Origin of the sequence: Lacrimispora xylanisolvens (assembly GCF_002934545.1) — a bacterium.
GTDB classification, from domain to species: domain Bacteria; phylum Bacillota; class Clostridia; order Lachnospirales; family Lachnospiraceae; genus Lacrimispora; species Lacrimispora xylanisolvens.
Window position 1 is genome coordinate 1 of the sequence record NZ_PTJA01000020.1, and the last position, 57,671, is coordinate 57,671.

The window sequence follows — 57,671 nt, forward strand, 5'->3', positions numbered from 1 at the left end:
GTTCTGAATTTCTCATTCAAAGCTGTTCAAACACAGCTTATTATTAGAATTTTCAGGGTTTTACATACTGTTCAATCTTCTGTTTTCAAAGTGCTTTTTGTTGTTATCTCTCGATCAGCAACTCATTTATTCTATCATGTTGCCGTTTCTTTGTCAACAACTTTTTTTATTTTTTCAATCGGTTTAAATCGATCGCCTTTGCGGTGTGTTCCGCATCGGAACTATAATATATCATGTCCCTAAAAGATTGTCAAGGGAATTTGTGTCATTTATTCATACAATTTTTCGAGAATTGATTTTACTACTATATATATACGTTTTTACGGAATTTCTCTATATGTTGGGATGGCAATAAAAAACTGCAGGAAAGACTTTTGGTCCGTTTCCCTGCAGATTTGTTTCAATTGCATATATCATAAATACAATTATTCTCTCAGATCAGGCCATGCAATACCCCCAGAACCATCAGGTTCAGCAGATTATGGCTGTAAAGAAACGAAAGCCACTGGCTTGATTCAATCTGCCGGGTAATCATCATGCCCCATTCCGTGCCAGAGAATGCTGTAACTAACAGACACGCCAGCCAGAGGAACAATAATCCTTCCAGTCCACCTGCTATTGCACCCGCTAATTTATTAATCCCCGATATAATAGGAAGTCTTGCTATAATATCCAGCCAACGAATTATTAGCTTAGACGCCATATAGACAGCTGCAAACAGCAAAACGAATCCCGCTGAATTAATAATGGTGTCTGCTAGATAGTTCCCTACATAATCAGTAAATGCCTGAACTCCCATCATCTGATAAATCTCACTGTTGTTATTCTCAATCAGCGCCGATTTGACCGTGCGGGGTAAATTCAGATTTTCTATCATGGTTCTCTGTGCAGAAGGCTTGTCTGACATCTCTTCCCCGGAACTCTGTTCCTGAGCAAGACCTGCTGCCTTTACAATATTTTGAGATACTGTCTGCTGAAGAGTGGTATTCTCTTTTAAATAAGTAGTTACAGCCGGCAGCGATACCCGAACAACGGTCAGTGATAAGATCATTGCAAATATCGATACAACCAACCGGATAAATCCTCTGTGATGACCGTAAAGAACCATTCCAAGCAAATAAACTCCGGCAATTACCGATAACCAGTTTTCCATATACAGTTTCGTCATAGTTCCATTTCCAATACCAATTTCCTGATGGCGGAGGCTACTCCATCCTCGTCATTGGTTTCCGTTACATAGTCTGCTGCTTCCATCAGTTCTTTGCTGCCATTTTTCATAACAACTCCGACTCCGGCTTTTGTAATCATAGTGAAATCATTCTCTCCGTCCCCAATTCCCATCGTTTGACTGGGACTGATTCCCAGATGGGACGAAAGCCTTATGATTGCATCTCCTTTTGTAGCATCAGGTGCATTGATTTCCAGATTATTGATAATTGATGAGGTGACCAGAATATCATTTCTTTTTTCCAGCTCAGCCCTTAGCTTTGCTCGTTCTTCCATGTCACCAAAAAACAAATTGATCTTTTCAACAGGTTTCCTGGCATTCTCTACGAACTCTATAATATTCGGACAAACGTCACGGGTGTTACGTACCAGTTCCTGCAACTCAGAAGTCAGTGCAAACTCTGACAGATGATTCATGAAGCGTGGTTCTGTAATTCCCCGTCTGTCTATGTACGGATCATACATCACATGGTACGGATCTACAAACCGTAAAAGTTCCAATGCGAGATCGCAGCTTAACAGCCTTGTGTCTATTACCACATTTTCTTTCATATCCTCAACAACCGCACCATTGGTGGTGATGGCATACCGGATTCCAGGTATATCTTTTACCTCAGCCGGTATTCCATCAACAGTCCTTCCGGTACATGGAACAATGTGTATTCCTTTGCGAATACAGCTTATCAAAGCTTCCCGATTTTGGTCGGACAAACGTTTCCTGCTGTTTAACAGTGTTCCGTCCAGATCAATTGCAATGAGTTTAATATCCACGATTTATCTCCATTTAATAAATAAAATGTTCCTCTTTTAATATAAGCAATCCGTCTTTATCGTATTTTGTAGAAAACAGACCTTTGATCCGCCTTCCCACAGTTGGCTTTTCAGCCCGGTCTGCAGCTTCTTCAATCAGTCCTTCTGCATTTGCTCTGTTTAAAGGAACGCCGTCTTCCTCCATGATTTCAATTCTCTCGTAGAGGGCAAGCATACTTTTTCCTGTAATATTACAGTCAATTTCGTTGGCATACCGGCAGGCATACTGTGCAAATTCGTCGATATCCATCTCTTCGCCAGAATACTCAGGCTGACTTTGCTGTCTGGAGGAGGGCTCGTCCACTGGTTCGTATGCAGACTCCTCGTAATAATCACCCTCTTCGTAATCCTGCTCCTGACTATCATCCTCATACTGATCGTACTCATCGGATTCAGCGTAATGGTATTCCTGACTCTGCTGGTATTCTATGGCATTGTTTTGCATTACCGGTTCGTGCTGATACGTTTCTCTCTCCTGTAAAACCCGGGAATTCCTCTGAACAGGCACCGGTTCGGATTCAGGAAGCGGAACTTCCTCTCCGCTGCCAATGCATTCAAATTTACTGGCCAGAACCGGATGGTCCTGATGCAGCGTTTCCATCTGCTTTGGATTATCGATTAAAACTACGATCATTCCGCTGGCATCTCTTTCCATGAGCTGGTTTAACTCATCAAGAGCTTCCGGAGTTAAGTCTCCGGCTTCTTCTATTACTAAATCTTTTCCAGAAAGCTTATCTGCAGAAGCAAATACTCCACGCTTTGAAAGTTTGGATCCTGAAATCTTGGCAACCGGATTATTCACACCGCTTTCCCTGTGGATCTGCTTTAATGCTTCTACTGCCATCTGAAGTCCTTTTTCAGGAGTTCTGGCTTCGATCATAAGATGATTGCGGACGGGCTCTTCAACAGCCTCCTCTTCTTCCTCATCTTCATACAAATCCTCAAAAGCAAACTCTTCCCCTTCTTCCTGCTGAGGGAAATGATATCCACTTCCGTCTTCCTCCTGATATGCTGCTTCTGGCTCATAATAGTTAGAATACTGCTCTTCCTCATTATCAAAACTTTCTTCCTGAGGGAGATCATAGACTTCATCTTCCTCTGCAGTAGCAGCTGACTGGATACCGAAAATCTCCTGACCAAATTCCTCGGGCTCTTCCTCTTCAATAACCGGCTCGGAGTATGTTTCCACTTCCTCCTCTTCCGGTACATAATTTTCCACGCTTTTTGGGAAAACGGAAATGTTACGTCCTACTCTGCGGATATCTTCCAGCACTCTGGTATGCTCTGCAGCCGGTTCTTCTTCAACCACCGGATCTTCATAAGAAATTCTGGACATCTCTCTCGCAAGAGATTCCTGTACTTCCGCTTCCTGCATGCTGGCTTCATAATCTTCTTCTACGGATTCCTCATATACCATATTGGAATACTGACTGATTTCCGGTTCTTCCTGATAATAATCAATCTCCGGTTCCAGCTGTACACTTACTTTTTTACCGGTGCCATACTCCTGCTCTACTGCACGAAGTCTGGCTTCATATTTATCTCTGTTTTCTATGAGATCCATCTGGTAATTTGTCAGAGGGGCATACTGAACTTTTAAGTCCATTGCCTTTTCTACATATTTTCCAAGTCCGAACATCAGCATAATACGGTCACAGGTCTCTACACAGCGTTCCGCCATCCCGGCAAGGCTGTAAAGTTCCGCCAGTTCGTAAAGCCATTTTTCATCAAGCTCCACACTGGTGTAGGATTCAAGTGAATGAATGAGCTGCTGGGCTGGTGCACCTTTTGCCTTTAAAATCATATAGCGCAGAAGCTGCTGTCTGGGATCCTCAGAAGCCAGATCTCCAAATTCCTTATAATAGCTTTCGGCTTCCTCGATATTGCCTTCTTTAATGGCCAGCTCTGCCAGTTTATAGAGAAGCCTTTTTCCAATAGGCGCCCGTTCAAATGCCTGTAAAAGGATCTCCTTTGCCTCCTGATAATCCTCATTTTTCTCGTATACCATGGCTACCATGGAAAGCAAATTGGTGTTGCGGACTCTTCTCCAGTCGATTGTATCGGCGATCTTCATAGCCGTCTCATAGTCGTTTTTACCGACCAGTTTTTTAATTTGTTCAACTTTTATATTAAACTCGTACTTATCCATTCTTTGCATCTCCTAACAAGGCAAATGAGTTACAGTTCGACTCTGCCCTCCAGAGCCCGTAACAATGTCACCTCATCTATGTACTCTAAGTCTCCGCCAACGGGAACACCGCTGGCTATGCGGGTAACCCTGATTCCTGTAGGTTTGATCAGCTTACTGATGTACATGGCTGTTGTCTCACCTTCCAGACTGGAGTTTGTGGCTATGATCACTTCTTCCACATCTCCCTGCAGCCTCTGCATTAATTCTTTCAGCTTAATATCTCCAGGTCCGATTCCCAGCATAGGGGATATGGCTCCATGGAGCACATGGTAAACGCCTTCAAACTTTCCGGTTTTTTCATAGGCAGCTAAATCTCTGGTATCTTCCACCACCATAATAACCTTATGATTGCGTTTCTCACTCTTGCAAATGGGGCAGCGCTCCTGATCCGTTAAAGTAAAACACTCTTTGCAGTAATGCACGTTACGTTTTGCTTCTGTTATAGAGGAAGCAAGGCCTGTTACCTGTTCCTCCGGCATATTAATAATATGAAATGCCAGGCGCTGTGCTGATTTACTGCCAATACCGGGGAGCTTTGAAAGCTCTTCAATTAATCTGGTTATCTGACTGCTGTAATAATCCATAATTAGAACGGAAATCCTCCGCCTAATCCTCCCATTCCACCGGTTAATTTAGACATAGCGGAACTGCTGTCTTCTTCCATCTGACGGAATGCTTCATTGGTAGCCGCCATAATTAAATCTTCCAGCATCTCAATGTCATCGGGATCAACCACTTCCTGGGATAATTTTACGGAAGTTACCTCTTTCTTACCTGAAACTGTTACAGTAACCGCTCCGCCACCTGCTGTCGCTTTATATTCTTTCTCTTCCAGAGCTTTTGTTGTCTCTTCCATCTGACGCTGCATCTTCTGTGCCTGCTTCATTAAATTGTTCATATTGCCAGGCATAGCGCCTGGAAAACCGCCACGTTTTGCCATGGTGTAATCCTCCTATATTTTCATAATCGTTTTATTCTTCTATTGTTATGTCCATTAAAATGTTGGCTTTCAATTCTTCGTCGCTGACGTAAATGGTATCCATACGCTCGCCTCCGCCCCTGAGCCTTGTCTGAAAGGCAATGGATTTTTTATAATGATCCTCCACATACCGTTCAATATCGGCGATGGTAGTTTCTCGGCTTCCAATCATATAATTGCTCTGATCGGAAAAGACCACACAAAGCCGGCTCTCACCGGCGGGTTCCACCACAGTCTCCCGAAAGCTGGCCCGTATGGGACCACCCAGTTCCCGTATGATTTTTCCCCAATCACTTCGGATTAAGTTTAAATCCTCTAACTGCCCCTGGGGAAGTGCAACTCTCTGGGCCGGAGTCAGTGCCTCTGCCTCACCTGCATTTAAGCTGGCTTCAGCGGTTGCGGACGCTTCTCCTTTTTGCAGAAATGTTCCGCTCTCCAGCTGTTTTTCAATGCCTTTGATGCGCTGCAGAATCGAATCATAGTTCTGTTCCATCTGAGGGCGGGTCAGCTTGATCAGTGCAACTTCTATCAGCACACGCTTTTGTGAAGCGTAACGCAGCTGATTGGACAAATCTGAGAACACACGGATATACCGGAGAAGTGTCTCGGGATCCGCAAGATTACTGTCTTCTCTTAACAGATTCTGGTTCTCCGTCGACATATCCATAAGATTCTCTCCGTCGTCCACGGATTTAATAATTAAAAGATTTCTTAAATACCAGATAAAATCAACTACAAACTGTCCTAACTCTCTGCCCTGAATCACCATATCTTCCAGACATGCGATGCAGTCTTTGGTTTTGTTCTGTGCTACGGCCCGAAACAGCCTTCCGAATACCGTGATATCCACTGCTCCAAGCACATCAAGTACGTTATCATAGGTAAGAAGTTCTCCGTAGTGAAAGGCAATGCACTGATCTAACAGACTTAAAGCATCTCTTAACGCTCCATCTGCCGATTTGGCAATGTAAGTCAGCGCCTTCTCCTCCACCTGGATCTTTTCTGCTTGTGTAAGTTCTTTTAAATGTTCAGCAATGGTCTCAACTGTGATGCGTTTAAAATCATAGCGCTGACATCTGGATAATACTGTGACCGGAATCTTGTGTACTTCCGTTGTCGCCAGAATAAATATAACATATGAGGGTGGTTCTTCCAGGGTTTTTAATAATGCGTTAAATGCTCCTGTTGAAAGCATATGAACCTCATCGATAATATAAACCCGGTATTTTCCTTCTGTAGGGGGATACTGAACCTGCTCTCTGATCTCCCGGATATTCTCCACACCATTGTTTGATGCCGCATCAATCTCGACAACGTTTAATGAAGCACCTGCTGCAATATTTCTGCAGGTACGGCACTCGCCACAGGGGCTGCCATCTGCAGGCTGTTCACAATTGACTGCTTTTGCGAAGATCTTTGCGATACTGGTCTTACCGGTTCCCCGGGTTCCGCAGAACAGATATGCATGCCCGATACGCTGGGATATAATCTGGTTTTTAAGTGTTTGCACAATATGGTCCTGTCCCTTTACATCTGCAAAGGATGAAGGGCGCCATTTCCGATATAATGCCGTATATGACATGCCTGTTACTCCTTATTTGTCGCCGAAGCTGATTCCGATCATCTTGGCTTCCTTAACGATGGAACATTCCGGATCGACGGTTTTTAATTTACCGGCTACCTCAGCCAGGGGTGCCTTAACAATTTCATTGTTGCTAACTGCCACCATGTAGCCATATTCCCTGTTCTTTATCAGTTTTGCTGCTTCTGCCCCAAGGCGGGTGGAAATTACTCTGTCATATGGACATGGTTCTCCGCCCCTCTGCATATGACCTGGAACGGTAACCCTGACTTCTTGTCCGGTCCGTTCCGTGATCTGAGCTCCGATCTCATAGGCCACAGAAGGGTAAATCACGCCATTCTTCTTTTTTTCTTTCAGTTCTTTTTTCGTCAGGACGGAATTCTCTTTGGAAATCGCACCTTCTGCAACGGCAATGATGGAAAACTTCTTGCCTTCTCTGGTTCTGCTCTTTAACGCTTCTATAATTACATTCAGATCATATGGAATTTCCGGAACCAGAATAATATCAGCCCCACCGGCGATCCCTGCATAGAGAGTCAGCCAGCCTACCTTATGACCCATAACTTCAACAATAAAGACTCGTCCATGGGAAGCAGCCGTTGTATGGATGCAGTCGATGGCATTAGTTGCCACATTAACCGCACTTTGAAAGCCAAAGGTAATATCAGTTCCCCACAAGTCATTATCAATGGTCTTAGGCAGCGATACAACATTTAAGCCTTCCTCCCTAAGGAGATTGGCCGTCTTCTGGCTGCCGTTTCCGCCAAGAACAACCAGGCATTCCAGCTTTAAGTTTTTATAGGTGTGCTTCATCGCTTCTACCTTATCGAGACCGTTCCCGTCCGGTATCCGCATCAGTTTAAACGGCTGTCTGGAGGTTCCAAGAATGGTTCCCCCTTTTGTCAGGATTCCAGAAAACTCTTCCGGCTTCATCACACGGTAATTCGCATAAATAAGACCTTTATAACCGTCTTCAAATCCTACAATCTCAATATCATCAAACAGCCGGTACAATGCTTTGGCAACGCCCCGCATGGTAGCATTTAAGCTTTGGCAGTCACCGCCGCTTGTAAGAATTCCAATTCTCATCATAAAAGCACACCTCTTCTTTGATTAGATTTGTTATTTGGAAATAGGTACTATTATACCCATTTTATTCTCAATTATAATACAAAGGGGAATGTGGGGCAAGGGAAAACTTTATTTCATAAGATAATGTAAGGAAATATTAAAAATGAAAAAACACCGCAAAGCAATTCACTGCTCTCCGGCGTCCTGATAACTATATTTTAATCCGTGCGTCTCACTTTGAACCGCTATCACAGGCGTTACCCTGACAGTTAACTCGGTCCAGGCACCCTCACGGCACACAGAAGGTTCCACTTAGTGCTGCTGCATTCCTGCCCTGACACGGTTCATGAAGATCTGTTGCGTAAGACCCAAACGTCATCGCCACTTATCAGGGGCAGCCCTACAATAGCCGGCCCTGGGTGAGACATCACCCCTGCTGGAGCGGATTGCAGGTACAGGGCACCGCTATCTCCCCGGCTGCACGGAAACTTTATGACGTATTATGACTTAATCGCAGTTAAGTATACATGGAAACCACCTGATTGTCAAGGATTTAGGGGGTAATTGTATCTTCCATTTTCTGTTTTTTATTATCCCTTAATTCTTTAAAAAATTTTTTCATCATCTGGGCGCATTCTTCCCCCAGTACTCCAGATTCCATTTCCACCTGATGATTAAACCCTTTCTCATGAAACAAATCAAGAACGGAGCCTGCGCATCCTGCCTTGGGATTCATACAGCCAACGACAACTTTCTTCATTCTGGACTGTACAATCGCTCCCGCACACATGGGACAGGGTTCCAGGGTTACATACATGGTACAGTCTTCCAGTCTCCAGTCCCCCAGCTTTTTGCAGGCTTTCCGGATTGCAATGATTTCTGCGTGGGACAGCACATTTTTATCTGATGTACGCCGGTTGTATCCTCTGGCTATCACTTTATCTTCATAAACAATCACACACCCAATGGGTACTTCGCCAACTGCTCCGGCTTTCTTTGCCTGTGTAACTGCCTGACGCATATATTTTTCATCTATTGTCATAATGATTCCTCTTTACTGTTTAATGTGTTATACTTGTCCTAAGTATATCATGAAATAAAGGAATGGTGAATAGATGAAGCTATGTGGTCTTCAAAAAACAACACTTCTGGATTATCCAGGTCATGTGGCTGCCACGATTTTTCTGGGCGGCTGCAATTTCCGCTGCCCTTTTTGCCATAACAGCGGATTGATCGGGAGCGATGCAGCGTCACTGTTCTCAGAGGAAGAAATTTTAGATTTCCTTATAAAGAGAAAAGGGATTCTGGAGGGTGTCTGTATTACCGGCGGAGAGCCTACGCTCGCTGTTGAACTGGATTTATTTATCCGAAAAATCCGGGAGCTGGGTTATCTCATTAAACTTGACACCAACGGTTATCGTCCTGATGTGTTAAAAAAGCTGATTACAGAAGGGCTTCTGGATTATATAGCCATGGACATAAAATCCGGTCGGGAGCATTATAAGAAAGCTGCCGGAACCGGGGATCTTAAAATAAGGAACGTGGAAGAAAGCGCTGCATTTTTGATGGAAAACCGTATCCCATATGAATTTCGCACCACAGTGGTAAAAGGAATTCATACTATGGGTGATTTCGTGGACATCGGCAACTGGCTGGAGGGAGATTCAACGTACTTTCTTCAAAATTATGTGGATTCTGATCAGGTTTTATGCCCGGGCTACACTTCTTTTTCAGACAGTGAACTGAAGGGCTTTTTAAAAGTATTAAAACCATTTCTTCCGGGAGCCATGCTCCGGGGCGAATCTTTTTAACGCAAACCAGGGGGCTTTTTCAGCCCCCTACTTTTATATCAGTATACCAGAATCCAAAACGTCCATCTTCCATTGGCTGATCTTTTGACAGCACAAAATTAGGAAAACCGAACATAGATGCCATATATCGTTCATTGCTGTAATAATGTCCCGGAATTCCCAGCAGATAGCGGGGCGTTCCTTCCGTGTTAAGCCTGGCAAGGATCAGATACCGGTAATTGTAGTAACCATGCAATAAGAAACTGTTATTTCCATATACCCAGGCATCTCTGGGAAGAAGACCAATATCCTGAGGTTTGATCGTCAGAATTTCACATCCGTCTTCATAATCAAACGCCAGAATCCTGGTATGTTCTTTTCTCAATTTTTCCCAGATCACACTATGTTGATTTTCTTCCTGACTTTCATTTTGGCGCAAATGTTCCAGTACCTCTGGATCACCAAGCTTTGTTTCCGTATGGTCCTGGTTTTTAGTTTCTTTTATTACGGCATCTGCGCGGTACAAACGGGTAGTTCCTGCCTCGGGCTCAGGAAATACATCTGCGTCCTCTGCCAGACCTGCGTCGCCCGAACTCATCTGGACAGATTCTTTTAATCCGCCATCTTCAGCTTCAGACATCATGGGCTTTGGCATTAAGGGAACAGATTCCTGCTGGCTTTGTAAAACGGTCTGAGCCTCTTCGGTTGGATCTGTATGTACGGACTCTGCGGTCATTGGTGTTGTTGGCATCGGTCCCGTTGGACGCGGCCTTGGAGATGCCGGGCCAGTTGTGTTTGGTACAGGAGACATTGACCCTGTGGGCATGGTTCCTGTTGGCATGGTTCCAGCTGGCATTGGCCCTGTCGGCATCGGCCCTGTCGGCATTGTAACATTCGGCATCGGGGTCGTCGGCATTGGTCCGGTAGGACGTGGTTCCTGCCACCAGCCAGGTATCGGTCCGGTCATGGTCGGACGTGTGTTTTGCTGTCTATCCGGTGCAGGCGCAGTGACTGAAGGCGGATTCCCCTGCCTTCCTCCTGCTGTTGGACCGGTCATTGAGGTTCTGGTATTTCCATCTTGAGGTATGGAACCTGTCATCTGCTGGATCTCAGGCATGAGACTTTCGGCCTCCGGGCTTGGCTCACTGTCGGATGACGCCGGACTTTCCGCCTGGAGAAGAACCTCTTCTTCATTTTTTGTATCCTGACTGTCTCCATCTTCCAGTGGAAACTCTTTTTCTATCTCCTGAACAGCTTTTTTAATCTGTTCTTCCGATATGGCAGAATTTTCTTTTACAACAGAATCTGTATTTTCCAGATCAACTGCTGCAGCATGAGCAACTGCATCCTCCCATATGGTGGTATAAGATCTCCATGTATTTTTTACATCATGTATGGTCAGTCCAAAACATTGGTCCATATTAAAACCGGAACGTTCAATATCATTTACGGATACTGTGGCTCTGAATTCACCGGAACCGCCTCGTATGAAAATATTACCAAGGTATATTTCCTGTTCTCCGGCCAATAGATATACTCCAATGTCGTTGCCGCCTACATAAATTCTTTTCACACTTACCGTAATTTTGCACTGGATTCCTCTCGTCTCTATCTTGGCAAATCCGATGTTTTTTCCTTTGACTCCGCCTTCGTAGGCATAAATATATGAGATTAGTCTTCGATAGTTAGACATGCCACCACTCCTTTATCACTATTTTATGCAAAATGGCATTGCATCTATGACATAAAAATGATATCCTAATGAAAGAATAAAATAAAAATTTTTTCCAAAACATGGAGGATGATAAAAATGAAGCTTTACCGTGCAAAAGACTACTATGACATGAGCCGAAAAGCAGCCAATATTATATCTGCCCAGATCATTATGAAGCCGAACTGCGTTCTGGGACTTGCTACCGGTTCTACACCTGTAGGTGCCTACAAACAGCTGATTGAATGGTACAACAAAGGTGATTTGGATTTTTCCCGGGTAAAGACAGCAAACCTTGATGAATACAAGGGATTAACCAGAGATAATGACCAGAGTTACTACCACTTTATGAAGCAGAATTTATTTATGCACGTAAATATCGATGTAACCAATACTCATATACCTGATGGTATGGAATCAGATGCAGAAAAAGAAGCTGCCAGATATGAAGAGATTCTCAGAAATCTGGGAGGTATTGACTTACAGATTCTTGGGCTTGGTCATAATGGGCACATCGGATTTAATGAGCCTTCCGATATCTTCCCAAAAGATACCCACATTGTTGACTTACAGGAAAGCACCATTGAAGCAAACAAGCGCTTTTTTGAATCTGCAGATCAGGTTCCGCGCCAGGCTTATACCATGGGAATCGGTACGATTATCAGAGCGAAAAAAATCCTGTTAATGGTAAGCGGCGAAGATAAGGCAGAAATTCTGTATAATGCCCTTTGCGGACCGGTGACCCCAAAAGTTCCTGCTTCCATTCTGCAGCTCCATCCGGATGTTATTATTGTAGCCGATGAAGCAGCACTGTCAAAATGGGAGACAAACTAATCTTGACGTAAATTGCTTATAATGATATAATGAGCTAAATTTTTTAAAGGAGGTGAGACGCTGTGAGAAACATATCTATGAAAGCCACTTCATTATGGACTAACATTAATAATATCTCTGCAGTTTTCGGTAATTTTGACGCGTCCGTGTATCAGTACGCCCATTTTTACGAAAAAGGCAGCGTCTCATCTGAAAATTATTCTGTTAGCCGGTAGGTTTTACCACTGGTTTTTCGGTTGATTTTCCGCCCGGATGCTCCTGCACCGGGTTTTTTTGTGCGTTTTTTCGAAATGGCAGTCTGAACGGACATTTTCCACTTTGATTCGAAACACACAATATGGAGGATATGACCTATGAAACAGGTAAAAACCATTCTGTCCGGCTGCGGCTCTCTCTCAAGAGCCGTATGCTCCACAACTTTAATCTGCTCGAAACAAATTTTTGACGGAGGCTTTCTCTGTGTAGCTGGAGGATACGTAGTTCAGATTGCGCAGTTCATTATGCTGACCTTTATCTGGAAGACTTTGGCACAAACGAATGCTCTGCCAGCAAACGTATCATTAGACCAGTTAATGACCTACACGCTGATGTCTGCCGTATTACATGAGGAATTAAATATTATTTCTCCCGCCACTTCGTCCTTGTGGGAGGGATCCGTCATTGGGCGTTTTTTAAGGCCCATGGCAATTGAAGCAAGCTTTATTTCAGAAACCATTGGCCGATTCTGGGTTCCCAACTTCTTATTTCTGGGTATTCCATTATTGCTTTTTGCACCGGTTCTGTCTGTCAGTCCGTTGCCTGCTTCTTTTCGCATGGGGATTCTCTCTCTCATAAGTCTGCTGCTGGCAATTTGTATTGGATTTGCCATAGATTTGTTGTTCGCTTCTCTAGCCATGAATCTAAAAAATGGATGCTTTGCAGCTCTTGCTGTCAGAGAGGCAGTTTATTCCCTGCTTTCCGGAGAAATGATACCATTTTCTTTATTTCCAAAGAAATTGGGAGCGCTTTTTTCCCTGCTTCCATTGGGCTCAGTCGCCCATGGACCTTTGACCATCTACACCGGTACCGCCCTTTTCCCTCACAGGGTTCTGGCGCTTCAGTTTTTCTGGGCTGTTAGTTTATGGGCTCTTGCCATTTACGTGTTTAATAAAAGCAAAGAAAGGATGATCTCTTTTGGTGGATAATTTCAAAATATTAATCAGGCTTTACAGGCAATATGCAAAAATGGATTTATTATGGTTTCTACGGGATACCCGTTATTTCTTTATTCAACTGGTCTCTGATGTTGTAAGCGGTGGGTGCACCATTGCAGGTGTCTGCCTGTTATCCGCAAATTTTAAAAATTTTTCCGGTATGACCCAAAATGAAGTTTTATTTATGATGGGTTACGCTCTCTTTATTGACGGTATTTTTATGGTATTTTTTATGGGTAATAATACCGGCATGGTCAGCCGGATTATTGGCAGGGGACAGCTTGACCATATCATGATTCAGCCCGTCCCTCTGTGGGCAGAACTTCTGGCACAGGGTTTTTCCCCTGTTTCCGGTTCTCCCATAATGATTTTTGGAATAGGGCTCACTGCTTACGGTGCCATCAGAGCTGGTTTACCTATAAACGCTTTTACTATACTGCTGTTCCTTTTTTACAGCATTTGCTCGATTGTTATTGTGATGTCATTTATCTATCTGATTTCATGCTCTGCATTCTATGCCCCTGCTGCTGCAGAGGAAATTGCCGGGGTGGGAAAGGAATTATTTTCTTCATTAAAAACTTACCCGCTGGGTAATATGAAAGGCTTTCAAAAGCACATTTTTTTATCCTTGATTCCCGTGGGCCTTTGTGCCTGGCTTCCTTCCACACTTTTAATAAAAGCTGGGAAATACGGATTAGAGGCGGTTTTCGTTCCGGAAGCATTCTATCTGCCTATTGCAGCTGCTATTTTTTCATTTATAGCAATTATCACATTTAAGAAAGGTATGAATTATTATGAAACCTATGGTTCTCCAAGATACTCCGGCTTTGGCCATCGATAATATAACAAAAGAATACTGCCAATGGCAGCGAAGCGGCACCGCCCGCGACATCATTAAAAATCTTCTGCACCCGGAAAAGCGGGTGGTAACAGCTCTTGATCACATATCGCTTCAGGTAAAGAAAGGGGAATTCGTTGCATATGCAGGTGCCAATGGTGCCGGTAAAAGCACTACAATAAAAATTCTTTCCGGTATTCTCATGCCTACAGAAGGAACGGTATCTGTACTGGGATTAAATCCCGCCAAAGACCGGATCAAACTCATGAGCCATATCGGAGTCCTGTTTGGCCAGCGCACAGAATTATGGTGGGACCATCCGGTGATATCCAGCTTCCAATGGAAAAAGGAAGTGTGGAACATTCCGGATTCCGTTTACAAAAAGAACCTGGAGATGGTAACAGAACTATTGGATCTTTCCGATATTTTAAAAACCTTTACCAGGGAGCTGAGTCTTGGGCAAAGAATGCGGGCGGATATTGCCATGCTTCTGCTTCACAGTCCGGAACTGATTTTTCTTGATGAGCCTACACTTGGTCTTGATGTACTTGCCAAGCAGCAGATGATCCGGTTTTTAAAGAAGATTAACCTTGAAAATAAAACAACGGTGGTGGTAACCAGCCATGATATGGACGATCTGGAAGAAATGGCACAAAGAATCATTCTTATTAACAAGGGGAAACTTGCATTTGACGGAGACTTTGATGAACTGCGAAATGTGATGGGAGGCTTTTACCGGATTGTACTTACTACGGCAAAAGAGGAGACACCACTTTCCATTCCGGGTATGCGGCTTTTAAAAACAGAAAGTGGAGTTCACGAATACGAATTTGACCGGAATGTATTAGAAATCCATAAGGTTATGGGGCTACTTTCTGAATTTCCCCAGATCCTCGATATGGAAATTAAAAAGGCACCAATTGAAGATGTAGTGGCTAATTTATATCTGAGCTGGCGGGAAAATTAACAGTTGGTTTTTTTGTAGGTTTAGTGTAGAATATACTTACATTATTTATAACGAAAGAGGTGTACATATGGCATACGCATTTACAAAGGATCTGGAGACCGGAAACCAGTTAATTGACTCAGAACACCGTCAGCTGATTGATGCGATCAATAATTTACTGACTGCCTGCTCCACCGGTAAAGGCCGTGCAGAGCTGGCCAATACTACTAAGTTTTTACAGGATTATACTGCCAAGCATTTTGGAGATGAGGAAAAACTCCAGCTTCAGAGCCAGTATCCCGATTATGCAAATCACAAACGCTACCATGAAGAGTTTAAGAAGGTAGTTGCAGGAATCTGCCAGAAGCTGGATAAGGAAGGTCCTACCATTGCACTGGTTGGCGAAGTAAACAGTGCCATTGCAGGTTGGCTGATCAACCATATCAAAAAAGAAGATGTCAAAGTTGCAACTCACCTAAAAAGCAGATCCTGATCCAAATAAGAATAATCATCAAGCAGCTTCTTACCTGAGTTCTGGCAGGAAGCTGTTTTTTTGTGCTGCGGCATAAAATAATTGCTGTGTTCTCTTTTCATTCCGTCTGTATTTTGATAAAATAGGTTCAGAAATCAAAAACAAATTACTGGAAAGAAGGTACATGATTATGAAAGACACAAATTGCGCATATTGTATGAAGGGAGACTTGGTTGCTAAATTTGGTTATCCTGTCTGTGAAATGGAAACAGGCTTTTTATATTTATTTAAAGAACAGAGCAAAAAAGGCAGAGTCATCCTTGCATACAAGGATCATGTGGGCGAGATGATTGATATCAGCGATGAAGAGAGAAATGCATTTTTTGCTGAAGTTTCCAAAGTATCCAAAGCCATTCACAAGGTTTTTAATCCGGATAAAGTAAATTATGGCGCTTATGGTGATACAGGCTGTCATCTTCACATGCATATCGTTCCCAAATACAATGGGGGAGATGAGTGGGGAGGCACATTTACCATGAATCCGGATAAGGTATATTTAACCGATGATGAGTATGAGAAAATGGCTGAAGCCATTCGTGCAGCCTTATAATCAAACAGACAGACTGTACAGGAAGGAAGGTGCCGGATTATGTTAGATGAAATCAAAAAGCAGGCGGGCAAAGCCGCAAAAGAAGTTTTGGACGCATCTCATTTAAAGGAGAAGGACCTGGTAGTGATCGGCTGCTCTTCCAGTGAGATATCCGATCACAGAATCGGCTCTCATTCCAGTGCAGAGATCGGCCAGGCAGTATTTTCGGCTATTTATGAAGTCTTTCATAAACAGGGAATTTATGTGGCTGCCCAGTGCTGTGAGCATTTAAACAGGGCACTCATATTAGAAAGGGAAGCAGCGGAGTTCTATCATTATGAACCGGTCAATGTGGTACCGCAGCTTAAGGCCGGCGGCTCCTTCTCACTTGCAGCCTACCATGGCCTTGAACATCCGGTTGCAGTAGAATCCATTAAAGCTCATGCTGGAATTGATATTGGAGACACACTGATCGGAATGCATTTGAAAGCCGTAGCCGTTCCCATTCGCATAAAAACCCAGTATATTGGCTCTGCCCATGTGGTTGCAGCCCGTACCAGACCAAAATACATCGGCGGTGTCCGCGCTTCTTATGATGATACCATTGAATAATAAAAAAACCTGCTGTCAGACGGTTCACAGTGAACCGATGACAGCAGGTTTTTTCTATTATTCGATTATTTTGTAGCGTACATAAAGAACCAGTAGCCGTATGGAGAATGCCATGTTCCTTTAATTTCAGGTTTCTGCAGATAATAATCGCTGGAATATACAAGCGGTGATACTGCAGCATCTTCCATCATGATTTTTTCTGCCTTATGAAGCTTATCAAAATGCTCTGTTTTATCAGCAGTAATTCTCGCCTCAGTCAGGAGTTTATCTACTTCCGCATTGGAATATTTTCCATCGTTGTTTCCGCTGTCAGTTGAGAACAGATTCAGCATGTTGGAAGGATCATCATAATCATAAACCCAGCCTCCGCGGCAGATCTGGAAATCACCGGCACGGCGGGTAGGTGTGAATGTAGACCACTCAACAATCTTAATATCCATTCTGATTCCAAGCTCACTCCAGGCACTCTGTAAGTACTCAGCAACAGCTTTGTTGTAGCCGGCGTCGTTGGTCATATATTCAATCGCAGGGAATCCTTCCCCGTTAGGATATCCAGCTTCCGTCAGCAGAGCTTTTGCTTTTTCAAGATCAGCTGCATAATTATCTACGCTGAAATAGTCACCGCCATTATTTGTACGGCTTACCTCTTCAAAGGAAGAGCCTTCTTTTTCATCAGAGATACCAGGTCCTACAAAATTGGCTGCAGGAAGTGCTGTTCCCATCATAAGAGTATCGGCAATATAGCCGCGGTCAATTGCAAGACTTAATGCACGACGTACTTTCGCATCTGTAAATGGTTCTTTCTGGGTGTTAAAAATAGTATAGGATGTTGCCATACGTGGTTCTAAATGAAATTCAGCGGAATCTCTAAGATTTGGAATTTCTTCTGTTGGAACATCACGTATCATCTGAATTTCACCTGTCCGGTATGCGCTGTATGCTGCATTAGCATCTTCCATAAGAACGAACTTTAAAGTATTTAAAGTTACCTTATCGGCATTCCAGTAATTTTCATTCTTAGCAAATGTGATGTGAGATCCTGGTACCCATTCGATCATCTTTAACGGACCGTTTGAAATATAGGAATCCGGAGTCAGGGACCACTGGTCACCTTTCGCTTCCACGATATCTTTTTTCACAGGTGCCATACTTGCATGAGTCACAATCTTGTCAAAGTATACACAAGGACCTGAAAGCTCAACTACGAAAGTTTTTGCATCAGGAGCAGAGACTGCCAGTGCATCAACATTACCTGCTGCTGCTTCGTCATAACCTTTGACAACGGAAAGCATATCTGCTGCATAGGGTGCTGCTGTAGCAGGATCAGCCATTCGTTTCCAGGAATATACAAAGTCCTCTGCGGTGAAATCCGAACCATCGCTCCATTTTAAACCATCTCTTAAATGGAAGGTATAAGTAAGTCCGTCATCACTGACATCATAGGATTCTGCCTGACCAGGAACGATTTTGTTGTTCTCATCAAATGTCATAAGAGTCTCAAAGGCATGCATAATAATGTTAGATGCATCAATTGCTGTACTAAGAGCCGGATCAATGGTTTCCACATCAGATCCGAGCTGTACTGCCAGGTCAAGCCCCCCTGTTGAGGTGTTGGCTGCTGCTTCTGTCTTCTCGGTGCTGCTTTGTGTTGTGCCGGTCTTTCCGGTACTACCTCCGCATGCACTTAAAACGAGGCCAGAGACAAGAACAGCGGCTAATACGATTGCTGTTTTCTTCATAATACTTCCCTCCGTATTTACGTTCATTCGTCCGTCCTTCAAGGACAACACGAGTAATAGCATACCACAAAAGGGACAATCATGCAACGAGCATTTTCGCATTAAACTCTTGTATATTAAGGTTATAACGTGATAAAGCACCAAAGAGCCAGACGATTAATACCCATCTTTCGTCTGGCTCACAAAGACATTTTGGTTATTAACGATAGGAGGTCTGCACTGCCTTAACTAATACCTTAGGATCTTTCACATAGGGCGTAACCGGACAGATCTTTTTATCAATTCCCATCAGTGTGTAAACTGCTATTCTTGCAGCACGAACGGAATACTCTTCCGTAAATACCATGTCATCCGGAATCTCAACAAACTGACTGATCATTGCAAAGTTGGTAGAGCCGGCTGGAACCACCTCCGGACGGTCAACCATTTTACGTGGCTGGAACTGGGCATCTACATAAGGCATCATGCATGGGATTACATTTACCACATCTGCCATTATCTCATCCTTGCGGTCTTCCATATGAAGGTGGCAGAGAAGCTCTGTAAGAAGTTCCTCTCCCGTACAGTCTTTCATTGGTTTCTTGATATAATCTCCTATTTTATCGGTGTATAAGCCATAACCCCAGAATATGGTCTGATCCATGGGCTGATTAGGAAAGTGAGGCTGCGCAGCAACAACAATACTCATTAACCAGTTAGAGTCTTTAAAGGTCATTAAGGCACCGCTTCCCGGAATGTTGCCGGAATAATCCTCAATAAGCTTTAAAAGCTTGTTTCCTTTGCTGGTTACGGTAAAGCTCAGCCAGTTAGTTTCGTTGGCATCTCCAAAAAATGGATATGGATTTCCAAGTCCCTGCTTTTTCACTGCCACTTTACTCCACAATTCCCCGGATATGGGCCTCAAAACAGGCGCTGGAGCTGGTGTATGAAGATCACCCAATGTAGCACTGTCTGTCATGCATGCATTGGTCATAATGCAGATATCATCATCTTCCAGTTCTAACATACGGGTAACCCCATGATCAGTCAGATGAAGAACTTTAGCGGTAATCTCATCTCCTTCTGCAAAGTCAATGTCAGTTACTGTACAGTTCTCTGCAAAAATAACCCCTTCTTTTCTTAAATATGATTCAAGCGGGCGTATTACACTGTCATATTGATTGAGAGGAGTCCTTGTAACGCCTTCCAATGTATTAATACGGGAGAATTCCAATATCATCCTGCGCATATAACGGCGGAATTCAAATAGACTGCTCCATTTTTGGAATGCAAAGGTAGTCTGCCACATATACCAGAAGTTGGTGGTAAAAAAGTGAGGCGAATCTGCAAACCACTCTTCAATGGTCATATCATCAAGCTTTTCTTCCGGTGTATTCATTAATTTCAGTAAAGCCATACGTTCTTTCTGATTAAATCCCATGCTTTTCACATCAAGGATGGTTCCATCTTTGTCAATGAGCCTTGCCTTGGCTGAGGTCGGATGGGCATGATCAAAATCCAAAATCTCTTCTGTTACACTTCTTCCCGGCTTACTTAAAGAGGGAATGGATCGAAACAGCTCCCAGAAGTTTTCATAGGTTTCTTCATTGAGCATGCGTCCTCCTCTGCAGACAAATCCCTTTTCAGGAGTACCGATACCGTCATTGCTTCCTCCAAAGATGGGCATCCCCTCAAAGATGGTGATCTGGTTACCGGGCATCTTGCAGTCTCTGATCAGATAGGCTGCTCCTGCAAGGCTGCCAAGGCCGCCTCCTACAAAATAAGCCTTTCCTTTCGGAATAACGGAATTGTTTTTGGAATCCATCCGCTTTGCCTTTTTTGATTTTCCAGTTCGTTCATACAGTGTCCTGGCAGCCACACCTGCTGCCGTTGCTGCCGCCCCCAGTGCCAGTAATTTCATCATGTTACTTTTCTCCATTTTTTTTAACATAAGCCACACTCCAATCTCTTTTAAAATCAATTGATAAACTTATATTATCATACAACATTTTTTCCGTCACCATACATGCTTTTGTTCCTGTATAAAAAAACGACACCCTTAATATGGTGTCGAAAAACCAGACAATTCTTCTATTTTGTCTATCGTAATTTTTTATGTATTCTTTTACAATGAAAATAATGAATAAGGAGGTCTATCCATGTCGGGAACATTACACAAACATATACGGGAAAGCGTTTTAAAAACAGCACTTTTTCATCAACTTAAAAATGGTCAGAAAGCACCGGAACGGACCGCCCGTAACTTAAGGGAACTGTTACAAAAATTCAGCCCCGCCTCCAGTGAACTTTTTACTTACGAAGAACTGCTTATGATGATAAAAAACTGTTCCAGAGACGATTGCCTGAATCTGATTATTCAGAAACTTGCTTAAAGCTCCGCCTGGCTGCGAATATATCCGATCCGCTCCGTAGCCCTGGCGAGGCTTTTTAACCGTTTTGAAACTTCTTTCGGCTCCATCTTCATTCCTTCTTTTACCCAGTCCATGATTACTCCGCAAAGACCATAGGCATAAAATCCAGCATCAAAGTCCCGTTCTTCAAAGGTCAGTTTTCCCTTTTCATCAAGTAACTCAATGGCCTCTGAAAATAATGCTTTTGTCATCTCATACAAGTAACTCTCAAAGGTATGTTCCTGCTCTTTTATGGTATTTACGTAAAAGTTTTTTTCCTGTTTCATATTACTCAAAAGCTCATGGATTTTCTCATTCCAGTTTTCAAGACTGATATCATCTGCAATTGCAGCAAAATTTTCATTATAATAAATCCAGCTTAATAGTTCATATTTGTCCTGATAGTGATAATAAAAGGTCTGCCGGTTCAGACCACATACTGCAGTAATATCTGATATGGATATCTTATCAAATGGTTTCTCTTTGCACACCTGCTTCAATGCTTCTGCAATTGCACGTTTCGTAATAAGCGAATCCGACATAGGCCCTCCTGTTATACTATTCCTTTATATTTGTAAAATAATTGGCAAGAGCCGCAAACTGCTCTAAATTCAGTGCTTCTCCTCTCACAGACGGGGAAAGACCCAGGCTTTCAATAGCCGATATAATCTGTTCTTTGGTATAAGGAACCTCAGGAGAGTTATTCAAACCATTTTGAAGTGTTTTTCTTCTCTGGTTAAAGGATGCCCGGATCAGGCGAAACATCAGTCCCGGATCCTGTGCACTGACAGGGGGATTTTTATGCCTGGTCAGGCGGATTACCGCTGATCCCACGTTGGGGCGGGGCATAAAGCAGTTGGGTGGAACATTGGCTACAATATATGGCTCTGCATAATATTGAACAGCCAGTGAGAGGGCACCGTAATCCTTGGAACCTGGTCCTACCTGCATACGGTCTGCCACTTCCTTCTGCACCATAACTGTAATGTTATCAATGGGTACCTGACCTTCAAAAAGTCCCATAATAATGGGTGTGGTAATATAATAGGGCAGATTTGCCACTACCTTGATGGGACGTCCACCATTATATTTCTGAGTCAGCTCATTGATATCAGTCTTTAAAATATCTGCATGAATTACAGTTACATTATCGTAATCAGCCAGCGTTTCCTTTAGTATTGGTATTAAGTTTGAATCGATCTCTACTGCGACCACATGGCCCGCTGCTTCTGCCAGATACTGAGTCATAGTACCGATTCCAGGACCGATCTCCAAAACGCAGTCATCCTTTGTTACACCAGCTGCAAGAATGATTTTATCAAGTACGTGTGTATCAATTAAAAAATTTTGTCCGAACTTCTTTTGAAATGCGAACTCATATTTTTGGATGATCTGGATGGTATTTTGAGGGTTGCCTAATTTATTTTGCATACACATTTTCCTATCGTTTTTTATTAATCAATGGTATCTTATTATAAACAAAAAGTCAATAAATATAAGACGGGCCCGAAGCCTCGATACCCTCCACATATTCACTTTTCAGAATTGACATGACTATCAGTGATTCATAACTGCCATGATATAAAATACATTCTCTTAGTATGCCTTCTTCAACAAAGCCTTCTGACTTGTATAGTCTTTGTGCTTTCTGATTTTTATATCTGACATCAAGCCATAATCTATGTGCATTTAACTGCTTAAAGGCAATTTTTTTTACTAAATTCAGAGTTTCTCTTCCAAAGCCGTGACCTTTATCTGATATAACAATTCTCCGAAATTCAATGTTATGATTTGGATTTGTAATACCAGCTAAAATTACATATCCGATCAGTTGATTGGTGGATCTTTCTTTTATTGATAAATGCAAGATGTCTTCCTGAGACAGGGAAACTCTATGTTGTTCTCTTGTCCACTGCCCAACATACTGAGCATTATCAGGCTGATGTTCCCATTCAACCACCAGGTCTAAATCGCTTTCCTGGGTATTTTTCAATATTATGATGTCGGTATTTTCAATGATTTCTTTCACATAAACTCCTTACCAACTCTTTGTTTTTCCTACAGATGATAAAGCTTTTTTGCATTCCGGTTGGTAACTTCTACAACCTCATCCCTGGAAATTCCTTTTATGGCGCTAATCTCATCAATAACATAAGGAAGATTCAGGGAAGAATTGCGCTTTCCCCGATTGGGAACAGGCGCCAGGTATGGGCAGTCTGTCTCAAGTACCAGCTGATCCAAAGGCATATATTCCACTACTTCTTTCAGCTTTCTGGCATTTTTAAAGGTCAGGACACCACCAATTCCCAAATAAAATCCCATATTCAGATATTCCCTGGCCATCTCTTTTCCATAGGAAAAGCAGTGAATCACACCGCCCACATCCTGGGAACGCTCCGCCTTCATAATATCAAGCGTATCTTTTGCCGCATCTCGGCTGTGAATAATAACCGGAAGCTTTACTTCCTTAGCAAGATTCAGCTGCCGCACAAACCAGGTCTTCTGTGTTTCATGATCTGGTTCTTCCCAGTAATAATCAAGACCTATTTCTCCAATGGCAACTATTTTGTTACGACCGGCATTTTCTTTCAGCCAGTTTAACTTCTCATCATTTAACTCACCAGTCTCATTGGGGTGAACTCCAATTGCTCCATATATATAAGAATACTTCTCTGTGAGTTTAATGGTATTTTCTGATGTCTTTATGCTTGCTCCAACATTGGTAACCGCTTCTATGCCATGAGACTGCAGACTTGCAAGCAACTCTTCTCTGTCTTCATCAAATGCCTCATCATCGTAATGGGCGTGTGTATCAAAAATCATAGATATCTCCTTTAAAACGTTTTTCAGCCTGTAATCAATAACCGAACTATATATAGCAGAATTAAATGAAGAGGATAGAACCCGTAAAATAAATATTTTATATTCCTCTCACCCTTTTTCCCGTTATACAAGTGGATCGGCAAAAGAGCAAATATTCCTGCTCCAAAACAGCTTGCGCTGATTAATGCAGCCATAATTCCTGCAAATATTGTCTGAAGTTTTTTATTATTACGAAATATATATATGATCAGTATCAGTACAATTCCGTCTAAGTTGTAATCTGATTTCAGCAGTATGGATACCCCACATCCCACTCCGATTGCCAGAAACTGCCGAAGAGGATCACCCATGGCCTTCTGGTACCACTCAAGCACCCACAGACCGATAAAAAGTGTGAAGAATACATTCTGATACCCGGGGTGAAACCAGCTGTTAAAAACCGCAAGGTCAAACGGTATTTCCGAAATCAAAGCAAATGCCAAAAGCCTGATTCCGTACTTTCTAACATCTTTGGTATGAAGAAAACCCTCAACCAGCAAAAAGCAGAAAATGGGAAAGGATATTCTTCCAATGGTTCGGAGAACAAAATCAATGGTACTCCACTTTATGCCTTCTGGCGTAGCCAGGATTGTCTGCATCAGGAAAGGGTCCTGATACTTCAATATCCCATTTTCAATTACAACCGCACCAATATGGTCAATCAGCATGGTTATGATCGCGATGATCTTTAAGGTATTTCCTGAAATTCCTTTCTTTGGGAATGCAGTGGATTCTGTCATCAAGTCCTCCTCTTAAACGATAAGACCGGATTATAAAAATCCGGCCTCATACTCATCTTTTCCTGTTCTTAAAACAGCTTTTTATTAGCAGATCTCCGCTCCTGATGGCATTGCCTTTTCCGGAACCATAAGAGATAAATTGCCCTGTGCATCTTCCGCACATAAAAGCATGCCTTCGGATAAAACACCAGCCAGCTTCGCTGGTTTTAAGTTTACCACAACCATAACCTTTTTACCAACCATTTCTTCTGGTGAGTAATGAGCCTTAATGCCGCTGACAATCTGTTTTACCTGACTTCCAATTTTAACTTTGGAACATAAGAGTTTTTTCGATTTCGCAACTGCTTCGCAGGCAATGATCTCACCCACCTGGAACTGCAGCTTTGCAAAATCCTCATATTCAATTTCAGCTTTTGCCTCTATATCAATTCCGTCATCTTCCTGTGATTCTTTCTCTTCTGTAGCACCTTCTGCAGCTGTATGCATAGCTTCCACTTTCTCCATTACTTCCTTCATATCCATACGGGCAAATAAAATCTCAGGCTTGTCGGTTACCTTATTACCAGATGGGTATAAACCGAATTCATTCATCTGGGGCAGCTCTCTTTTTGTTGTATTAAGCTGAGAAAGAATTTTAGCAGAGGTCTCCGGCATAAAAGAAGCCAAAAGAGATGCTCCGATGGTAATCGCTTCTGTCAGGTTATAAAGAACCGTCTCCAGACGGGCTTTTGAAGCCTCATCCTTTGCAAGAGTCCATGGTGCTGTTTCATCAATATACTTATTACTTCTTCTGAAAATGTTAAAAATAGAAGTAATTGCATCTGCGACGCGGAGTTTTTCCATCTTCTCGCTGACCTTTTTCACTTCTTCAAGCACAACTGCTTTTAAATCCTCATCAAACTCATCTGTGATACCGCCGTCTCTTACCACACCGTCAAAATACTTATTGGACATGGAAATGGTACGGTTAACAAGGTTGCCCAGAATATTGGCAAGATCAGAGTTCATGCGCTCTACCATCAGCTCCCAGGAAATGATTCCATCATTATCAAAAGGCATTTCATGAAGAACAAAATAACGAACGGCATCCACGCCGAAGAAATCTACCAGTGTATCTGCATAAAGAACGTTACCCTTTGATTTACTCATCTTTCCTTCGCCCTGTAACAGCCATGGGTGACCAAATACCTGTTTTGGAAGGGGTACATTCAATGCCATTAAGAAAATAGGCCAGTAAATGGTATGGAAGCGGATAATATCCTTACCAATCAGATGAAGATCTGCAGGCCAGAGTTTCGCAAACTGGTCACTGTTATTTCCATCACAGTCATATCCGATTCCTGTAATATAATTTGTCAATGCATCCAGCCATACATAAGTTACATGTCTTGGATCAAATGTGACTGGGATTCCCCATGTAAATGTGGTTCTGGACACGCATAAATCCTGAAGTCCGGGAAGAAGGAAGTTGTTCATCATCTCATTCTTTCTTGATACGGGCTGAATAAAATCAGGATTTTCATTAATATGCTGGATCAAACGATCTGCATATTTGCTCATACGGAAGAAATAAGCCTCTTCCTTTGCCGGTTTTACTTCACGACCGCAATCCGGACATTTTCCGTCTACCAGCTGGGACTCAGTAAAGAAAGATTCACATGGAGTGCAGTATAAACCTTCATAATATCCCTTATAGATATCACCCTGATCGTAAAGTTTTTTAAAGATTTTCTGAACCTGTGCTTCATGATCCGGATCAGTAGTACGAATAAACTTGTCATAGGAGGTATTCATCAGATCCCAGATCGTTTTAATCTGACCAGCTGCCTGATCTACGAATTCCTTGGGAGTTATGCCTGCTGCTGCAGCTTTCTCCTCAATCTTTTGTCCGTGTTCATCCGTTCCTGTCTGGAAAAATACATCGTATCCTTCTTCTCTTTTAAACCTTGCTATGGCATCAGCTAAAACAGCCTCATAGGTGTTGCCAATGTGAGGCTTACCGGATGCGTATGCAATGGCTGTGGTGATATAATATGGCTTTTTGTTTGAATCTTTACACATAATCTTTTCCTCCAGAAATATAATGAGATGCAGGGTGAATCATTTCCCAACAAAGAAAAACCCGTCTTAAAAAATCCACGTAGGAAATTTAAAGACGGGGCACTATCCCGTGATACCACTTTAATTTATCCATGCCTTACGACACAGACCTCACCGGCTGCGTTCTAATCAAAAGCTTTCCAGAATGGCGCTTTTGGTATATAATAACAGTCTGACACGATAACGGGTGTGACCGTCGAAATTTAAAGGCTTATTACGCCAATTCAACTTCGCTGCTCCAAGGCCATGTTGGGAAATACGCTCAGGCTTCCTTTTCAGCTACCGGAATTCTCTGTACATGAGGCGGGTTTCTTACTCTTCTTTTCTCAGCATTCTCAAATGAATCAATTGTCAGTAACCCTAGTGTAATAGTTTCATTCCCGTTTGTCAAGCAGGTAAGTTTCAGGATCTGACCTTTTGTCATTACTTTTTTCTTATAAACATATAAATAATATTAGTGAATTGTGGAGGATCTTAATATGAAAAACATGATTATCAGGCAGGGACGCCGTATCCTTTCCATTGTCTTGGCGGCCTCTCTGTTTTGCGCCTGTACACCACCTCCAAGACAGACGGGAACACCATCCGATGCCCAATATCAAAAATACCATGCCCAGGATCTATCCATGCAGAAAGCATTCGATCAGTTTACTGCAGATTTATTCCGGGATGAAATCAGCGATTCCGGTATCAGTTTTCATTTCAGTATTGCCGATCCTGCTTCCAGAGGAATTAACACGGTTCCTTTGACTCTTGGAGATTTTTCTCTGGATAAGATGAAGCAGGGTACAAAGGACCTTCAGGAGGTAAAGAAAAAGCTGGAAAGCTTTAACCCCCGGAAGCTGACTGCCGACCAGAGGCTTACATATCAGATTCTGTATTCCTACGTTGATACCGAATTAAGTTCTGATGGAATGGAACTCTACGCCCAGCCGCTTACCACGACCATAGGAATTCAGGCCCAGCTTCCTGTTCTCTTTGCCGAGTATACGTTTAACAATAAAGCGGATGTAGACAATTATCTATCATTGCTGTCATCCATTGACGAGTATTATGGGCAGATAATGGAATTTGAAAAGAAGAAATCAGAGGCAGGACTATTTATGTCAGATGCTGCAGCTGACCATGTTTTAAAATCCTGTGAAGCTTACTTAATACAGCCGGATCACAGTTTCCTTGCAGAAACCTTCAATACCAGAATTGATTCCCTGACAGACTTAACCGATGAGGAGAAAGCAGAATATAAGAAGCAGAATATCAAAGTTCTGGAAGAACATTTTGTTCCTGCTTATAAGAATTTAATAAGCGGTCTCACCGCTCTGATGGGAACCGGAACCAATGACAAAGGTCTTTCCTGGTATCCCGACGGAAAGAAATACTTTGAATATCTGGTAAACTCCAATACCGGTACCTCCTATGATTCAGTCAAAAGCCTGAAAAAGGCCATAGAAAAGCAGATGAATAGTGATATCAAAGCATTGGGACAGATTACAAAGGATCATCCTGAAGTGATTGACTCTCTGGATCATTACTCCTTTAAGTACACAAAGCCGGAAGAAATCCTGGAATCTTTAAAATCTCAGATTACTACAGATTTTCCGGAGCTTCCACCATGCAACTACACAGTTAAGTATGTGCCAAGCGCTTTGGAATCCTCTTTAAGCCCGGCCTTTTACCTGGTGCCCCCTTTGGACCAGTACCAGAATAATGTTATTTACATCAACAACAACCCTCGTTTTCAAAATGATGACCTTTATACTACCCTGGCTCACGAAGGCTATCCCGGACATTTATATCAGAACGTATACTTTCTAAGCAAAAAACCAAATGATTTAAGGAGTATCCTTTCATTCTCAAGCTATTCCGAAGGATGGGCTACCTATGTAGAATATTATTCCTATACATTAGATAACGGGCTGGACCCGGAACTTGGCAAACTTCTGGCACATAATACAGCCATTACGCTGGGAATTTACGCTTACCTTGATATCTGTATCAATTATGAAGGCTGGGATAAGGAAGCTACCGCTAAATATCTTGGAACCTTTTATAACGTGGAAAATACAGATATCGCAGATTCCATCTACAACAGCCTGGTGGAAAATCCAACGAATTATATGGAGTATTACGTAGGCTATCTGGAAATCATGGAAATGCGAAACACGGCGGAGAGAGTCTTAAAGGATAAATTTAACTTAAAAGATTTTCATACCTTTCTGCTTGATGTGGGGCCAGCTCCATTTTCAGTAATTCAGCCTGCTTTCCGCAACTGGCTGGCAAAACAGCTTAGAAGTTGATATGAAAATAAAACAGGCAAAAGCCATAAGATCCATTGGCTTTTGCCTGTTTTTTATTTTATTTCTTTATAATTCTTTACATATTCCAGATAATCATTATCGCCCTGTTTGATAGAACCGCTGGAATAATTTTTACCGTTCACCAGAAGCTTTAATTTATCCAGTTCAAAGTTCTCTACAAAGGTGTTGCCAATAGCTGTAATGGTAAGCCTGTCATCACCAGAACCGCTTTGCGGAACTGCAGATAAATCCAACGTACCAATTCCATTAGCTGAATCATATTTCAGAACCTTTGTTCCATCCTCTAATACGCCGTATTCTATAAGTTTGCTTACGATAGCATCTGCAGTCAGCTTGTCCACTGCATCCATCGCCTGATTTAAACCAGTCTTATTTTCATTCTTACTATATACAGAAATAATTTCCATCGGTTCTGCATTAGGGTCAGGAACTTTATCACTGGCGCCTCCTGTTGATGCCATTACCTGTGGATCAGGTGCTGTTGTCTCCATCTTTGGCTGGGTTGGTGTACAGGCAGCCAGGGATACCATCAGCATAGCGCTCACTAAATATAAAATAATTTTTTTCATAAATGCGTATTGCCTCCTTTAATTCTGTTAAAGACTCCGAAACCACTTATTCAGTTTGGTCAGAACTTTGATTAAAACTTCTACCTCATTCTCGCTTAGGCCTTCTATCATTCCGGCTATCATCTCCCGATGAAATGTAGCATGATGTTCATAGGCTTGTTTTCCTTTATCTGAAAGAGAAATATAAACAACGCGCCGGTCTTCTTCTCCCCTTTGGCGGGTAACATAACCTTTTTTAACAAGACTGTTCATGGCTATGGTCAATGTCCCCACTGTGACAGACAATTCTCTGGCTATTGCGGACATATTCTTAGGTTCTCCCACTCCGATCGCCTCAATCACATGCATATCATTATTGGTGATATTATTAAATTCCTGTGTAATGATAGCCTGCTGTTCGATATCCATTACGTCTCGAAACAGCCTTACCAGTACTTCGTTAAGAGTTCCGTAAGTATCCACGTTTATCCCCTTCAAATCTATATGACAATAAAAGCTTCTTCGTAATTATACATGATTATGTATACGAAGACAACCACCTGAATTCTTATGAAATTCTTAAATCAAAATGATTAATTTCCTATTATACCAAAAACCGGCTTAAAAATACGCTGGCTGCGATACCAGCAACAGTTGCTGTCAAAGCTCCCCCAAGGGTGTATCTGGTTTTTCTGATTTTAACAGTACCAAAATATACACTGAGGCAGTAAAATAATGTCTCAGTACAACTCATCAGAACAGAAGTCATAAATCCAATATAAGAATCTGTACCATATTTTTTAAAGATATCCAAAACAAGCCCGATGGCCGCTGAATTGGAGACCAGCCGAACTAAAATAACCGGCACAACCGGTGCCGGAAGAAATAAATAAGATGCGGGTTTCGTAAGCAGCTTTGCCAGAAAGTCCAGAAACCCGGATGCTCTAAGTACTCCTACCGCTGTCATCAGACCAATTAGTGTAGGCATAATGCCTGCAACCGTTTTCATTCCATCTTTTGCGCCATTTAAAAAATCATCAAATACCGGACGCTTTGATAAAATGCCAAATCCAACAATGTAAAAAATGATCAGCGGAACCGCAGCCTCAGAGAGAAATAATAAAAATCCCATAGTTTTACTCACTATCCGTTAATTATTATAATCTATTCCGGCTGCTTCCTTTTCATTCTTTTCATTTATTTCAAAATCCTTCTCTCAAATATAAAGACAATCTTTTGAAAGAAGTGAATGACAAAATTAAAGCAATGCAGTACTTTCAGCTGCTTTCTTACAATCGTCTTGGATCCCCTTTTATTAAACTCTGCCATAATCTTTTGAAATTCATCTGGCGGAGGCGCAGGCACAGACGGTGTTAATTCCGGGTGTTTCTGCATATAATCAAGCAAACGGGCTTCCAGTTCCTCTCTTGAATTATGATTTGTATGAAACAAATAAAAGATGGAACACTTATTGATGGAATCTTTCTTCTGCTCCACGTCTATACCTCTTTATGTTTGGTTATCCTTTGGTTCTCATACGCTTTGGGGTTGACTTTTTACCACTAACGTTTACTATAATAGTATATCGAATTTGGGAGGCAGCTTTTCTATGAAAAAAATAATATTAACTGGCGGCGGTACTGCCGGTCATGTTACCCCGAACCTGGCTTTAATTCCTTCACTAAAAGAAAAAAACTATGAGATTCGTTACATCGGTTCCTATCAGGGAATTGAACGAAAATTGATCGAGAATGCTAAGATCCCATATAGCGGTATCTCAACAGGTAAATTCCGAAGATATTTTGACATCAAAAACTTTACGGATCCGTTCCGTGTAATAAAGGGATTTGGAGAAGCGCTTAAACTGATTAAAAGCTACAAACCTGATATAGTATTTTCCAAAGGCGGCTTTGTTGCCGTTCCAGTCGTGTTAGCTGCAAAGCATTTAAAAATACCGGTAATCATCCATGAATCAGACATGACTCCCGGCCTTGCAAACCGGATCTGTATTCCGGCTGCTACCCGTGTCTGCTGTAATTTTCCGGAAACACTCAGCTATCTCCCGAAAAATAAGGCAATACTAACCGGTTCCCCCATACGGAAAGAACTCTTAGAGGGCGACCGGATGACTGGATTAAAGTATGCCAGGCTAAACGACAACAAGCCTGTTATACTGATCATCGGAGGTAGCCTTGGTTCTGTAACCGTCAACAACGCTATAAGGGGCATCCTTCCAAAGCTATTAAACAATTACCAGATCATACATATCTGTGGAAAGGGCAATCTGGATGAAAGCCTGGCAGGTGTCCATGGATATGTACAGTATGAATATGTAGATGCCCCTTTGAAACATCTTTTTGCTGCTGCTGACTTAATGATTTCCAGAGCTGGTGCCAATGCGATCTGTGAGATACTGGCACTGAGAAAACTTAATATTCTGATTCCCCTTTCCGCTGCTGCCAGCAGAGGTGATCAGATTTTAAATGCCAAATCCTTTTCAAAACAGGGATTCAGTTATCTTCTGGAAGAAGAAAGCTTAAATGGAGACACCTTACTGCAGGCCATTACAGATACCTTTGCTAACCGTCAGACCTATCTTTCAAAAATGGAAAGCAGCGAACTTCATGATGCTGTTAATACAATTATAGAAATGATAGAGAACCTGGTTTCCAAAAATTAATCAGTTTTATAATTTGGACCGAGTATATTTTTTAAGCAGACTCTTGTCCGATAGATCCGGGAACGGCAGACCGTTCCCGGTATCTCAAGCTTCTCACAGATCTCCGGAATCGTCAGCTGTTCCAGAAAATATAGTACAGCCATCTCCTTCCACTCATCTCTCATATTGGAAATCTCACTGGTGATTTTTAAAACAGACTCTTCCCCAAGAACTACCTCAAGAGGATCCGTTACCACATACCTTGCGAGCATCGCCATCTCGTTGGATGCATCTTCCTCATCAAGACTTACTTTCTCATAATGACCATTTTTACGAAGAGAGTCTATGCATTTGCGTTTTAATATTTTGATCAACATGCTTTTTTTCCGCGTGTCTGACCAGGTTAATGAATAATTCTCAAAATAAGAAATAAAAGTCTCCTGTACCACATCATCAAGTTCCAGATCCGGTACATTCAGTGTTTTAGCTATTCGTCGCAACAGCCCCTGATATTTACCATAAATGGACTGTAGCAGCAGATTTTCATCTTCATGTATGCTCATATCATATGCCCCTCTGATTACAGGGCGCTCCTGATGGCGGCTCCTGTCTGTGCTAGTTCTTCCGGACTTACCTTACCTGGCATCCAGGAAACCATAACAGGACCTTCCTCGTAACGGGGAATCAAATGCACGTGAAAATGAAAAACCGTCTGGCCCGCCTCTTTTCCATTATTCTGCACTACATTGAACCCGGAGCATCCCAGCGCCTTTTTCATGGCGACTCCTATTTTTGCTGCCAATGGAAGGACCTTTGCTGCCGTTTCTTCATCCAGATCACAGATATCTCTGTAATGCTCCTTGGGAAGAATCAGGGCATGCCCTTTGGAAGCTGGTCCTAAATCCATAATTACACGAAACATGTCATCCTCATAAATTGTCTCTGAGGGAATACCCCCATTTGCAATTTTACAGAAAATGCAGTCATCTTCTCTCACACACTCACCTCCTTCCAGCATTTTTTCCATATTTACCGGCTGCGACCGTTCCTGGGTCTGCGATATAAAACCACTCCCATTATAATGCCTATTATAAGACCTGCAATATGAGCAGCGTTATCAACACCTGTGCTGGTAAAGCCAAAATACAGAGAGCATAAAATTACCACCACCAATTGACGGGTGCTTAGGTCTTCCAATTGCCCACGATTAACTGCCACTGCATATAAAAGACCGCCGATCACTCCGAAAATGGCACCGGAAGCGCCAGCGGAAACCACATTTCTATATCCGGACATATTTATAATCATGGAAGCAACATTCGCTCCCACACCACAGATCAAATAAAAAAACAGGTATTTAATATGACCCAGTGCACGTTCCAGATTATCTCCCAGAATGAACAGAATCAGCATGTTGTTCATAATATGATTTATTCCAAAATGCATGAACGTGGAAGTAATTAATCTGTAATACTCCCCTCTTTCAATAACCAGCGGCGCATACATAGCCCCATGGGAAACCATAAACTGGGTATCCTCGGTAGATCCATTCATCTCCAGGTATAGAAAATAAATGACATTCACCGCAATGAGACCAATATTGACTAAGGCCTTCTTGCGCCTGCTAAATTCATCCATTGAAGCGCTCCTTCTGAACTATAATATGCTTATTTTATCATAAACTGACAGATTATGTAAATATAAACGCAAAATTTGCGATAAAAATTTCATCTCCCGTATTTAATAAAACTGTTTCATTTGTTTCCAGAAGCCGGCCGTTGACATATGTGCCATTGGTAGAGTTTAAATCACTGATGCAGTAATCATTTCCTTCCATCTCAATCTTCGCATGAATCCGGCTGATAGCTTCTCTATTAAGAACATAATCCACCAATCCCTCCTGCTTGCCTATGAGATAGGGAGTATATGTTATTAATATATCTGGAATTCCAGGACTTGCAGATCTAAAAACCTTTACTTGCGCATCTTTTTGATTATTAGTAAGAAGTACTGTCTGTATGGGGTCTTCTCCCGCTGCTGATTTAAGCGGAACTTGGGATTCCTCCTTGCTTTCATAAAAAGCCGTTTGCCACTCTTCCTGTTCGCTGTCATAACTCCGGTCTTTTGCTGGGCTGTCTTCCTCTGGGTGCTGGTATTGATTTTTGCCTGTTGATTTGAACCCAAATAAAGCGGAAAATATTCCTGCTGCCATAACCAAATACCAGTATCTTAATATTCCCTTGTAACCAGATATGCCCCACAACACAGCTGAAAAACCAGTAACAACTACATACGATATAATAAGCGGTCTCCATAAACCAAAGCCGGTAGTTTTGGTTTGTACAGGACTTGAAAATTCCTCAATGACCTGTATCTCCTCTTTTTCTGTATTTTTAAATCCGGTTTCAGTCTCACACTCTCCCTCTTCCTGCCTTGCTTCCAGCTTATCATTATGGAGACAAACCAGTTCCGCTAAAGCATCCATACCGTAATTATCTTTTACACTCTCCTGATATAACGCATAAGCCATAACCACGCATTCTTTATCCTGATGGTTAATCTTCCCCAAAAGATAACGAAGTAATTCCCTCATCTCCTCTGAAAACTTCCTGTCTCTTCCAGGTATCAGACAGAGAGACACAAAAAACTGTTCTGGCTCAACATAGATGAATTCCGGCTGTAGAAGTATCTGATCTTCTTTAAGGAGATATGCAGGAAGACGGTTAAGAATCTGGGCAATCCCGGTAATTAGATTTATAAGTTCCTGTTTATCTATGCTGTGAAACTCTAAAATTCGGCTTAAAGGCTGTTTTGAAGTGATTTCATAATAGAAGTATTTATGATTATCAATCTGCTTTAACTGGAATTTCAGCAAACCATTTATCTGATTTTCTTTGAGCATGTTTTCCTCATATCCCTGCATCTGGGCATTATCCTGCTCTATAATCAAATAATTATGCTTCATCTCCCGTCTATATGTAACATTCATATCATTCCTCCTGACTGATCAGTGTCAGCTTCCTTAGAAAATTTTCAGGATCAAAGACTTGTTGTTCCAATTCAAGCTTCCATCTGCCACCCGCTCCTGTACCCTTAATCCGCTTTCCGGTAAGCAAATTTCCGGTTAAATTTAATTCAAATTCATATTCCTTCCATGAAAAAGGGGTTCCAGCCCTGTGAACTGCCCAATTTGCAGCATCACCAGGCGGCTCTGTCTCATTGTGCCTTAATCTCTGCACTGATTCAGCAAGTGCCATGGCCCCCGCCACCTCATCTCTCAGACGATACGCAGACTGAATGGATATCATAAGAGAGAATAATATGACAGCCATAACAAAAGCGGCTTCTACCGTATAACTTCCGTTTAAACGCTTGTTCATTTCATTACCATGATTAGCCAGACCGGAACCAGAAACGGAATAAATGGGATTCTCTCTTTTCCAACATCAATTCCTTTTACCCGGTTTAACAGAAAGAACAGACCGCAGAAAATACCGCTCAAACTTAAGCCATAGAAAAATAATATCAGATTGGACAAATCAGGCAAAAACAGACCGCTTATTATAAAGAAACAGCCATCCCCGGTGCCCACCGACTCCTTTGATAATTTACTTACTGCTAATAAAGCAAGACCCACCAGACAGCCAGTAAGCTTAAAACAATCCTCGCTCTGTAATAAGCACAAAACAATTCCTGCAGCGCCACCGCTTAAAAGGAGCCAGATACTGATACTTTTCTTTCTCCCATCTTCCCAGGCTGCTGCAAAAAGAAACATACCAAAAATAATACAATTTAATTGTTCAACCATCTTTGCCTCCTTACTGAGAACAATAAGAACAAGCACCTAAATGAATTACTTCCGATATAGGTACAAGCCTGACATATGCCGTAATTGCACTGCATTCTCTACTGCTGTGGAATTTTCCACCTGACGGCATGATATAGACAATACTGCCTTCTCTTTCCAGGCTGCTGCATCTGCTGCATGGTTTGTATATCCCTCCGCTAGTATTACGGATACTCTCCAGTTCCGTTTCATTCACTGCCTTTATATGATTGAATAAATAATGACAGGTTCTTTTTTTGTGATATCTGGTGCTGTCTCTTCCTACATAGACCATCTCTTCCGTATCGCCTGACTCTTCCTCATAGAGCAGTGTATTTCCAATCCACGCTCTCCTGAAACACCGGGCAGACATTGGAACACTTTTCAGCCCTAAAACAGGAAATGGAAGACGAATCCGATAATCCATAATCAAATCAATGGTTTCTTTATCTTTTAAAATAGAGGATCTTAAAAAAGATACAGACTCAGCATCCTGGTATACTTCATACTTTCCCATTTTTATTCTTGCATATAGAAGAATACTCTGTTCTGTTATTCCATCCAGAAAACCATCCGGCAGTTCATTTAATCCCGCTGCACTTAAATCTTCACCTCTTTTTAACTCTTTTAAAGCTGATACATACTGACTTAACTCTTCACCTGTAATCTCAAGCGCAGTCTGAATTTTTCTACCGTCATTTAGAAGTTTCATTGGCGTCATCAGTATTATTACTGCAAACAAAAAAAGCGGTAGTGCCATAGCTGCTTCGATTGTCAGACTGCCTGGTCTGGTGTGAAAGGAGGCGAATAATAATACCCTTTTTGCAGAGATGTTTTTTCTTATCAAGGGGAAATGTACCTGGAGAGTAACCTTTGCTTTACAAATGATTTTTTTTAACTCTCTGAAAAAGGGCATAATTATTCGCCTCCTCACTCTAATATGCTTTTTCCGTCCGAACCTCTATGGCATAAACAGGTTCCAGCACTCCGAAAAAGAAATGCTGCCCACGCCCTTTTCCCTGAATTTCTGCCCCATATACACAATGAGTCATGCGAAACTCAGTATCGGTTGTCCGAAGATTCATCTGAATGACATCCATAAGCCTGTAATACTGCCTGGTACTATGGAAGAGAAACAGAAGCAATTTTAAATAGCCAGTATAGCTAATACCGTTATTGTCACTACCTTCACCCTTAAACGAACCACTGCTTCCCGAATCCAGTAAGCCCTGAAGTGAAAGCCTCCAGTTATCTCTTGACTTAATAAATGCAACCTTTTCTCCCTGTAACAGCCGTCTGACATCCATAATGGCTTCTCCCATTGCCCAGATACTCATAACAAAGAAGGCCACCAGTCCCGTAAGAGGGGCAGTTCCTGTCACTCCGGTTATCACACCTGCCAATGCTTCTGCTTCTTTTCTTTTTTCCTGATCCATTAAAATATGTACCAGATTAAGACCTTCCCTTATAGCCAAAACATCTGTTACAGCCTGTGAAAAATTTTTCTCATCACTATTCATCCCTCCGATTAAATATTCCAGTTCATATTTAACCGCTTTATCTTCTTCTGATAAAAAACTGGTAAGAAAACGTCCACAGTATTCCTCAAATAAAATCCGGTCTGTCAAACCATCAATTTCACCCTGTTCCTCTGAATAAATCAGAGATGGAAACGAGTTAAGATCAAGCTGCCCTTTCGATATCTGTGTCCCCTCTGGAAGTACAAGGCTCATAAGACCATTTCCCACAAGGCTCTCCACCTTTTCTAAAATCTTTTCTTTTTGAGGGTCTTTCACACCATTAGTATAGGAAAGCAAAGAAATATGGATTTTACACCAGATATCCCTGACAGAACCCCATAACTCTGATAAATCTGGCCCATCATCATCATCGTCATCTGAACTGCTTTCCCATTCATCAATTATTTGTCCTACTTCCAACGCCCGGTCTTTTGAACGTTCTATTATGTTCTTAATATTAATAGCCTCCTCGGCAAGTGCTTCGACTTCTTTTCGCCTTTCTCCATCCTGCCTTACATAAGAATCATACCAATCGGTATCACTGTTTAATGTTATCTGGATTGGATTGCTTAACTGATCCATTGCTTCTGTTCTTTTGCTTTTTGTTAGCTGTAATTGAACATATAATTCATCTGCAATATTTTCATAAGATTTTACAAGGCTCGGTATACGATCCGTCTCTTTCTCCAATTCTACCGCTTTTCTCATAAATTCCTGTCCATCGTAATTGCTCAAACATGAATTTGCTTCAATCCATATGTATTTCTGTTTTTCTAAGGAATTATTAATTTCTTCAATCACATGCTCCAGACGTACTGCTTCTTTTGTGTGTTCCCCATATGACCTGGAAAGATCTTTTACAGCAGCTGCTTCCTTAAGATCAGCAAGCATTGTAACGGCTCCTGCTTCATCTGGTATGTGATCAAAAATCCCATACTTCATATAATCCAGGATTTCCTGCTTCATATATTTCCCACCGGCACTGGTTATGAGGTCACGATATAACACATTGGCATCCTCTATATCCACACCATACCAGCCAGAATGCTCCATATATGGTGCTATATACTCCTTCCATTTCTGCTCCAGGTCATTCCCGCTTTTATCTTCCAGAAGAAAAATCCGGTACTTATCCCACGCCTCTCTGTGATATCTGCTAAATACAGAATCCATTGCGGAATCCGCAGCAATCTTTAAATACCATCTCGTTCCTGCAGTCCGTGCGGACTCTAAAAGTCCGCACATTAAACTGACAATGCATAAAAGGGTTAAACTTAAAAATACCGTTATATGACCATTGTTGTGCATTAATACACCTCTTTCGACTGCTTATTAATCTCCTCAAAAATGCCATCCAGCAGTTTTTTAATATTGGTTTTAAAAATAATAACCAGACCAATTAAAACTACCAGAATCAATACAATTTCAATAACCCCTACTCCATCTTCTTCTTTTATAAAATCCTGGATCTGCTCTTTCATTATTAAAGCCATGGTATCACCTCCTCTCTAGTAAAATGCAAGAAATGCAGGTACTACGATCATAGTCATGACAACAAATAACATTAGTAGGAGGGGCAGCAAAAGCTTTGTACCTGCTTCTTCTCCCAGCTTTCTGGCTGCATTCTTTCTCTGCTCAAAAGCAGAAGCCATTTCTATATCAAGTGCATTCCTTAACTGCCTGCCTCCATTTTTCTGATTTTGTTCCAGTAAAGCTGCAAGCTTTATGTATGGCTGGAGGCTGCAACGCCTTCCAAATTCATTGTAAGCACGGCTTTCCGACAAACCACTTTTTAACTGTGACGCCGTATGTACCATCTCTTCATAAGCCGGGCGCATGACACGCCTTCCATTTTTAAGAGACTCCCTGTATCCTGCTGCAATTCGTTCCCATGCTCCCCTTACGGTATAACCTGCTCCAATATAAACCACAAGCTTTGAAATCACTTCTGAATAATCCATTAAAAGCTGTTGCTCTCTCAACCTGCTTTTTTTCTGCTTTTCAACCTGAGTCCTGACCTGCAAGAGCACTGCCAGTACAAAACCAAGCATAGGCAAAATTCCATAACTTCCTTCTTTTGGTTTAGAGTACCTGAGTTTTTGTCCTTCAAATACATCAGGTAAAATAAGTGATATGTCTGTCTGCTGCTTCGTATCAAGATCATCTGCCCATTTCTGAAAGGCCGCTTTCTTTTTTTCATCCAACGTCAGAACAGGTGGATATACTTTACCTTTGTATTGATAGCTTCGCTGGTGGATACCATCTGATACCATAGCCAGAATCAGAATTTCTTTCCCTGTCTCAGGAATATCCTTGTTATAAACTGTTCCAGAGGAGTCAATGAGCTCAGAGTCACTGGTTTCCCAGCGTACGGTTAATCCAGAAGTGTCCAGTCTGGTTTTCAGGTTCAGATTTTGTCTTATTAAGTTAAGAGAATCATTTTCTGAAAGTATTTGGGCTGGAAGCTGGGTTTCCAGCTGGTCAAACAGGTCCTCTGCTTCTTTATCTGTATATCTTCGCTCCCTTACAGGAATTTCTATTAATAGTTTTTTATCTTCCTGTTCTTCATCCAGTCCTTTTACCAAAACCTCATAAATGTTCTCTCCCTGCCCTGGTCCGGCTCTTTTAAGCCCCTCCCCGTAAAACACATCCTGCCTGCCCCAGAAAGTAGAAAGTTCCAGAACTGCATATAAAACAATCCCTCCCGCTGCACATGCGGCCTGTACCTTTGTTACAGGCTGTCTCCATTTAATACTTAATTGTTTTTTCATAAGGCTCCCCGATTATATCTCAATTTCCATAATCCTCTTTGCTGTCTGATAGGCAATCATATAAAGGATCATACATATGGTCATTAAAATTCTTCCCGCTCCAGTGGTATACATAATCTGAAAAAAGCCGGGGGATGTAAAATCAATATAGATGACAATGAAAAAAGGAATAAGATTCATTATTTTTAGTTCAAACTGCTTGGAAGCCGTCATGGTCAGAATCTCCTGCCTCACCTGTACTTTGTCCCGAATTACATCTGCCGTGTGACTGATGATAGAAACCAATTCTCCTCCGCTGCGCTTTGCAGTGGAAAATACTTCTGCAAAGTTCTTCACATCATCCAGACCGCTTCTTAATGCAAATTCTAAAAATGCCTGCTCAACGGACCGGTTCATATGAATCTGTCTCTCAATGAACCGGAATTCCTTTGTTATAAGTCCCTCCTTGCCATAAAGAACAGATAATTCTACTGACGCAGAAATAACAGAGTTTTCTACTGAATAACCTGCACTTAAAAAGGAGGAGAGAAGTAAAATGCCTTCTTTAAATTCCAGATTTAACTGCTGAAGCTGTCTGTTTTTTAATTCTTTTCTTTTTGTCAAAGGAACTATAATTCCGAAAGGAATGAAAATAAGAAATACCACCAGACTGCGATAGAAAATATAAGAGAAAAGTGCTGCAATTAAGATTCCCTGTCCACTATAAAACAGCCACTCCCTCATAGAAAGGATATAGATATCATAATTCAATGCCTGCTGCTTTGAGCTTTTCTGTGTTTTTAAGGTCTCCAACCTTCTTAAGGCTTCCACCAACTTTTTTTGTATCTCCCCTGTCGGTTTCCTCTTCTTCAAACCGATAAATGGGATTAAGTCTGATTTCACCACCTTCATATCCTGCTACCTCCACAATTGATAAGACCCGTCTGCTTTTATCCCTTAATCTGCCTAAATGAATTAAGATATCAATTGCTGCCGCTACCTGACTGCGCACCGCCAGAAGAGGAATGTCTGTCCCCATGAGTACCATGGTTTCTAACCTTGACAGCATGTCCTTTGGACTATTTCCATGCCCGGTGCTTAAACTTCCGTCATGCCCGGTATTCATGGCAGAAATCATATCAAGCGCTTCTCTTCCTCTTACTTCGCCAACGATAATTCTGGATGGATTCATGCGAAGTGCTGCCTTTATTAAATCACCGATGGTCACCTCTCCCTCCCCTTCTCCATTGGCGCCTCTCGTCTCCAGACGTACCAGATTGGTGATATGAGTGATCTGAAGCTCTGCAGAATCTTCAATGGTTACAATACGCTCGTTTTGGGGGATGTAAGAAGAAAGGGCATTTAGAAAAGTACTTTTACCGGAATTGGTTCCTCCGCTGATGAAAATATTATATCCAGCCTCCACAATGGCTTTTAAAAAGTCTGCTGCTTCCCTGGTTATGGATCCCAGCTTTAAAAGCTTACCAATAGTGATGGGTTCTGGAAACTTTCTGATTGTAACAGCTGGTCCGTCAATGGAAACCGGCGGCAGGACAACATGAACCCTGGAGCCGTCACACAGTCTGGCATCTGCTATGGGTCTTGAAACATTCACGGTCCTGTTTACACGGCTGACAATCTGCTGAATCATATCTTCCAATTGTTCCTGACTCTCAAATTCCTTTTCCCACCGTTCCATACGGCCATTTCTTTCAATAAAGATGTTATTTGCCCCATTTACCATGATTTCTGTGACAGTTTTATCATCTACCAGTTCCTGAAGTATCCCCAGGCGTCTGAAGGAGTCAAACAGCCAGCCTCTTAATATTAGTTTTTCTCTTAGAGGCAGATATTCGGTCATTCCAAAACTGATTATCTTCTCATCAATCATGGTGTAAAGCTCTTCATCTGAAATCTGTTGATGCTGATTTAGTTCCAACATAATGTCTTCCCGCATCCTGATGCGTTGTTCTTCGTTCATAACTTCTCCCTCCCTATGGCTGTTTTCTTAACAGCTGCCGGGTATAATCTCCTAATTCACTCCACAAAAGCTGATCCAGATAATTGTCCTTCCTGCCAAAGGTACAATGATAGGGAAGATTGATTTTCTGAATCCTGCTCATTACAGCATTGTGGCCGGAAGCTGCAAGGTATGCTTCAAACTCTTCAACTTTGGCCGCTGATACACAATCATCTTTTACCGGCATATAGATTCCGTCACATACTTCCAAAACGTCAGCCGCTCTTTTTCCCATCTGCCCCAGATCAAGGATAATGGTACCGTATGTACTCTCCTTAGAGATCTGCTTAATTAGTCCCGCTATCTCCTGAGATGAAATAAATGCCAGATCTTCCGGATACTGAACCGGTGGTACATAATCCAAATCTCCCCATGAATAGATAACAGAACCAAGCCGTCCAAATGAAAAGCTGCCCTGTCTGTAGTAATAAAACAGATCTGACATCCCTCTTTTATACTCTTCTCCTGTCAGACCCTCAAAACCAGAGCAATCTTCCATATTTAAGTAAAGAACCTTTAAATCCCGTGACAAAAGCTGAGCCATAGCCAGGGAAAAGGATGTTTTTAAACAACGGTTTACCGGTGAATAGACACCGACTACCCTGCTTCTTTCTGACAGTGTGGTATATCCTGTTTCTTCCAGATCAGCGCAGTATTGTTCCATAATCTCCCGAATGAGGTGATCTGCCGCCTGGTATTTATAAACACTGGGATAGGACTCATTTGCAGGTATTATTTTCTCTTCTGCAAGCAGAACTACTTTATCTGCACCAATCTGCCCGATCTCCTGGTTTGAAACTCTGGAACTGATGAGCAGAAGTTTAATTTCATGATCACAGCTGTAACTCTTAAGTTCCTCCAGTGATGAAAACGACACAATGGACACAGGAAACCGCTCTTTAAAATTTACAAATTCTGCAAACCGTTCTCCAAATCCAGAGTCCGCATCGTATATTGCCATAATACGTTTTGTCATAGCAAACCTCCTTGTTGAAAAAAAACAACAGTAAGTATTGTTCCTAAAAACATACAGAATCCTAACGGAATTACCGCGTCGTACCCATCCCGGGCGGAACTATAATAAGCTGTGATTTTTTTTGTCTGAATCAATGACCTGACATAGGTCAGAAAGTAAGAAAACCGCTGAAAGGTACAGCCTTTCACAGTCATTAGAACCAGGGACCAGAATGCCCCTATTATGAAACCTCCGGCAACTGCTGCAAAACCGTTGCCATAACCCAGATACCCGAATATCAAAGCAATGATTTTAATATCACCAGCTCCAATCATACGGAATAGAAACAGAAGAAAAAACAACGCTGTTACTGCAAAGAAACGGCTTAAAAAGAAGATTGCTCCCCATAGTACTGCCTGATTCCCTGCCTCCCAGCCAAATAAAATAACTCCCCCCGCCACACCAGTCAGCACCAGCCTGTTGGGTATTCTGTGTTCTCTTACATCAAAATAAGAACCAGCTGCGAGAATAAAAAATAATACCACAAATTTTACAATATCATCCCCTTTATTTAAACTATAAATCTGGAAATAGTGCCGGAATATCGGCCTTGAACGACGGAATAAAGAATTCCAATTCATTGATAATGAGAGAGTCCGTATACAGAACGTATGCGGGATTCTGACTTTATTATGCACAAGATAAATACAAAAGTCAACAGCTTTTTACAACTTTTTTAAAAACTGACAAACAGGTGATTGTAATGCGGATCGTGTTTTATTGTTAATTTTTACAATATTTTATCATTTTTTTATTTTATATAAGTGATTTTACACAATATCAGTTGACCTTTTTCTCTCCGGGTGTTAATATAATATTAGTTTACTATTTTAAACCAAAGGAGATGTTTCAGGTGGCAAATAGCGAATTTTCTGAGCTTTTTAAAAGCTGCATGCCGCTTTTTATTGCATTGGGAGACGAGGTCCGGCTTACAATTATTGAAGTTCTGGCCAGTACGGATTCGTTTCAGACAAATGTCCGGGGAATGAACGTGAACGAGATCACGGATCAGACAAATTTATCCCGGCCGGCCATATCTCATCATTTAAAGATTCTCAAGGAAGCAGGGCTGGTGTCTGCCAGACAGGAAGGAACTGCTAATTATTACTTTCTTACCTTTGGAGAAAGCACAAGAAAGTTATGTACTCTTGGGCAGTATCTCCAGAAATTTATGGATCCAGTCCATTAAATTTATGGAGATTCAGGCAATAGATGAATAAAGTTCCAATTTCCAGATATACTGAGATTGATAGGTACCTCGTTAAATTGTTATCTGGAGATGATCGTATGAAAAATTTATTGTTAGGAAATCACTTTTCCCTTACGGAAGAGGAACGGAATTTACGAAAAGAAATCGAACGTTCCAAAACCGCCATTGATGCAGCAAGAAATCATTTTGAACAGGTCGTTGACCCGACATTAATTGACTGTTACATTTACGAGCTTAATGCCGCACAGCTACGTTACCAGTTTCTTTTGCGTCGTTTTAAAAGCCGTGAAGTATAGTCAGACAAAAACCCGCTTTAATACGTAACCTGTTGCAAACGCTGCTTCTGCCTGTGGAATCGTGTACCAAAATGGAGGGGTGAGCAAATGGAAGATTTAACAAATGAATTGGAAACAGGTTTTATTACTGAGCTTGACCGGTATTTATACAACAACGGCCGGCATTACGAAATTTATGAAAAACTGGGCGCTCATCCAAAAACATGCAACGGAAAACAGGGAATGTATTTTGCTGTTTGGGCACCTCATGCCAGTCAGGTTGGTGTAGTGGGAGATTTCAACGGTTGGAACCCCGACTTAAATCCTATGGTTCCCTTAGCCGACTCCGGGATTTGGGAAGTATTTGTACCAGGAGTCGGTCTGGGACAGTTATACAAATATTGTGTGACCACACCCAGCGGAAAGATTCTTTTTAAAGCGGATCCCTATGCTTTTTATGCTGAGTTCCGACCGCAAACCGCTTCTATTACTGCAGATTTATCTGTATATTCGTGGAATGATCTGGAATGGGTTGCAAAAAGGGAAGAACAGGATCCATTAACAGGACCATTAAGCATTTATGAAGTTCATTTAGGATCCTGGAAAAGAAAAAACCGAGAGGATAAAGAAGGGTTTTATACATACAGAGAAGCCGCTCATGAACTGGCAGAATACATAAAGGATATGGGTTATACCCACATAGAGCTGTTAGGCATTGCAGAACACCCCTACGACGGTTCCTGGGGCTATCAGGTGACCGGTTATTATGCTCCTACTTCCCGGTACGGTACACCGGAGGAGTTTATGTACTTTGTTGATTACATGCATCAGAATGGAATTGGTGTCATACTTGACTGGGTGCCTGCACATTTTCCCAAGGATGCCCACGGACTTTCCGAATTTGATGGAGAGGCCTGTTATGAATACGCAGATCCACGCAAGGGAGAACATCCTGACTGGGGAACCAAGGTTTTTGATTACAGTAAGTATGAGGTTGATAATTTCCTGATTGCCAATGCTCTTTACTGGGTGGAAAAGTATCATATCGACGGGCTGCGGGTGGATGCTGTCGCTTCCATGCTGTATTTAGACTACGGAAGATCCCAGGGTGAATGGGTGAAAAACTGTCTGGGTGGTAATGAAAACCTTGAGGCAATTGAATTCTTTAAGCATTTAAACAGTGTTATGAAGGAACGTGGAAAAGGTGCTGTTGTAATTGCGGAAGAATCCACTGCCTGGCCAAAGGTTACGGATAAGTCGGAAAATTCAGGCCTTGGTTTTACATTTAAGTGGAATATGGGCTGGATGCATGATTTTCTGGAGTACATGAAGCTGGATCCGTACTTCAGAAAATATAATCATCATAAAATGACATTTGGAATTACATATTTTACCAGTGAAAAATATATACTTGTATTATCCCATGATGAAGTGGTTCATTTAAAAGGTTCCATGATTGGCAAAATGCCCGGACTCCTTGAGGATAAGTTTTCCAATTTAAAACTTGGTTATACCTTCATGCTTGGTCATCCAGGCAAGAAGCTGCTTTTTATGGGACAGGATTTCGGGCAGTTCCACGAATGGGATGAAAAAGATTCCCTGGACTGGTATCTGGCCAAAGAACCCCTTGGGGAAGATCTTCAAAATTATGTCAGAGATCTTTTACACCTGTATCGGAAATTCCCTGCACTTTATGACAATGATTATGTCTGGGAAGGTTTTTCCTGGATAAATGCCAATGACAACGAGCATAGTATTTTCAGTTTTATAAGGCACGGAAAGGACACTCAGGGCAGCTTGCTGTTTGTTCTTAACTTTACTCCTGTATCCCGTCCTGAGTACCGTGTGGGTGTGCCAAAATCAGGAAAATACACACTTGTGCTGGATACTTCCAACGGTCTGTATAAAAAAGCCAAAACAGCTCTGACCTATAAATCTGAAAAGACTCCATGGGATGGTCAGGATTATTCCATTGCATATCCTCTTCCGGCTTATGGAGCCGCCATATTTTGTTTCTGATTGGCAAATTATTTGGTAATTTATTCTATATATTTCTATAAATTGCTATACTTTTTCGGTATTTTGTAGTAAAATAAACGTATAAAATTACTTAATATGCTAGACTCAAAGATGGAAGGAGAGGTTCATATGGCAGCAGAATTAATCGCTACAACAGCAACAAAAAAGGTCTTTCACGATGGTGAAAAGGCAATTAAGGTTTTCAACGCTGAGTTTCCAAAGGCTGAAGTTTTAAACGAAGCACTGATCAGCGCCAGAGTGGAAGAAATTGGCGGCATTAATGTTCCAAGAGTACTGGAAGTCGGTGTTTTTGAAAACCAGTGGTCCATAACCTTTGATTTTATTGAAGGCAAAACCCTCCAGCAGCTTATGGATGAAAATCCGGAAAAACTGCCTGAATATATGGAACAGATGGTAAATCTTCATCTGAATGTCATGTCTAAGCATTGTCCCCATTTAAATAAGCTGAAGGATAAAATATCCAAGCAGATCCAGGACATTGAAGAGCTTGGTGATGTAACAAGATATGACATGCGCACTCAGCTTGACAGCATGCCAAAGCATACGAAACTCTGCCATGGCGATTTTAACCCCTCCAATATCATTGTAAAGGAAGACGGCACCATGTTTGTTCTGGACTGGGTTCATGCCACTCAGGGCAATGCCAGTGCAGATGTAGCAAGAACCTATCTGCTGTTCTGTCTTCAGGACCAGAATAAGGCAGATATGTATATGAACCTGTTCTGTAAGAAGACCGGAACCGCGAAAAAGTATGTTCAGTCATGGCTTCCCATTGTTGCTGCTGCCCAGCTTTCCAAAAAACGGCCGGAAGAAGCAGAGCTTCTGAATAAATGGGCAGGAGTTTGTGATTACCAGTAAAAGACAGGAAAAGGGAACGGAGTTTGTTTCATCCGTTCCCTTATTAAGAATCATATTGAGCCATGACCATTTCATAATATCTGCCCCGTTTTTCCATTAAACTCTGATGAGTTCCCTGTTCTGCAACTCCCCCCTGATAAATAACCGCGATCAGATCTGCATCCTGAATGGTAGAAAGGCGGTGTGCAATAACAAAACAGGTTTTTCCTGCCATCAGGCGGCGCATAGCCTGTTGGATCCGAATTTCAGTTCTTGTGTCCACATTCGATGTTGCTTCATCCAGAATTAGTATTTTACTATCCAGCAGCATGGCTCTCGCTATGGTTAAAAGCTGCTTCTGACCCTTAGATATATTTGTTCCGTCTTCTTTTAAGATGGTATTATACCCTTCCGGCAGTTGCTCAATAAAGGAGTGAATCCGTGCATCTTTTGCGGCTTTTACCACTTCATCCAAAGTCGCATCTTCTTTTCCATAAGCCAGGTTCTCATAGATCGTTCCCTGAAACAGCCATGTATCCTGTAACACCATGGCAAATGACTTTCTCAGATTTTTCCTGGTCAGATCTCTTATATCCATACCATCAATGGTAATTTTACCGCCATTCACATCATAAAAGCGCATTAACAGATTTATGATTGTTGTTTTCCCTGCTCCAGTCGGACCTACAATCGCAATCAGCTTCCCAGGTTCTGCTTTTAAGGACAGATTCTTCAGTATAGGTTTTCCAGGCTCATATCCAAAATCCACATGAGAAAATTCAACACAGCCTTTGACTGATCGTTTTAAATCAGAAATTACCACCGCATCTTTTCGGTCTTCCTGCTCCGGAATTTCATCCATAAGCTTAAACACCCGCTCTGCCGCAGCAAGGGCAGATTGAAGATCATTCATAATATTTGCAGCCTCATTAATAGGACCGGAGAATTTTCTTGAATAGAGTACAAATGAGGAGATCTGTCCCACTGACATGGCACCTGTCAGATAAAGGAATGCACCAAATACGCTGATTAAGGTCAGGGACAGATTATTAATAAAATTGACCATTGGGCCTGTCATGCTACCATAATATTCTGATTTGTAATAACTTTCCACTGCCTCTTTATTTTTAAAAGAAAACTTACGGATTACCTCTTCTTCCTCGCAATAGGCTTTAATACTTTTCTGCCCGGTAACCGTTTCTTCCACAAAACCATTGAGCGCTCCAAGGCTTCTGGCCCGCTCACGAAACAGAGGCCTTGTCCGGCTTGTGATGAATCTGGTCATCAGACCTGACAAGGGAACCGTTATTACAAATACCAGCACGAGTTTTGGCGAGATAATCACCATCATATAAAGAGCTCCCACAACCGTCACCAGCGTGGTAAGAATCTGAATTAAGTCACTGGACAGAGATTCATTTACCGTATCAATATCATAAGAAATACGGCTTATGATATCTCCTGTCTGATGGGTATCATAATAACCAGACGGCAAGTTAAGCATTCGGTCAAAGACATCCTTACGCATCTGATATACTACCTTCCGACTGATTGTAATCATCAATACAGACAGGATATAGGACAGGATAGAAGATACCAGATAAAACATTGCCATAAGACCTGCGTATTGAAAAACGCGGGGAAAATTCACACTTCCCTTCCCAGGTTCTATGGCATCAACAGCATAACCGGAAAGCAATGGTCCCAGTAATGCCAGCAGATTGCTTCCTATTGTCATAACAAAGGCAAGAAGAAGTAAAAACCGGTATTTCATCAGATAAGGCATCAAACGTTTTATTGTGCTTTTTTGTGAGTCCTTCATACGTTTCCTCCCACTCCCATCTGAGAAGTAACTATTTCCCGATAGCCTTCACAGGTTTTCATCAATTCTTCATGAGTGCCCTGCCCAATTACGGCCCCCTCATCCAGTACCAGAATCTGATCCAAGTTCATAACAGAGCCAACCCTCTGGGCAATCAGAATACAGGTAGTGTGGGAAAAGTTTTCCTTTAGTTCTCTCCTTAGCTGGGAATCTGTTTTGTAGTCCAGAGCGCTTGAAGAATCATCAAGTACTAAAATTTCAGGATGAGCGGCAAGGGCTCTTGCTATCAGGATTCTCTGCTTCTGGCCTCCGCTTAAATTGGCACCCCGGATATTTAAGGATTCTGAGATGCCCCCTTTTTCTCCGATAAAATCAAGTGCCCTGGCATATCCGGCTGCATCGACTGCTTCCTTTTCAGAAATATTACGCCCCATTCGTATATTTTCCAATATGGATTCTTCAAATATCACATCATTTTGAAATACAGTTCCAAACCTGGACCTTAAATCTTTAAGGCTCATTGCACGGATATCCTGCTCATTGATACGGATTGTACCCTCATCCGGGTCGTAATATCTCATAAGCAGATTGACAACCGTAGATTTTCCCGATCCCGTTGCCCCTATAATGCCCAGTGTTTCTCCTTTTTCCATTCGAAACGAGATGTCCCTTAAATGATTTCCGCTACCGTCATAAGAAAAGGATACATGATCGAATTCCAGAAATGAAGTTTCTTTTTCCTTCTCTTTTAATGCAGGCGCCAATTGAAAAGAGGACTCATCTTCCCCTTTAAGCACTCTGTCAATCCGCTCTGCTGACGCGGCTGCCTTTGATACAATAACAAACATTCTGGAAATGGACATGAGAGCATTTAGAATTATTGTAAAGTAAGTCATAAATGCCAATATGGTGCCGACTTTGGATAGTCCTTCATTAACACGATACGCACCTGCAATTATGACGCACACCAGCCCCATATTGAGAAACAGGTTCATGACCGGGTTTATTATGGCTGTTGTAACGGTAGCACGTTTTTCCCAATCCACTACCTCACGATTATGTTGATCGAACCGTTCCCGCTCAAAGTCCTCTTTGGAAAGAGCTTTAATGACACGGATTCCAGCTATGTCCTCCCGAATCAGACGCACAAATCCATCCACCTTTTCCTGCAGCTGGGTAAACTGAGGAATACTCTTACCGGAAACACCAATGACCACTGCTGTCAGAAGAGGAAGAACCCCTAAAAGGATACAGGCTAAAACAGGATCCAGTAAAAAAGTCATTATAATTCCGCCCACCAGTAAGATTGGGGATCGTACTCCAAGTCTCTGAATTCTTCCAATCATCTGATGCACATTATAAGTGTCACTGGTAAGTCTGGAGATCAGGGAGGGTCTTGTTATTTCATCAGCCTGCCGGTTTGAAAGTATCATTACCTTGCGAAATAAATCCTCCCTTATGGTAAAAATCGAGTCACTGGCCACTCTCGATGCCATTCGGTTTGCAATAATGCTTAGTGTCACCGCCAGAACAGAGCATACCAGCATGAAGATTCCCCACAGAAAAATTTCTTCCTTTTTTCCTGCCGGAATCACCATATCAATCATGCGGGCCAGTGTCCAGGGGAGAAAAAGATCCATCAGTGTACCTGAAAATTTAATGAAAAAGCCCACAGTCATCCGAAGATAATAGGGCTTTAAATAATACGTTATAATTCGTTTCATGACTCTTCTTTGCCAGACATAGTCTCATGCTCTTTTTTCAGTTCCTGATATAATTCGTAGAAATTCCATTTTGAATTGGTATCTGTTATCACAGCCTTTAAAGCTATTTTTGATACTCCGGAACGCCTTAAATTCATTAGCAGTTCATCAATTTTCCTGCTGGAAAAATTCTTCATTACCAGAACTTCTTCCTCCACCATGGGATATTCACCTGATGGCTGCTCCTCAAATCCCTCAATACCAGCCAGATAACCGATAGTCTGGCCTGTCTGGTCTGGTGTAATATTTTTTATGCGGATTCCCATTCGTACCAGAACTGCCTTTAACCTGGCAATTCTTGAATCATTCCCTTTCTGACTATCCTTTTCCGGACAATAATACAATACCATTTCTTTCTTTACTGACATTTCGTCTCCTCCTGCTGCTGTCTATAGCAATTGTCTGCGAAGCTGTTCGCCGTCTAATATGCTTAAATAGGAAGGCGCAATATCAAACACGGTTTTACAACCGCTCACCCCTTCTTTATTCAAACGATAGGCAGCCCTTGCATAAGCAATCAGGACAGATGCGGTAAATTCAGGGTTTGAATCCAGTTTTAAGCTGTATTCAACCACATGACCGTTCTCATCTTTCCAGCCGGTTGTTCCAGTTCTTATCACTGATCCGCCGTGGGGAATTCCTTTATGATCCCGCAGCAGTTCCTCTTCACTGATAAAATGAACCTCTGTATCATAATCAGCAAAATAATTGGGCATGGTCACAATCTCTTCCCTTATTTTTTCCTGGTCTGCTCCTTCTTTTAAAACTACGTAGCACTCCCTGGTATGTTTCTGTCTGGTAGTAAGCTCTGGATTTTTTCCACTCCGCACTGCCTCCAAAGATTCTTTCACAGGAATGGTGTACTGCCTTGCATCTTTAACACCTTCTATCTTACGTATGGCATCTGAATGGCCCTGGCTGACTCCCTTGCCCCAGAAGGTGTAATCGTGACCACCTGGTAATATGGCACCTGCATACAGGCGGTTTAAAGAGAACATACCCGGATCCCAGCCAACGGAGATTATTGCTGTTTTATTACCCTCTTTGGCGCTGGCATCCACCTTTTCAAAATGTTCCTGAATCTTAGCATGGGTGTCAAAGCTGTCCACCACATTAAAATATCTGGCAAACTGGGGAGTCTGCTCTGGAAGATCATGGGCGCTTCCACCGCAGAGAATCAGTACATCAACTGCATCCTTCATGGAAATGGCCTCTTCAACTGGATGAACCTCCACTCCCGGAGTAAGCAGACTGATTGATTCAGGATCTCTCCTGGTAAATACCCCACAAAGTTCCATATCCGGATTATGTAGAATTGCACATTCCACACCTCTTCCAAGATTTCCATAACCTAAAATTCCTATTTTTATAGTCATAAATGACCCACCTTTCGCAAATTAATTACTTTCTATTATAGTTTACAAGAACACTGGTGTAAATCCCGTATTCCAATGATTTTTGATAAAAAAAATCCGCAGCCGGATAAAACTGGTCTGCGGATTAAAATCATATATTACTTAAGCAAATGCTGCTGCAACCTCCGGCATCTCAAGAGCCGTGGTTTCATACTTATCCAAAATTACTCTCTGGATCATATCCCGGGTTCCGGAATTAATGGGATGTGCGATATCCCGGTACTCCCCGTCTGCAGCCTTGCGGCTTGGCATGGCAATAAACAGGCCTTTTTCTCCTTCAATTACCTTAATATCATGAATCACAAATTCATTGTCCAGTGTTATGGATACAATAGCTTTCATCTTACCCTCTTTTTCGATGCGTCTAACTCTTACGTCTGTAATCTGCATGTTAAAGCCCCTTCCCGTCACATTTCCTATAATGTGTATCTCTCGTTTTTTTCTATGACAATTTTTACATTGTCTGGCGTTCCTATATAGGTGGTATTGGCCCGGATGGTATCCCGGCTTTCCACGATACAGTTTTCTATTACCGTATTGTCTCCTATATAAACATCATTTAAAATGATGGAATTCCTGATGACACAGTTGTTACCAATATAAGCTTTTTTAAATAAAACGGAGTTTTCTACTACTCCGTTGACAATACTGCCACTGGAGATCAGGCTGTTTTTCACAGAAGCTCCAGGATTGTACTTTGCTGGTGGCAGATCATCAATCTTCGAATAAACATCCGGATACTGTCGGAAGAAATAATCCCTGACCTCTGGTTTTAAAAAGTCCATATTGGTCTTATAGTAGGACTCCACAGAGGCAATGTTTCTCCAGTATGTATTCATACGGTAGGCATAGATTCTTTTAAGATTCCGGTAACGGACGAGAATGTCACTCACAAAATCATAACGGTCTTCCATGGCGCACCGTTCAATTAACTCAATCAGCTGTCGTCTGCGGATTACATAAATACCGCAGGAGACTGTGTTAGAGGAAGCAACCATAGGTTTTTCCTCAAAATCTGTAATTCTTCCGTCATCATTGGTTTTCACAATTCCAAAGCGGGTTGTGTCCTCTCCAGCCGGAAGTTCTGTACAGACAACGGTGATGTCAGCCTTCTTTTCAATATGATATTCCAGTACTTTTCCATAATCCAGCTTATAGATGCCGTCTCCAGCAGCGATAACCACATATGGCTCATGACTGTTTTTTAAGAATATCAGATTCTGATAAAGGGCGTCGGCAGTTCCCCTGTACCAGTCGCTGCTTTCTGCTGTAATGGTAGGGGTAAATACAAAAAGGCCTCCCTGCTTTCTACCGAAATCCCACCACTTGGAAGAGCTTAAATGCAGATGAAGAGATCTGGAATTATACTGGGTTAAAACCGCCACATTCTGTATATGAGAGTTTGTCATATTACTGAGTGCAAAATCTATGCTGCGGTAGTTTCCTGCAATGGGCATAGCGGCTATTGCCCTTTTATTGGATAATTCCCTCATTCTTTTGCTGTTTCCGCCTGCTAATACAATTCCTATGGCCCTCATTTCATACCACCTGCCTTTATGATGTAGTCACCGCCTGCCAGCTCCCCATCCGGATAATCCTCCAGTCTGGTCTCTCCGACAATTGCTGTGTTCTTCCCCACCTTTACTTTATCTGGTATGACTGAATTTTCACCAATGGTTACCAGATCAAACTGATAAACCTTGGGATCGTATTTGCTGGGTGCAAAATCACCTGCTCCCAATTCACAGTCTGCACCGACAATAACGTTCTCAGCGATGATTGCTTTACTAACTCTGGTGTTCTCCCCTATCACGCACTCTCTCATGATAATGGAATCTTTCACTACAGCCCCTGACTTGATTACCACACCAGCACCAATGACGGAGTTATGAACCTCTCCGCAGATTTCAGTTCCTTCTCCGATGATACTTCTGTCAATGACAGCCTCTTTTGACACATACTGAGGCGGAATAATATCACTCTTGGTATAAATCTTCCAATACTCTTCATAGAGATTAAATTCCGGAATGATATCAATCAGCTCCATATTGGCTTCCCAATAAGAGCTTAAGGTCCCTACATCCTTCCAATAACCGTTGTATTCGTATGCAAATACACGGTTTCCTGAATCAAAACAATCTGGTATGATATGCTTTCCAAAGTCACAGCCGGGAACATCTGACATTTTGATTAACGCTTCTTTTAAGACCTTCCAGCTGAATATGTAGATGCCCATGGAAGCAAGATTGCTTCTGGGATTTGCAGGTTTTTCCTCGAATTCTGTTATCCGGTTGTTCTCATCGGTAATCAGAATTCCGAAACGGCTGGCCTCTTCAATAGGGACCGGCATGGCAGCAATAGTGATATCAGCATTATTTGCTTTATGATACTCCAGCATAACCTCATAATCCATCTTATAAATATGATCCCCTGAGAGGATAAGAACATAATCCGGGTTATAGGTTTCCATATACTCCAGGTTCTGATAGATGGCATTGGCTGTACCGGTATACCAGTCGCTTCCCTTGCTTCTTTCATAGGGAGGAAGAATCGTGACACCGCCAACGTTACGGTCTAAATCCCACGGAATACCGATTCCGATATGAGTGTTTAAACGCAATGGCTGATACTGAGTCAGGACCCCTACTGTATCGACTCCTGAATTGATGCAATTGCTGAGCGGAAAATCGATGATCCGGTATTTTCCGCCAAAGGATACTGCGGGTTTTGCCACCTTCTGCGTCAGAACACCCAAACGACTGCCCTGACCGCCCGCAAGAAGCATGGCAATCATCTCTTTTTTAATCACGTTATCACCTCTTGCTGTTGATATTTATTGTACTAGCATTATACCACACATTCGTAAAATAGTGAACAAATTTTTGAATTATTGTGATAATTTTTTGTGCATTTTCCGACATTTTTCATGCTTTTGTCATTTCTTTTACATTTTAGTACAGATACAGCGTTTTTGCCCCCCATCCCCCTTGAATCGAGGCCGAAAATACAGTATAATCTTACTAAGTATGCGAACATGTAAAAGGAGAAGCTATTATGGAATTAACCACAGTAAGACAAATATATAGAGACAAAGATTCATTTCTCAACAAGGAAGTTACAATTGGCGGCTGGGTGAGAAGCTTAAGGGATTCCAAAACCTTTGGTTTCATTGTATTAAATGACGGAAGCTATTTTGACACGCTTCAGATCGTATATCATGACACCATGGATAATTTTTCAGAGATATCCAAACTGAATGTTGGCGCAGCAATAATCGTCACAGGCACCCTGGTTCCGACACCGGAAGCCAAACAGCCTTTCGAGATTCAGGGCGCAAAAATCGACATTGAAGGTGCGTCTGCCCCTGACTACCCACTTCAGAAAAAGCGTCATACCTTCGAATATTTAAGAACCATCTCTCATCTTCGTCCAAGAACGAATACGTTTCAGGCAGTTTTTCGTGTACGTTCTCTCATAGCCTATGCCATCCATCAGTTCTTTCAGGAGCGGGATTTTGTCTATGTACACACTCCCCTTATTACAGGAAGTGACTGTGAAGGTGCTGGTGAGATGTTCCAGGTAACAACCATGGATTTAAAGAATATTCCCATGACCCAGGAGGGCGCTGTAGACTTTTCTCAGGACTTCTTTGGAAAACCAACCAACTTAACCGTAAGCGGACAGCTTAATGCAGAAACTTATGCTATGGCTTTCCGGAATGTTTATACCTTTGGTCCTACCTTCCGTGCTGAGAACTCCAATACCACCCGTCACGCAGCAGAATTCTGGATGATCGAGCCTGAGATGGCTTTTGCTGATCTTCAGGATGATATGGAACTGGCAGAATCCATGTTAAAATATGTGATCCGTTATGTTCTTGAGCATGCACCGGAAGAGATGAACTTCTTTAACCAGTTTGTGGACAAGGAATTGTTAGAAAGACTGAACCATGTATTAAATTCCGAATTTGCTCATGTGACTTACACCGAAGCAGTTGAACTTTTAGAGAAACACAATGAAGAATTTGATTATAAAGTATTCTGGGGCTGTGACTTACAGACGGAGCATGAACGCTATTTAACAGAACAGCTCTATAAAAAACCGGTATTTGTAACTGATTATCCAAAGGAAATCAAAGCATTTTACATGAAGATGAACCCGGACAACAAAACTGTTGCTGCTGTTGACTGTCTGGTACCAGGAATCGGTGAGATTATTGGCGGAAGCCAGAGGGAAGACGACTTGGACAAGCTCACCGCACGTATGGATGAACTGGGACTTAAGAAAGAAGATTATGATTTCTACCTTGATTTAAGAAAATACGGTTCTACCCGTCATGCCGGATTCGGTCTTGGATTTGAACGCTGTGTTATGTATTTAACAGGTATGTCCAATATCCGCGACGTGGTTCCATTCCCAAGAACCGTTAACAACTGCGAACTTTAAGCCGCTGAGGCTGCTGCCAATAATCAGACAGCCTCTTTATACCGGAACCATGTATGAAGGGAGTTTAAGATTTCTTTTATATGTGGTTCCAAGTCTATGAAAGAGGATTCCGTACAGCAAGACCAGATTCTCTGTACAGTGCTGTACCAGCGAGGTATTGACGATGAAATTCATACATATTGCAGATGTTCACTGGGGCATGAGCCCTGACAGCGATAAGCCCTGGAGCCGGGAACGTTCCCAGGATATAAAAGACACTTTTGCAAAGGCGGTAAACCAGGCAAAGACTCTGGAAGCTGACTGTCTTTTTATTTCCGGCGATCTTTTTCACCGCCAGCCCCTTGCCAGAGACTTAAAAGAGGTTAATTATTTATTTTCAACCATTCCAGGTGTCCGTGTGGTCATCATTGCAGGAAATCATGACCGCATCCGTAATAATTCAGCCCTTTTAAGCTTTACCTGGGCTCCTAACGTGTCTTATATTATGGGTGAGGAGCTGGAAAGTGTTTATTTTAAAGAGATCAATACGGA

The 57,671-nt window shown here is 42.0% G+C and carries 60 protein-coding genes and 1 other RNA gene (1 of these 61 running past the window's edge); 18 read left to right on the top strand and 43 right to left on the bottom strand.

The genetic code is table 11. The features are described from left to right. Positions 1 to 433: 433 nt before the first annotated feature. The 9 genes from BXY41_RS25335 to tadA all read right to left on the bottom strand — a co-directional run bounded on the left by BXY41_RS25335 (position 434) and on the right by tadA (position 8,902). Complete coding sequence (locus BXY41_RS25335; RefSeq protein ID WP_242980395.1) at positions 434 to 1,168, bottom strand: CvpA family protein; 735 nt, start codon at positions 1,166 to 1,168, stop codon at positions 434 to 436. Continuing rightward, positions 1,165 to 1,998: a Cof-type HAD-IIB family hydrolase gene (locus tag BXY41_RS25340; protein WP_341457888.1), complete on the bottom strand. Its 834-nt coding sequence runs from the start codon at positions 1,996 to 1,998 to the stop codon at positions 1,165 to 1,167. The genes BXY41_RS25335 and BXY41_RS25340 overlap by 4 nt, the downstream gene beginning before the upstream one ends. 13 nt (positions 1,999 to 2,011) lie before the next feature. Beyond that, a complete protein-coding gene (locus BXY41_RS25345) occupies positions 2,012 to 4,186 on the bottom strand; it encodes a tetratricopeptide repeat protein (RefSeq protein WP_104439666.1) in 2,175 nt (724 codons plus the stop codon). A gap of 29 nt (positions 4,187 to 4,215) precedes the next feature. Continuing rightward, positions 4,216 to 4,812, bottom strand: coding sequence for a recombination mediator RecR (gene recR, locus BXY41_RS25350; RefSeq protein ID WP_097006959.1), 597 nt, complete (start codon positions 4,810 to 4,812; stop codon positions 4,216 to 4,218). Positions 4,813 to 4,814: 2 nt separating this feature from the next. Beyond that, positions 4,815 to 5,168 carry a YbaB/EbfC family nucleoid-associated protein gene (locus tag BXY41_RS25355; protein ID WP_104439667.1) on the bottom strand — a complete coding sequence of 118 codons (354 nt, stop codon included), beginning with the start codon at positions 5,166 to 5,168 and terminating at the stop codon, positions 4,815 to 4,817. 31 nt (positions 5,169 to 5,199) lie between these two features. Continuing rightward, positions 5,200 to 6,789 (bottom strand): DNA polymerase III subunit gamma/tau, encoded by a 1,590-nt coding sequence (gene dnaX, locus BXY41_RS25360; RefSeq protein ID WP_104439668.1) that lies wholly within the window; start codon positions 6,787 to 6,789, stop codon positions 5,200 to 5,202. A gap of 12 nt (positions 6,790 to 6,801) precedes the next feature. Then, positions 6,802 to 7,881 (bottom strand): 6-phosphofructokinase, encoded by a 1,080-nt coding sequence (locus tag BXY41_RS25365; RefSeq protein ID WP_104439669.1) that lies wholly within the window; start codon positions 7,879 to 7,881, stop codon positions 6,802 to 6,804. 202 nt (positions 7,882 to 8,083) lie between these two features. Continuing rightward, positions 8,084 to 8,345, bottom strand: an RNA gene (ffs, locus tag BXY41_RS25370) — signal recognition particle sRNA large type. 68 nt (positions 8,346 to 8,413) lie between these two features. Further along, positions 8,414 to 8,902: a tRNA adenosine(34) deaminase TadA gene (gene tadA / locus BXY41_RS25375; protein WP_104439670.1), complete on the bottom strand. Its 489-nt coding sequence runs from the start codon at positions 8,900 to 8,902 to the stop codon at positions 8,414 to 8,416. Positions 8,903 to 8,975: 73 nt separating this feature from the next. Between tadA and BXY41_RS25380 the strand changes: the two genes are divergently transcribed. Further along, positions 8,976 to 9,671 carry an anaerobic ribonucleoside-triphosphate reductase activating protein gene (locus BXY41_RS25380; protein ID WP_104439671.1) on the top strand — a complete coding sequence of 232 codons (696 nt, stop codon included), beginning with the start codon at positions 8,976 to 8,978 and terminating at the stop codon, positions 9,669 to 9,671. A gap of 19 nt (positions 9,672 to 9,690) precedes the next feature. Here BXY41_RS25380 and BXY41_RS25385 read toward each other — a convergent pair whose 3' ends face one another. Next, positions 9,691 to 11,343, bottom strand: coding sequence for a DUF6128 domain-containing protein (locus BXY41_RS25385; protein ID WP_104439672.1), 1,653 nt, complete (start codon positions 11,341 to 11,343; stop codon positions 9,691 to 9,693). A 117-nt stretch (positions 11,344 to 11,460) separates the two neighbouring features. On the opposite strand from BXY41_RS25385, the gene nagB reads away from it, so the two are divergent. The 8 genes from nagB to BXY41_RS25420 all read left to right on the top strand — a co-directional run bounded on the left by nagB (position 11,461) and on the right by BXY41_RS25420 (position 16,845). Further along, positions 11,461 to 12,195, top strand: a complete 735-nt coding sequence (gene nagB, locus BXY41_RS25390) for a glucosamine-6-phosphate deaminase (RefSeq protein ID WP_104439673.1) — start codon at positions 11,461 to 11,463, stop codon at positions 12,193 to 12,195. Positions 12,196 to 12,257: 62 nt separating this feature from the next. Next, entirely contained in the window at positions 12,258 to 12,410 is a 153-nt protein-coding gene (locus tag BXY41_RS26925; RefSeq protein WP_170072598.1) for a hypothetical protein, read from the top strand. 138 nt (positions 12,411 to 12,548) lie between these two features. Next, a complete protein-coding gene (locus tag BXY41_RS25395; RefSeq protein ID WP_104439674.1) occupies positions 12,549 to 13,379 on the top strand; it encodes a hypothetical protein in 831 nt (276 codons plus the stop codon). Continuing rightward, the gene (locus tag BXY41_RS25400) at positions 13,372 to 14,229 is read left to right on the top strand and encodes an ABC-2 family transporter protein (RefSeq protein WP_242980397.1); all 858 of its coding nucleotides are present in this window, start codon (positions 13,372 to 13,374) and stop codon (positions 14,227 to 14,229) included. Before BXY41_RS25395 ends, BXY41_RS25400 begins: the two co-directional genes overlap by 8 nt. After that, on the top strand, positions 14,183 to 15,193 hold the full coding sequence (locus tag BXY41_RS25405; protein WP_104439675.1) for an ABC transporter ATP-binding protein: 1,011 nt from the start codon (positions 14,183 to 14,185) through the stop codon (positions 15,191 to 15,193). Before BXY41_RS25400 ends, BXY41_RS25405 begins: the two co-directional genes overlap by 47 nt. Positions 15,194 to 15,260: 67 nt before the next feature. Continuing rightward, on the top strand, positions 15,261 to 15,665 hold the full coding sequence (locus BXY41_RS25410; RefSeq protein ID WP_104439676.1) for a bacteriohemerythrin: 405 nt from the start codon (positions 15,261 to 15,263) through the stop codon (positions 15,663 to 15,665). A gap of 169 nt (positions 15,666 to 15,834) precedes the next feature. After that, positions 15,835 to 16,254 carry an HIT family protein gene (locus tag BXY41_RS25415; protein WP_104439721.1) on the top strand — a complete coding sequence of 140 codons (420 nt, stop codon included), beginning with the start codon at positions 15,835 to 15,837 and terminating at the stop codon, positions 16,252 to 16,254. Positions 16,255 to 16,293: 39 nt separating this feature from the next. Continuing rightward, entirely contained in the window at positions 16,294 to 16,845 is a 552-nt protein-coding gene (locus BXY41_RS25420; RefSeq protein WP_104439677.1) for a TIGR01440 family protein, read from the top strand. Between the two features lie 65 nt (positions 16,846 to 16,910). Here BXY41_RS25420 and BXY41_RS25425 read toward each other — a convergent pair whose 3' ends face one another. Together BXY41_RS25425 and BXY41_RS25430 are read right to left on the bottom strand one after the other, a co-directional pair. After that, a complete protein-coding gene (locus BXY41_RS25425; RefSeq protein ID WP_185140398.1) occupies positions 16,911 to 18,584 on the bottom strand; it encodes a peptide ABC transporter substrate-binding protein in 1,674 nt (557 codons plus the stop codon). Positions 18,585 to 18,783: 199 nt separating this feature from the next. Beyond that, positions 18,784 to 20,487 (bottom strand): oleate hydratase, encoded by a 1,704-nt coding sequence (locus BXY41_RS25430; protein ID WP_432765534.1) that lies wholly within the window; start codon positions 20,485 to 20,487, stop codon positions 18,784 to 18,786. Between the two features lie 235 nt (positions 20,488 to 20,722). Here BXY41_RS25430 and BXY41_RS25435 point away from each other — a divergent pair, with 235 nt between their 5' ends. Continuing rightward, on the top strand, positions 20,723 to 20,956 hold the full coding sequence (locus BXY41_RS25435) for a hypothetical protein (RefSeq protein WP_104439678.1): 234 nt from the start codon (positions 20,723 to 20,725) through the stop codon (positions 20,954 to 20,956). Here BXY41_RS25435 and dhaS read toward each other — a convergent pair. The 6 genes from dhaS to metG all read right to left on the bottom strand — a co-directional run bounded on the left by dhaS (position 20,953) and on the right by metG (position 26,637). Then, the gene (gene dhaS, locus BXY41_RS25440; RefSeq protein ID WP_104439679.1) at positions 20,953 to 21,516 is read right to left on the bottom strand and encodes a dihydroxyacetone kinase transcriptional activator DhaS; all 564 of its coding nucleotides are present in this window, start codon (positions 21,514 to 21,516) and stop codon (positions 20,953 to 20,955) included. The genes BXY41_RS25435 and dhaS overlap by 4 nt on opposite strands. A gap of 16 nt (positions 21,517 to 21,532) precedes the next feature. Continuing rightward, positions 21,533 to 22,405, bottom strand: a complete 873-nt coding sequence (rsmA, locus tag BXY41_RS25445; RefSeq protein ID WP_104439680.1) for a 16S rRNA (adenine(1518)-N(6)/adenine(1519)-N(6))-dimethyltransferase RsmA — start codon at positions 22,403 to 22,405, stop codon at positions 21,533 to 21,535. Positions 22,406 to 22,460: 55 nt separating this feature from the next. Next, entirely contained in the window at positions 22,461 to 23,003 is a 543-nt protein-coding gene (locus BXY41_RS25450; RefSeq protein ID WP_104439681.1) for a GNAT family N-acetyltransferase, read from the bottom strand. 29 nt (positions 23,004 to 23,032) lie between these two features. Further along, positions 23,033 to 23,797 carry a TatD family hydrolase gene (locus BXY41_RS25455; protein ID WP_104439682.1) on the bottom strand — a complete coding sequence of 255 codons (765 nt, stop codon included), beginning with the start codon at positions 23,795 to 23,797 and terminating at the stop codon, positions 23,033 to 23,035. A 23-nt stretch (positions 23,798 to 23,820) separates the two neighbouring features. Further along, positions 23,821 to 24,576, bottom strand: coding sequence for a TraX family protein (locus BXY41_RS25460; RefSeq protein WP_104439683.1), 756 nt, complete (start codon positions 24,574 to 24,576; stop codon positions 23,821 to 23,823). An 84-nt stretch (positions 24,577 to 24,660) separates the two neighbouring features. Then, positions 24,661 to 26,637 (bottom strand): methionine--tRNA ligase, encoded by a 1,977-nt coding sequence (metG, locus tag BXY41_RS25465; RefSeq protein WP_104439684.1) that lies wholly within the window; start codon positions 26,635 to 26,637, stop codon positions 24,661 to 24,663. Between the two features lie 518 nt (positions 26,638 to 27,155). Here metG and BXY41_RS25470 point away from each other — a divergent pair. Continuing rightward, positions 27,156 to 28,973 (top strand): DUF885 domain-containing protein, encoded by a 1,818-nt coding sequence (locus BXY41_RS25470; protein WP_104439685.1) that lies wholly within the window; start codon positions 27,156 to 27,158, stop codon positions 28,971 to 28,973. 53 nt (positions 28,974 to 29,026) lie between these two features. Here BXY41_RS25470 and BXY41_RS25475 read toward each other — a convergent pair whose 3' ends face one another. From BXY41_RS25475 to BXY41_RS25490, 4 genes are all read right to left on the bottom strand, one after another. Continuing rightward, the gene (locus BXY41_RS25475) at positions 29,027 to 29,563 is read right to left on the bottom strand and encodes a GerMN domain-containing protein (protein ID WP_104439686.1); all 537 of its coding nucleotides are present in this window, start codon (positions 29,561 to 29,563) and stop codon (positions 29,027 to 29,029) included. Between the two features lie 27 nt (positions 29,564 to 29,590). After that, entirely contained in the window at positions 29,591 to 30,040 is a 450-nt protein-coding gene (locus BXY41_RS25480; protein ID WP_104439687.1) for a MarR family winged helix-turn-helix transcriptional regulator, read from the bottom strand. A 106-nt stretch (positions 30,041 to 30,146) separates the two neighbouring features. Continuing rightward, entirely contained in the window at positions 30,147 to 30,674 is a 528-nt protein-coding gene (locus tag BXY41_RS25485; protein WP_104439688.1) for a spore maturation protein, read from the bottom strand. 65 nt (positions 30,675 to 30,739) lie between these two features. Further along, positions 30,740 to 31,039: a hypothetical protein gene (locus BXY41_RS25490; RefSeq protein ID WP_185140399.1), complete on the bottom strand. Its 300-nt coding sequence runs from the start codon at positions 31,037 to 31,039 to the stop codon at positions 30,740 to 30,742. Between the two features lie 112 nt (positions 31,040 to 31,151). Here BXY41_RS25490 and murG point away from each other — a divergent pair, with 112 nt between their 5' ends. After that, complete coding sequence (gene murG, locus BXY41_RS25495) at positions 31,152 to 32,222, top strand: undecaprenyldiphospho-muramoylpentapeptide beta-N-acetylglucosaminyltransferase (RefSeq protein ID WP_104439689.1); 1,071 nt, start codon at positions 31,152 to 31,154, stop codon at positions 32,220 to 32,222. On the opposite strand, the gene BXY41_RS25500 is transcribed toward murG, so the two are convergent. Genes BXY41_RS25500 through BXY41_RS25565 form a run of 14 tightly spaced genes read right to left on the bottom strand, consistent with a single transcriptional unit; the run spans position 32,219 to position 43,817 of the window. Further along, positions 32,219 to 32,764 carry an RNA polymerase sigma factor gene (locus tag BXY41_RS25500; protein ID WP_104439690.1) on the bottom strand — a complete coding sequence of 182 codons (546 nt, stop codon included), beginning with the start codon at positions 32,762 to 32,764 and terminating at the stop codon, positions 32,219 to 32,221. The genes murG and BXY41_RS25500 overlap by 4 nt on opposite strands. 17 nt (positions 32,765 to 32,781) lie before the next feature. Further along, a complete protein-coding gene (locus BXY41_RS25505; RefSeq protein ID WP_104439724.1) occupies positions 32,782 to 33,198 on the bottom strand; it encodes an HIT family protein in 417 nt (138 codons plus the stop codon). 32 nt (positions 33,199 to 33,230) lie between these two features. Next, positions 33,231 to 33,839 (bottom strand): rhomboid family intramembrane serine protease, encoded by a 609-nt coding sequence (locus BXY41_RS25510; protein ID WP_104439691.1) that lies wholly within the window; start codon positions 33,837 to 33,839, stop codon positions 33,231 to 33,233. Between the two features lie 52 nt (positions 33,840 to 33,891). Continuing rightward, positions 33,892 to 35,190 (bottom strand): DUF6382 and FHA domain-containing protein, encoded by a 1,299-nt coding sequence (locus BXY41_RS25515; RefSeq protein WP_104439692.1) that lies wholly within the window; start codon positions 35,188 to 35,190, stop codon positions 33,892 to 33,894. Between the two features lies 1 nt (position 35,191). Further along, positions 35,192 to 35,581 (bottom strand): hypothetical protein, encoded by a 390-nt coding sequence (locus BXY41_RS25520; protein WP_104439693.1) that lies wholly within the window; start codon positions 35,579 to 35,581, stop codon positions 35,192 to 35,194. Further along, positions 35,578 to 36,009, bottom strand: a complete 432-nt coding sequence (locus BXY41_RS25525; RefSeq protein ID WP_104439694.1) for an A24 family peptidase — start codon at positions 36,007 to 36,009, stop codon at positions 35,578 to 35,580. The genes BXY41_RS25520 and BXY41_RS25525 overlap by 4 nt, the downstream gene beginning before the upstream one ends. A gap of 10 nt (positions 36,010 to 36,019) precedes the next feature. Further along, positions 36,020 to 36,943, bottom strand: a complete 924-nt coding sequence (locus BXY41_RS25530) for a hypothetical protein (protein ID WP_104439695.1) — start codon at positions 36,941 to 36,943, stop codon at positions 36,020 to 36,022. Between the two features lie 19 nt (positions 36,944 to 36,962). Then, positions 36,963 to 38,855: a DUF5702 domain-containing protein gene (locus tag BXY41_RS25535; protein ID WP_104439696.1), complete on the bottom strand. Its 1,893-nt coding sequence runs from the start codon at positions 38,853 to 38,855 to the stop codon at positions 36,963 to 36,965. After that, complete coding sequence (locus tag BXY41_RS25540; RefSeq protein WP_104439725.1) at positions 38,855 to 39,028, bottom strand: Flp1 family type IVb pilin; 174 nt, start codon at positions 39,026 to 39,028, stop codon at positions 38,855 to 38,857. Before BXY41_RS25540 ends, BXY41_RS25535 begins: the two co-directional genes overlap by 1 nt. A 27-nt stretch (positions 39,029 to 39,055) precedes the next feature. Further along, a complete protein-coding gene (locus tag BXY41_RS25545; protein ID WP_104439697.1) occupies positions 39,056 to 40,318 on the bottom strand; it encodes an immunoglobulin-like domain-containing protein in 1,263 nt (420 codons plus the stop codon). 12 nt (positions 40,319 to 40,330) lie between these two features. After that, entirely contained in the window at positions 40,331 to 41,110 is a 780-nt protein-coding gene (locus tag BXY41_RS25550; RefSeq protein WP_242980407.1) for a type II secretion system F family protein, read from the bottom strand. After that, positions 41,058 to 42,254, bottom strand: coding sequence for a TadA family conjugal transfer-associated ATPase (locus tag BXY41_RS25555; RefSeq protein ID WP_104439726.1), 1,197 nt, complete (start codon positions 42,252 to 42,254; stop codon positions 41,058 to 41,060). The genes BXY41_RS25550 and BXY41_RS25555 overlap by 53 nt, the downstream gene beginning before the upstream one ends. A gap of 37 nt (positions 42,255 to 42,291) precedes the next feature. After that, the gene (locus tag BXY41_RS25560; protein WP_104439698.1) at positions 42,292 to 43,293 is read right to left on the bottom strand and encodes a P-loop NTPase family protein; all 1,002 of its coding nucleotides are present in this window, start codon (positions 43,291 to 43,293) and stop codon (positions 42,292 to 42,294) included. After that, the gene (locus BXY41_RS25565) at positions 43,290 to 43,817 is read right to left on the bottom strand and encodes a prepilin peptidase (RefSeq protein WP_104439699.1); all 528 of its coding nucleotides are present in this window, start codon (positions 43,815 to 43,817) and stop codon (positions 43,290 to 43,292) included. Before BXY41_RS25565 ends, BXY41_RS25560 begins: the two co-directional genes overlap by 4 nt. Before the next feature lie 407 nt (positions 43,818 to 44,224). Between BXY41_RS25565 and BXY41_RS25570 the strand changes: the two genes are divergently transcribed. The 4 genes from BXY41_RS25570 to BXY41_RS25585 all read left to right on the top strand — a co-directional run bounded on the left by BXY41_RS25570 (position 44,225) and on the right by BXY41_RS25585 (position 47,715). Continuing rightward, on the top strand, positions 44,225 to 44,521 hold the full coding sequence (locus BXY41_RS25570) for an ArsR/SmtB family transcription factor (protein ID WP_104439728.1): 297 nt from the start codon (positions 44,225 to 44,227) through the stop codon (positions 44,519 to 44,521). 98 nt (positions 44,522 to 44,619) lie between these two features. Next, on the top strand, positions 44,620 to 44,838 hold the full coding sequence (locus tag BXY41_RS25575; protein WP_104439700.1) for a YaaL family protein: 219 nt from the start codon (positions 44,620 to 44,622) through the stop codon (positions 44,836 to 44,838). 87 nt (positions 44,839 to 44,925) lie between these two features. Further along, on the top strand, positions 44,926 to 46,836 hold the full coding sequence (gene glgB / locus BXY41_RS25580; protein ID WP_104439701.1) for a 1,4-alpha-glucan branching protein GlgB: 1,911 nt from the start codon (positions 44,926 to 44,928) through the stop codon (positions 46,834 to 46,836). A gap of 129 nt (positions 46,837 to 46,965) precedes the next feature. After that, complete coding sequence (locus BXY41_RS25585; RefSeq protein WP_104439702.1) at positions 46,966 to 47,715, top strand: phosphotransferase family protein; 750 nt, start codon at positions 46,966 to 46,968, stop codon at positions 47,713 to 47,715. 43 nt (positions 47,716 to 47,758) lie between these two features. Here BXY41_RS25585 and BXY41_RS25590 read toward each other — a convergent pair whose 3' ends face one another. The 7 genes from BXY41_RS25590 to BXY41_RS25620 form a co-directional block, all read right to left on the bottom strand. Then, entirely contained in the window at positions 47,759 to 49,516 is a 1,758-nt protein-coding gene (locus BXY41_RS25590) for an ABC transporter ATP-binding protein (RefSeq protein ID WP_104439703.1), read from the bottom strand. Further along, positions 49,513 to 51,240, bottom strand: a complete 1,728-nt coding sequence (locus tag BXY41_RS25595; RefSeq protein WP_104439704.1) for an ABC transporter ATP-binding protein — start codon at positions 51,238 to 51,240, stop codon at positions 49,513 to 49,515. The genes BXY41_RS25590 and BXY41_RS25595 overlap by 4 nt, the downstream gene beginning before the upstream one ends. Continuing rightward, positions 51,237 to 51,647, bottom strand: a complete 411-nt coding sequence (locus BXY41_RS25600) for a DUF3783 domain-containing protein (protein ID WP_104439705.1) — start codon at positions 51,645 to 51,647, stop codon at positions 51,237 to 51,239. The genes BXY41_RS25595 and BXY41_RS25600 overlap by 4 nt, the downstream gene beginning before the upstream one ends. A gap of 21 nt (positions 51,648 to 51,668) precedes the next feature. Then, positions 51,669 to 52,655 carry a diaminopimelate dehydrogenase gene (locus tag BXY41_RS25605; RefSeq protein WP_104439706.1) on the bottom strand — a complete coding sequence of 329 codons (987 nt, stop codon included), beginning with the start codon at positions 52,653 to 52,655 and terminating at the stop codon, positions 51,669 to 51,671. Between the two features lie 141 nt (positions 52,656 to 52,796). Next, entirely contained in the window at positions 52,797 to 53,084 is a 288-nt protein-coding gene (gene spoVG, locus BXY41_RS25610) for a septation regulator SpoVG (RefSeq protein WP_104439707.1), read from the bottom strand. Positions 53,085 to 53,110: 26 nt separating this feature from the next. After that, entirely contained in the window at positions 53,111 to 54,232 is a 1,122-nt protein-coding gene (gene glgD, locus BXY41_RS25615; RefSeq protein ID WP_104439708.1) for a glucose-1-phosphate adenylyltransferase subunit GlgD, read from the bottom strand. Beyond that, positions 54,229 to 55,503 (bottom strand): glucose-1-phosphate adenylyltransferase, encoded by a 1,275-nt coding sequence (locus BXY41_RS25620; protein WP_104439709.1) that lies wholly within the window; start codon positions 55,501 to 55,503, stop codon positions 54,229 to 54,231. Before BXY41_RS25620 ends, glgD begins: the two co-directional genes overlap by 4 nt. Positions 55,504 to 55,748: 245 nt before the next feature. Here BXY41_RS25620 and asnS point away from each other — a divergent pair, with 245 nt between their 5' ends. Together asnS and BXY41_RS25630 are read left to right on the top strand one after the other, a co-directional pair. Next, entirely contained in the window at positions 55,749 to 57,140 is a 1,392-nt protein-coding gene (gene asnS / locus BXY41_RS25625; protein WP_104439710.1) for an asparagine--tRNA ligase, read from the top strand. A 163-nt stretch (positions 57,141 to 57,303) separates the two neighbouring features. Next, positions 57,304 to 57,671, top strand: the beginning of a protein-coding gene (locus BXY41_RS25630) for a metallophosphoesterase family protein (protein WP_104439711.1). Its footprint extends 703 nt past the window's final position; only the first 368 of its 1,071 coding nucleotides appear in the window; it begins with the start codon at positions 57,304 to 57,306; its stop codon lies beyond the right edge, outside the window.

Excerpts from the sequence above, each read along its gene's own strand:
- BXY41_RS25545 (WP_104439697.1), bottom strand. The coding sequence starts at position 40,318 with ATGAAAAAACAATTAAGTATTAAATGGAGACAGCCTGTAACAAAGGTA.
- BXY41_RS25585 (WP_104439702.1), top strand. The coding sequence starts at position 46,966 with ATGGCAGCAGAATTAATCGCTACAACAGCAACAAAAAAGGTCTTTCAC.
- spoVG (WP_104439707.1), bottom strand. The coding sequence starts at position 53,084 with ATGCAGATTACAGACGTAAGAGTTAGACGCATCGAAAAAGAGGGTAAG.
- BXY41_RS25525 (WP_104439694.1), bottom strand. The coding sequence starts at position 36,009 with ATGGTTGAACAATTAAATTGTATTATTTTTGGTATGTTTCTTTTTGCA.
- BXY41_RS25395 (WP_104439674.1), top strand. The coding sequence starts at position 12,549 with ATGAAACAGGTAAAAACCATTCTGTCCGGCTGCGGCTCTCTCTCAAGA.
- BXY41_RS25555 (WP_104439726.1), bottom strand. The coding sequence starts at position 42,254 with ATGCGGGAAGACATTATGTTGGAACTAAATCAGCATCAACAGATTTCA.
- BXY41_RS25380 (WP_104439671.1), top strand. The coding sequence starts at position 8,976 with ATGAAGCTATGTGGTCTTCAAAAAACAACACTTCTGGATTATCCAGGT.
- rsmA (WP_104439680.1), bottom strand. The coding sequence starts at position 22,405 with ATGCAAAATAAATTAGGCAACCCTCAAAATACCATCCAGATCATCCAA.
- BXY41_RS25600 (WP_104439705.1), bottom strand. The coding sequence starts at position 51,647 with ATGTCAGTAAAGAAAGAAATGGTATTGTATTATTGTCCGGAAAAGGAT.
- nagB (WP_104439673.1), top strand. The coding sequence starts at position 11,461 with ATGAAGCTTTACCGTGCAAAAGACTACTATGACATGAGCCGAAAAGCA.
- BXY41_RS25570 (WP_104439728.1), top strand. The coding sequence starts at position 44,225 with ATGCCGCTTTTTATTGCATTGGGAGACGAGGTCCGGCTTACAATTATT.
- BXY41_RS25595 (WP_104439704.1), bottom strand. The coding sequence starts at position 51,240 with ATGAAACGAATTATAACGTATTATTTAAAGCCCTATTATCTTCGGATG.
- BXY41_RS25510 (WP_104439691.1), bottom strand. The coding sequence starts at position 33,839 with ATGGATGAATTTAGCAGGCGCAAGAAGGCCTTAGTCAATATTGGTCTC.
- BXY41_RS25535 (WP_104439696.1), bottom strand. The coding sequence starts at position 38,855 with ATGCACAACAATGGTCATATAACGGTATTTTTAAGTTTAACCCTTTTA.
- BXY41_RS25575 (WP_104439700.1), top strand. The coding sequence starts at position 44,620 with ATGAAAAATTTATTGTTAGGAAATCACTTTTCCCTTACGGAAGAGGAA.
- BXY41_RS25415 (WP_104439721.1), top strand. The coding sequence starts at position 15,835 with ATGAAAGACACAAATTGCGCATATTGTATGAAGGGAGACTTGGTTGCT.
- murG (WP_104439689.1), top strand. The coding sequence starts at position 31,152 with ATGAAAAAAATAATATTAACTGGCGGCGGTACTGCCGGTCATGTTACC.
- BXY41_RS25345 (WP_104439666.1), bottom strand. The coding sequence starts at position 4,186 with ATGGATAAGTACGAGTTTAATATAAAAGTTGAACAAATTAAAAAACTG.
- BXY41_RS25410 (WP_104439676.1), top strand. The coding sequence starts at position 15,261 with ATGGCATACGCATTTACAAAGGATCTGGAGACCGGAAACCAGTTAATT.
- BXY41_RS25560 (WP_104439698.1), bottom strand. The coding sequence starts at position 43,293 with ATGACAAAACGTATTATGGCAATATACGATGCGGACTCTGGATTTGGA.
- BXY41_RS25605 (WP_104439706.1), bottom strand. The coding sequence starts at position 52,655 with ATGACTATAAAAATAGGAATTTTAGGTTATGGAAATCTTGGAAGAGGT.
- glgB (WP_104439701.1), top strand. The coding sequence starts at position 44,926 with ATGGAAGATTTAACAAATGAATTGGAAACAGGTTTTATTACTGAGCTT.
- BXY41_RS25385 (WP_104439672.1), bottom strand. The coding sequence starts at position 11,343 with ATGTCTAACTATCGAAGACTAATCTCATATATTTATGCCTACGAAGGC.
- BXY41_RS25420 (WP_104439677.1), top strand. The coding sequence starts at position 16,294 with ATGTTAGATGAAATCAAAAAGCAGGCGGGCAAAGCCGCAAAAGAAGTT.
- BXY41_RS25405 (WP_104439675.1), top strand. The coding sequence starts at position 14,183 with ATGAAACCTATGGTTCTCCAAGATACTCCGGCTTTGGCCATCGATAAT.
- BXY41_RS25530 (WP_104439695.1), bottom strand. The coding sequence starts at position 36,943 with ATGCCCTTTTTCAGAGAGTTAAAAAAAATCATTTGTAAAGCAAAGGTT.
- asnS (WP_104439710.1), top strand. The coding sequence starts at position 55,749 with ATGGAATTAACCACAGTAAGACAAATATATAGAGACAAAGATTCATTT.
- BXY41_RS25500 (WP_104439690.1), bottom strand. The coding sequence starts at position 32,764 with ATGAGCATACATGAAGATGAAAATCTGCTGCTACAGTCCATTTATGGT.
- BXY41_RS25335 (WP_242980395.1), bottom strand. The coding sequence starts at position 1,168 with ATGACGAAACTGTATATGGAAAACTGGTTATCGGTAATTGCCGGAGTT.
- recR (WP_097006959.1), bottom strand. The coding sequence starts at position 4,812 with ATGGATTATTACAGCAGTCAGATAACCAGATTAATTGAAGAGCTTTCA.
- BXY41_RS25470 (WP_104439685.1), top strand. The coding sequence starts at position 27,156 with ATGAAAAACATGATTATCAGGCAGGGACGCCGTATCCTTTCCATTGTC.
- tadA (WP_104439670.1), bottom strand. The coding sequence starts at position 8,902 with ATGACAATAGATGAAAAATATATGCGTCAGGCAGTTACACAGGCAAAG.
- BXY41_RS25430 (WP_432765534.1), bottom strand. The coding sequence starts at position 20,487 with ATGATGAAATTACTGGCACTGGGGGCGGCAGCAACGGCAGCAGGTGTG.
- BXY41_RS25515 (WP_104439692.1), bottom strand. The coding sequence starts at position 35,190 with ATGAATGTTACATATAGACGGGAGATGAAGCATAATTATTTGATTATA.
- BXY41_RS25455 (WP_104439682.1), bottom strand. The coding sequence starts at position 23,797 with ATGATTTTTGATACACACGCCCATTACGATGATGAGGCATTTGATGAA.
- BXY41_RS25460 (WP_104439683.1), bottom strand. The coding sequence starts at position 24,576 with ATGACAGAATCCACTGCATTCCCAAAGAAAGGAATTTCAGGAAATACC.
- BXY41_RS25520 (WP_104439693.1), bottom strand. The coding sequence starts at position 35,581 with ATGAACAAGCGTTTAAACGGAAGTTATACGGTAGAAGCCGCTTTTGTT.
- glgD (WP_104439708.1), bottom strand. The coding sequence starts at position 54,232 with ATGAGGGCCATAGGAATTGTATTAGCAGGCGGAAACAGCAAAAGAATG.
- BXY41_RS25355 (WP_104439667.1), bottom strand. The coding sequence starts at position 5,168 with ATGGCAAAACGTGGCGGTTTTCCAGGCGCTATGCCTGGCAATATGAAC.
- BXY41_RS25475 (WP_104439686.1), bottom strand. The coding sequence starts at position 29,563 with ATGAAAAAAATTATTTTATATTTAGTGAGCGCTATGCTGATGGTATCC.
- BXY41_RS25435 (WP_104439678.1), top strand. The coding sequence starts at position 20,723 with ATGTCGGGAACATTACACAAACATATACGGGAAAGCGTTTTAAAAACA.
- BXY41_RS25540 (WP_104439725.1), bottom strand. The coding sequence starts at position 39,028 with ATGAAAGAGCAGATCCAGGATTTTATAAAAGAAGAAGATGGAGTAGGG.
- BXY41_RS25485 (WP_104439688.1), bottom strand. The coding sequence starts at position 30,674 with ATGGGATTTTTATTATTTCTCTCTGAGGCTGCGGTTCCGCTGATCATT.
- BXY41_RS25365 (WP_104439669.1), bottom strand. The coding sequence starts at position 7,881 with ATGATGAGAATTGGAATTCTTACAAGCGGCGGTGACTGCCAAAGCTTA.
- metG (WP_104439684.1), bottom strand. The coding sequence starts at position 26,637 with ATGTGTAAAGATTCAAACAAAAAGCCATATTATATCACCACAGCCATT.
- BXY41_RS25590 (WP_104439703.1), bottom strand. The coding sequence starts at position 49,516 with ATGAAGGACTCACAAAAAAGCACAATAAAACGTTTGATGCCTTATCTG.
- BXY41_RS25425 (WP_185140398.1), bottom strand. The coding sequence starts at position 18,584 with ATGAAGAAAACAGCAATCGTATTAGCCGCTGTTCTTGTCTCTGGCCTC.
- dnaX (WP_104439668.1), bottom strand. The coding sequence starts at position 6,789 with ATGTCATATACGGCATTATATCGGAAATGGCGCCCTTCATCCTTTGCA.
- dhaS (WP_104439679.1), bottom strand. The coding sequence starts at position 21,516 with ATGTCGGATTCGCTTATTACGAAACGTGCAATTGCAGAAGCATTGAAG.